This is a genomic window from Nocardioides sp. OK12 (assembly GCF_024341885.1).
In the GTDB taxonomy this organism is placed as follows: Bacteria; Actinomycetota; Actinomycetes; order Propionibacteriales; family Nocardioidaceae; genus Nocardioides; species Nocardioides marinisabuli.
The window spans coordinates 342,391-400,061 of the sequence record NZ_BNET01000005.1 but is presented as its reverse complement, the minus strand read 5'-3'; the positions used below and the strand labels follow the sequence as shown (position 1 = coordinate 400,061).

Sequence of the window (57,671 nt, the reverse complement as noted above, 5' to 3'; positions counted from 1 at the left end):
GAGCCGATGGCCGGCGTGAACCCGGCCCTGACCCAGTCGCTGCTCGGCCACATCCAGAGCCTGCGCGACGAGGGCATGACCGTGCTGTTCGTCGAGCACGACATGCACGTCGTGCAGCACATCTCCGACTGGGTCGTGGTGATGGCCGAGGGCCGCATCGTCGCCGAGGGTCCGGCCGACACCGTGATGGCCAACCCCGCGGTGATCGACGCCTACCTCGGTGCGCACCACGACACCGACCTGGGCGACGACGACCTGCTCAGCGACGAGGTCGTCAAGGAGCTGCACCACGAGGCCGACGAGGAAGAGGCGGCCCGACGGGACGCGGACAAGGGGAAGCGATGACCACCCAGACGAACGCCGAGCTGCCGCCGGGCGTGCCTGCCGGCTCGCGGCCCGTGGTCGAGGCCAAGGACCTGGTCGCCGGGTACCTGCCCGGCGTCAACATCCTCAACGGGTGCAGCCTCACCGCCTACCCCGGCGAGATGATCGGCATCATCGGCCCCAACGGTGCCGGCAAGTCGACCCTGCTCAAGGCGATGTTCGGGCTGGTGAAGATCCACTCCGGCACCGTGCACCTGGGCGAGCGCGACATCACCAACATGCGCGCCAACCAGCTGGTGCAGATGGGCGTCGGCTTCGTGCCGCAGACGGAGAACGTCTTCCCGTCGCTGACCATCCAGGAGAACCTGCGGATGGGGATCTTCCTGCGCCCCAAGAAGCTGCGCGAGCGCCTCGACGCGATGTGGGACCTGTTCCCCAACCTGCACGAGCGCAAGGACCGCAGCGCCGGCGCCCTGTCGGGTGGCGAGCGGCAGTCCCTGGCCATGGCCCGCGCCCTGATGATGGAGCCGTCGGTGCTGCTGCTCGACGAGCCCTCCGCCGGCCTCTCGCCGGTGCGCCAGGACGAGACGTTCATCCGCACCCGCCAGATCAACAAGACCGGCGTGTGCGTGGTCATGGTCGAGCAGAACGCACGCCGCTGCCTGCAGGTCTGCGACCGCGGCTACGTGCTCGACCAGGGCCGTGACGCCTACACCGGCGGCGGCCGCGAGCTGGCCAACGACCCCAAGGTCATCGAGCTCTACCTGGGCACGCTGGCCAAGGAGGTCGGCAAGGAGTAGCGCGCTCGCGCACCGCACGACGTACGTCGGACGGCCCCGGACCACTGGTCCGGGGCCGTTCGCACGTCCGCACCCGGGCACGCCCCCCGTTCCTGTTCCCGGGCCGCACCGGCGGCGGCAGGCGGCGCTCCCGTGCGCCGCAGCGGGCAGCGAGCCGCGGGCACGAGGGCGGTGCGTCGGCAACCGGCCTGCTGACGGGTCCGGTCGTCAGCGCACCGCTGGGCGACGTGCCGCCGGGTCAGCGGTGCGCCAGCAACCGAGGAGGGGTGAGGAACGGTTGCTGGGGCACCGCTGGGGACGACGAAGGGCCCCGCACCAGGTTCGGTGCGGGGCCCTCGTCGTACGAGCGTCAGGGGGTCAGGACTGCTTCTGGCCCTCGACCGTGGCGGTCAGCTCGTTCTTGTTCTGGTCGTTGAAGGTGTAGATGCCGACGAACGCGGAGGACGGGTCGTTCTCCTCGTCGATCGGGCCGATGCCCGAGGGGCCGACGTAGCGGATCTCGTTGCCCTCGTCGAGCATCTCGGTGCACTCGGCGTAGGAGGTGCACTCCTCGCCGTCGGTGGCGCCCGACACGGCAGCGAAGTTCTGCTGCACGGTCTCGGAGTCGGTCGCACCGCCCTTGTAGGCCGCGAGGGCCGCGAGGATGGTGGCGTCGTAGGACTCGGCGGCGTACGCGAAGTCGGTCAGGCCGTCACCGAAGGCGAACTCGTTCCAGGCGACCAGGCGGTCCTTGAAGTCCTGGGCCGCGTCGGCACCGGGGATGGTGCCCTGGGCGCCGGTGAGGGTGCCCTCCTCGAAGTCCTCCGAGTAGTCGGCGGTGTTGCCGTCGGAGAAGTAGGTCGCCGACATGTCCCAACCGGTCGAGGCGAGCTCGGGCACGATGGCCTTGGTCTCGTCGAAGGCGAGGATCACGATCGCGTCGGGGTTGGAGTTGACGGCCGCGGAGACCTCCGAGGAGAAGGTCGTCTGACCGGCCGGGAACTCGTCGCCGTCGCCCTTGCAGCCGTAGGTGCACTCGCCACCGCCGGCCTCGACGGTCTCCTGGACCACGTCACGCAGACCCGTGCCGTAGGTGTCGGAGAAGACGATGAAGGCGATCTTCTGGAAGCCGTCGGAGGAGATCAGCGAACCGAGGGCGTTGCCCTGGATGCCGTCCGGCGGGGCGGTGCGGAAGTAGAAGTCGCTGTAGCCGCTCAGGTCGACCGCGGTGTTCGCGGGGGAGACCTGGGTGACCTTGGCGGCGGTGAGGCGGTCCACGAAGTTCAGCGAGACGCTGGAGGAGGCCGCACCGATGACGACCGAGGCCTCGTCCTGGATCAGCTTGCGCGCCGAGGCGGTGCTGATGGACAGGTCGGTGGTGTCACCGGAGTCCTCGATCTGGTGGCAGGCCGGCGCGCCGTTGACGCCACCGGCGGCGTTGATGTCGGAGACGGCCATCCCGACGCCGGCGACCTCGGGCGGGCCGAGGAACGCGAGGTTGCCGGTCAGCGGCAGGATGCCGCCGGCCTTGAAGGTGTCAGCGTTCGAGGAGCCGTCGGCGCACTCGTCGTTGGTGAACTCGTCGTCAGCAGGAGCCGCCGAGTCGCTCGCCTCGCTGGTGGTCTCGGTCTCGGTGGCCTCCGTGTCGGAGTCCTCCGAACCGCAGGCGGTCAGCACCAGGCCGAGGGCGGCGGTGCCGGCCATGAGCTTGACCCAGTGGGATGTCGTCGATCGATTCACGTGGTGAACCCTTTCCTCAGGTGTGAGTGCCTTCACCGGTGCCCGACCCCCGGAGGTTGGGCGCAGCACGGTCACGGTAGACCCAGCAGGGTGTGAGTCGTGGCACACCGGAGGAGCGTTGCCGAATCGTGACGTGATCGGGGGAACACCGTCACCGGACGGCGGCGGCCACCTGCACCAGCAGGGGGGCCACCAGCAGGGCCGGCAGCAGGTCCGAGACCGCCACCTCGCGGATGCGCAGCAGGCGCAGCGCCACGCCGACGAGCACCAGGCCGCCCACCGCGGTGACCGCCGCCAGGTGCGCGTCGGGCAACAGGTCGCCCAGCCCGAGCCCCGCCAGGGTCAGCCCGCCCTGCACGACCACGATGGTGAGCACCGAGGCCGCGACCCCCCAGCCGAAGGAGGCAGCGAACGCGATCGCGGCGAAGCCGTCGAGCACGGACTTGAGGAAGAGCTGGTCGGCGCCGTTGCCGAGCCCGTCGTTGAGGGAGCCCAGGATCGTCAGCGGCCCGGTGCAGAAGACCAGGGAGGCGATGACGAAGCCCTCGACGAAGCGCTGCCGGTCCACGGAGCCGGCACCGCCGGCCATCCGCCGCTGCAGCCACCGGCCCAGCCCCTCGACACGCTGCTCGAGGCGCAGCAGCGAGCCCGCGATCCCGCCCAGCAGGACCGAGCCGAGCACGATCAGCATGGGCGCGCTGTCGCCCACCTCGGCGGCCAGCGCGGGGGAGAGGACCTCGACCGCGGCCGTCGCGGCGATCAGCAGCGTGACCAGGCCGAGCCCGTCGGTCACCAGCTCACGGGTGCGCTCGGGCAGCCGGTGGCCCAGCAGCACGCCCAGCACGCAGCCGATCAGCACCGTGACGACGTTGACGGCCGTGCCCACCCCTGGGACCAGCAGCGGGAGCGGCAGGAGCAGCAACGGGTTCAACGCGATCCTCGGGCGGACGTCGGCCCGGCGTCCGGGCAGGATTAAAAGTGGTCTCGTCCATGCGACAGCACGGCCTGCAGGAGCGTAGTCTCGCCCGGTCGGGGGCGCCCACGTGGGCGCCACAGGTGTGCGGCGGTCCGGAGGGGCGTGCGGGATGAGTCGGAGCTCGATCACCCTGCGTTCTGCGAGCGAGCAGGACGCGCTGTTCCTGGCCGAGCTGTGGGCCGAGCACCTGCGGCGTGGCGACCGCGAGGAGCAGGTCGCCGACCTCGAGCGGGTCATCAAGGAGGCCGCCGCCTCGCCCGAGCAGCGGCTGCTGGTCGCCGAGCACGACGGCCGCCCCGCGGGTGCGGTGCTGCTGCGCGTGGCCACGCTGAGCCCGACCAACCTCGAGCCCGTGGTGCAGTGCTGGACGCCCACGGTCGTGGCCCACCTGCGCCGCCACGGCGTGGGCCGCACCCTGGTCGAGGCCGCTGTCGCCTGGGCCGAGGACCTGGGCATCCCCCACGTGGTGACCGCCGCGTCGGCGGGCTCGCGCGACGCCAACCGGTTCATGGCCCGCCTGGCGCTGCGTCCGCAGGCCGTGCTGCGCGTGGCCGCGACGCCGGCGATGCGTGCCAAGGTCGAGGCGCAGCGCCCGGCCTGCGACCGCAGCCGCTCGGCGCGCGGGCAGATGCTGGCCGCGCGGCGCTCCCTGCGCCGCCAGCAGGGTGCCGGCTAGAGACCGACGCGCTCGCGCGGCACCAGCGAGCAGGTGATCCGCGAGGTGCACACGCGCTTGCCGCGCTCGTCGGTGATCACGACGTCCCACGTGGCGCTGGTGCGCCCGAGGTGGGCCGGGGTGGCGACACCGGTGACGGTGCCGCCGGTGGCCGAGCGGTGGTGGGTGGCGTTGATGTCGACACCGACCGCGACCCGGTCGGGGTGGGCGTGCAGCGCGGAGCCGATCGAGCCGAGCGTCTCGGCCAGCACCACCGAGGCGCCGCCGTGCAGCAGGCCGTAGGGCTGGGTGTTGCCCTCGACCGGCATGGTCGCCACGACCCGCTCGGTGGAGACCTCGACGAGCTCGACGCCCATCTTCTCGTTCAGCCCGCCCATGCCCTGGGGCATCATCGCGACGTACTGCTCCACGTCCATCTGCGCGCCGGCGCCGGCACCCGTCTCGCTCATGGCCACAACCTATCGAGGCGGCGTCGGCGGCAGCGGCTAGGGTCGCCCCGTGCCCGAGACGACCTCGCCCGCCCGCCCGCGGCTGCTCCTCCTGGACGGCCACTCCCTGGCCTACCGGGCCTTCTTCGCGCTCCCGGTGGAGAACTTCTCGACCTCGACCGGTCAGCACACCAACGCGGTGTACGGCTTCACCTCGATGCTCATCAACGTGCTGCGCGACGAGCAGCCCACGCACGTGGGCGTCGCCTTCGACGTCTCGCGCCAGACCTTCCGGATGGCGGAGTACTCCGAGTACAAGGCCAAGCGGGCCAAGACCCCCGGCGAGTTCTCCAGCCAGCTGCCGCTGATCGAGGAGGTGCTCGACGCGCTGCGCATCCCGTTCCTGAAGAAGGACGGCTACGAGGCCGACGACATCATCGCCACCCTCGTCACCCAGGCCCTGGCCCAGGACCCCGAGATGGAGGTGCTGATCCTCACCGGCGACCGCGACTCCCTGCAGCTGGTCACCGAGCGCTCCACGGTGCTCTACCCGATGCGCGGCGTCTCCGACCTGGCGCGGATGACGCCCGAGGCGGTCGAGACCAAGTACGGCGTGCCGCCCGAGCGCTACCCCGAGCTGGCCGCGATCGTGGGGGAGACCTCCGACAACCTGCCCGGCGTGCCGGGCGTCGGCCAGGGCTTCGCGGCCCGGTGGATCAACACCTACGACGGCCTCGACAACGTCATCACCCACGCCGACAAGATCACCGGCAAGAAGGGCGAGGCGCTGCGCGAGCACCTCGGCGACGTGCTGCGCAACCGGCGCCTCAACGCGCTGGTGCGCGACCTCGACCTCGACCTGGGTCCCGGCGACCTGGCGCTGCGGCCGTGGGACCGCCAAGAGGTGCACACGCTCTTCGACGGCCTGGAGTTCCGGGTGCTGCGCGACCGGCTCTTCGAGACCCTCAGCTCCGAGGAGGTCGTCGAGGGCGACGGCTTCGAGCTCGAGGGCGCCCGGCTGGCCCCCGGCGAGGTGGCGGCCTGGCTGGCCGAGCACGCCGTCGAGCGGGTCGGGGTCACGGTGCAGGGCACCTGGCGGGCCGGCAGCGGCGAGGTGCACTCGCTGGCCCTCGCGGCCGACGACGGCACGGCGGCCTGGTTCGACGCCGCGGAGGTCACGCCCGACGACGACGCTGCCGTCGCGGCCTGGCTGGCCGACCCCGCGCGGCCCAAGGTGCTGCACGACGCGAAGGGGCCGATGCTGGCGCTCGCCGCACGCGGGTGGGCGCTGGAGGGCCTGCAGTCCGACACGGCGCTCGCGGCCTACCTGGTGCGCCCCGACCAGCGCTCCTACGACCTCGCCGACCTGGTCCTGCGCTACCTCAAGCGCGAGCTCAAGCAGGGCGGCGCCGACGACGGCCAGCTGAGCCTCGACACCCTCGACGCCGGGCTCGACTCCGGTCTGGAAGGCGCCGGCGACTCGGCCGCGCACACCGCGATGCTGCACGCGCGCGCCGTGCTCGACCTCGCCGAGGCGCTCGACGGCGCGGTCGCCGAGCACGGCGGCACCGAGCTGCTGGCCAAGGTCGAGCTGCCGCTGGTGCACCTGCTGGCCCGCATGGAGGCCACCGGCATCGCCGTGGACAGCGAGCACCTCGAGTCGCTGGAGTCGCACTTCGCCGGCGAGGTGCGCGCGGCCGCGGAGGCGGCGTACGCCGTCATCGGCAAGGAGATCAACCTCGGCTCGCCCAAGCAGCTGCAGGTGGTGCTCTTCGACGAGCTGGCGATGCCCAAGACCAAGCGCACCAAGACCGGCTACACCACCGACGCCGACGCGCTGCAGTCGCTCTACGTCAAGACCGAGCACCCGTTCCTGCTGCACCTGCTGCGCCACCGCGACGTGATCCGGCTGCGCCAGACCATCGAGGGGCTGCTCAAGACCGTCGCCTCAGACGGGCGCATCCACACGACCTTCAACCAGACCATCGCGGCCACGGGTCGGCTCTCCAGCACCGACCCGAACCTGCAGAACATCCCGGTGCGCACCGAGGAGGGGCGCCGCATCCGCGAGGCCTTCGTCGTCGGCGAGGGCCACGAGTCGCTGATGACGGCCGACTACAGCCAGATCGAGATGCGGATCATGGCGCACCTCTCCGAGGACGCCCTGCTGATCGAGGCGTTCCGCTCGGGTCGTGACTTCCACTCGATCACCGCGGCGCGGGTCTTCGACATCCCCGCCGAGGAGGTCGGCACCGAGGAGCGCGCCAAGATCAAGGCGATGAACTACGGCCTGGCCTACGGGCTCTCGGCCTTCGGCCTGGGCCAGCAGCTCGGCATCGAGCCGGCCGAGGCCCGCGGGCTCATGGACGAGTACTTCGAGACCTTCGGCGGCATCCGGGACTACCTCGGGGGGATCGTCGACGAGGCGCGGCGCACCGGCTACACCGAGACCATCGAGGGCCGGCGCCGCTACCTGCCCGACCTGACCAGCGACAACCGCCAGCGCCGCGAGATGGCGGAGCGGATGGCGCTCAACGCCCCGATCCAGGGCTCGGCGGCCGACCTGATCAAGATCGCGATGCTGCGTGTGCAGCGGGCCATCGACGAGACGGGGCTGGCCTCGCGGATGCTGCTGCAGGTCCACGACGAGCTCGTCCTCGAGGTGGCCCCCGGCGAGCGGGAGGCGCTCGAGGCCCTCGTGCGCAGGGAGATGGGCGCCGCCGCCGACCTCACCGTGCCGCTCGACGTCTCGGTGGGCACCGGGCGCAGCTGGCACGAGGCCGCGCACTGAGCCGTGCCGGGCGCTCCGGTTCGGGCCGGCTCGGCGTGAGATTCAGGCCGGGTCGCGCAGGCGGTGCAGGCTCAGCGCCAGCAGGGCGGTGAAGAGGGTCGCGTCGACCGCGATCACCACCAGCACCAGCGAGCTCAGCGCGCTGGTGGAGGCCGCGAGCGCCACCAGCACCAGCACCGCCAGCCAGACCAGGTACGCCGAGCGGGTGCCCTGGCGGGCCAGCACCGAGTAGACCAGCAGCTGGAGCATCGCCAGCAGGGTGCCGACGACGGCGAAGAGCCACAGGCGCGACTGCACGTCGACGTACTCCTGGCCGCCGACGAAGACCATGGCCAGGCCGCTGAGCAGCCACGCGCCGAGCGTGGCGACGACGCCGAGGACGGCCACCAGCGCGAGGCTGCGCAGCAGCGCGAGGCGGCGCTCCTCGACCGTCGACATCGACGGGAAGGCCACCACCACGACGAACTGGGGCAGGAAGAGCACCGCCTTGGTGAGGATCAGCCCGGCGGCGTAGAGGCCGGCGTCGTGGTCGTCGAGCACGTTGCGCGCGACCACGATGTCGGCGTTGGAGAGCACGAAGAAGGCCAGCAGGGCCAGCGAGGCGGTGACCGCCTCGCCCGCGACCGGCCGCGGCGCGTGGACCTCGCTGTGGGCCGCCTCGTCGCGCGGGCGGCGCAGCGCGACGTAGCCGATGACGGCCGGCACGAACATCGCCAGCATCACCCCCAGCATGGCGGCGGTCTCGGTGGGGGAGACGAGCAGGCACAGCGTGCCGACGACGACCCGCGGCACACCCATGCCGAGGTAGACCATCCCCAGGGGCAGCCAGCGGCGCTCGCCCTGCAGGATGCCGGCCTGGCCGCCCATCACCGTGAGCGGCACCGCGCTGATCGCGAGCAGCACGGCGGGCAGCACGCTGTCGAGGCGCAGCACCACCATCACCACCGGCGAGAGCAGCAGCATCAGCGCGCCCAGCCCGAGGGCGGCGCGGTAGGTGACGGCCAGCACGACGCGCTCGATCTGGGCGACGTGGTCGGGGTCGGCCGAGATCCGCCGCGCGCCGGTGGCCTGCAGCCCCAGCTGGAGCACCGCGACCACCATCAGCAGCGCCATCAGCGGGGCGAGCACGCCGTAGTCGGCCGGGCCGAGCAGGCGGGCCGAGATCATCTGGAACGCGTAGGTGGCCACGTTCATCACGCCCATGGCCACCGCGATGCCGGCGCTGCCGCGCAGCAGCGCGCGCAGGCCGGTGCGGCCCGGGGCCCCCGCGCCGGGGTCGGCGGGACCGCTCGGCGCGTCCTCGGTGGTGCTCGTCACGGGTCGAGAGTAGGTCAGCGTGCGTTCGCGCGAACAACTTCGGCCGCACCGGTGGGTCCGGGTGTGGTTTCCTTCGCCGGTGGAGCTGGCTCGGTGGCGCGGTCTGGTGGTGCCGGCCTGGTCGGTGCTGCTGGCGCTGCTGCTGCTCGGGCCCGCGCTGGCCTCCGGGTTCGTGCTGACCTACGACATGGTCTGGGTCCCCGACCTGGCGCTGCGCCCCGACGCGCTGGGCACCGGCAGCGGCCTGCCGCGCGCGGTGCCCTCCGACGCGGTCGTGGCCGTGCTCGACGAGGTCGTGCCGGGCATGGTGCTGCAGAAGCTCGTGCTGCTGGGCTCGCTGGTCGTCGGCGGCCTCGGCGCGGCCCGGCTGGCCCCGCGGGACAGCCTGGTGGGCGCGCTGGCAGCGGTGACGCTGTGGCAGTGGAACCCGTTCGTCGCCGAGCGGCTGGGCCTGGGCCACTGGCCGGTGCTGCTGGGGTACGCCGCCCTCCCGTGGCTGGTGGGCGCGGCCCGGCGCTGGCGCACCGAGGGGCGGGCGCCGGCGGTGCTGCCGCTGCTGGTGCTGGTCGCGAGCCTGAGCGCGAGCGCGGGGCTGGCCACGGCGCTGGTCCTGCTGGTGCTGGCCACCCGCCCGGAGGCGGCCCAGGTCTCCCGGGTGGTCGCGGTGGCGGTGGCGGCCAACGCCCCGTGGCTGGTGGCCGGGCTGCTGCACGCGGGGGCCGCCCTCAGCGACCCGGCCGGCGCCGCGGTCTTCGCGCTGGCCGACGAGGGCTCCCTGCCGGGGCCGCTGGCCGCGCTGGGGCTGGGCGGGGCCTGGAACTCCGAGGTGCTGCCCGGCTCGCGCGCCGGGGCGGCCGCGTGGGTGACGACCGGCCTGCTGGTGCTCCTCGTGGCGCTGGGGTGGCGGGGCTGGTGGCAGCGGGTCGGCGCCCGCGAGGCCGGTGGGCTGGTGGTGCTGTGGCTGGTCGGCTGGGGGACGGCGGTGCTGACGTGGGCCGCGCCGGGGGCGGTGGGTGCGCTGGCCGCCGCGGTGCCGGGCGCCGGCGTCGTCCGCGACGGCGCACGCATCCTCGTGCTGTGCGCCCCGCTGCTGGTCGGGGTCGCCGCGCAGGGCGTCGTGGAGGTCCGGGCCCTGGTCGCCCGGGCGTGGCCGGGCCCGGTGCCGGGGCTGCCGCGGTTCGTCGTCGGCGCGGTGCTCGTGGTCTGGCCCGTCACGGTGCTGCCCGACGTCGCCTGGGGGCTGGGCGGGCGTCTCGAGGCGGTCGCCTACCCGGCGTCGTACGAGCGGGCCGCGGAGGCGGTGGCCGAAGCGGGCCCCGGTGACGTGCTGGTCCTGCCGCTGAGCAGCTTCCGGGCCCCGGCGTGGAACGACGGGCGCACCGTCCTCGACCCGGTCGGGCGCTACCTGGGACGCGACCACGTGGCCAGCGACGAGCTCGTGGTCTCGGGGGTCGTGGTCGCGGGGGAGGACCCCCGCGTGGTGCAGGCGCGCGAGGCCCTGGCCGAGCCCGACCCCGTCGCGCGGTCGAGCGCGCTGGCGCGGATCGGGATCGGGGTCGTGGTGCGCGACCGCACCGCCCCCGGCGGCGACGACGCGGACGCGGTCGAGGTGGCGGGCTCCCAGCTGCTGGCCGAGGACCTGGTGGTGACCGAGGTGGCGGGCGGACCGGGCGGGGCAGAGGTCCGCGAACCCGCGGTGCCGCGGGCCCGGGCGGCGGCGACGGCGGCCGGCTGGGCGGCCTGGCTGGCCGTGCTGGGCCTCGCCGCGTGGCGCGGCGGGCGGAGTATGCGCGCCACTCGTTACCGATGAGTCAACAATTCGTCACAAACGCACATGACGCTGCTAATCTCCTCTCACCTTTGAGGGAGGGTCAACTGTGTCTGCACTTCTCAGTGGCGGTATCTCCGCCGTCGTCACCACCGTCGCCACCACCGTGGTCGGTGGCACCATCGCCGCCGTGACGGTCGTCGGTCTGGTCAACGCCAACACCGGCACCCAGGGCGAGTCCCCGGCGAACGTCAACCAGCCGGTCGTCCAGTACGGCACCAACGGCTGAGCGAGCCTCGGCTCGAGCGGTCCGCTAGTCGGAGCCGGCCACGCGCCGGCCCGACAGCACCTCCACCAGCACGTCGGCGAACGACTGCTGCGCCCGCGTCCACGTGAAGCGGTGGCTCTGCTCCAGGGCCCCGCGTCCGAGCTGCTCGCGCAGCGTCGCGTCGTCGAGCAGCCGACCCAGCGTCGTGGTGAAGCTCGCCTGGTCGTCGACCAGCACGCCCGACGTGCCGTCGACGACCGACTCCTGGGTGCCCCCCGCGGAGCGGTATGCAACGGTGGGGGTGGTGTGCATGCCGGCCTCGCCGATGACCAGGCCCCAGCCCTCCTTCAGCGACGGCAGCGCCAGGACCCAGGCCCGCTCGTAGACCTCGTGCTTGTGCTCCTCCTCGACATGGCCCTCGAACACCACGCTGTCGCCGGCGCCGTGCGCCGTCGCGTAGGCGTGCAGCTCGGCCTCCCACCAGCCCGAGCCCACGACGTGCAGCCGCAGGCCGGGGAAGCGCCCGCGCAGCGCCAGCACGGCGTCGATCGCGTGCTCGACCTGCTTGTGCGGCACCAGCCGACCGACCACCGCGACCATCGGGGTGGGGCTCTTGCCGGGCGCGACGTGCACGTAGGGGTCGGTGCCGTTGTGCACCACCGCAGTGCGCGCAGGGTCCACCCCCAGCTCGGCCAGCTCGTCGCGCGTCGCGCTCGAGACGGCGACGTACTGGTCGCGGCGGTAGAGCCACGGCGCCAGGCGCCGCTCGATCCACCAGCCCACGCGCCCGGGCCGGCCGGGGTAGACGACCGGCCACTGCTCGCGGTGGACGTGGTGCACCAGCACCACCACCGGTCGCCGGGTGACCAGCCGGGAGAAGAAGGGCAGCCCGTTCTGCACGTCGACCACCACGTCGGGCGGGCCGTGCGGACCGTCGAGGTCGCCGCGGCGCAGCGCCCGGATGCCCTGCGCGTAGACGCTGAGCTTGGTGCCGCGACGCACGAAGCGCACCCCGTCGATGGTCTCCTCGGGGGCGGCCGCGGCGTGGGCGGCGCAGAAGATCGTCACGGTGCAGCCGCGCTCGACGAGGCCGGCCGCCATCTTCTCCAGGTAGCGCTCGGCGCCCCCGCCCTCGGGGTTGGCGGTGTCGCGCCAGCTCAGCAGGACGACGTGCCGCCCGGCGAGCGGGCCGGCGGGGAGGTCGGTGCGCGGTTCGTGCATCGGGGGAAGGTACCAGTGGGTAGGGTTCGCGCGTGCCGAGCCCGATGACCCGCCGTCCCCGCAGCGGCGCCTTCCGCGCGACGCTGCGCCGCTCGGTGCGGCTGCTGCGCGAGTTCCGCCACGAGCAGGACGACCCGGCGCGCTTCTACACCGCCCTGGCACAGGACTCGGCCGCCCAGCTGGCCTCCTACACCGACCTGCGGGACGCCGTGCTGCTCGACGTCGGCGGCGGCCCCGGCTACTTCCGCGACGCCTTCACCGCGGCGGGGGCGACGTACCTGGCGCTCGACTCCGACGTCGGCGAGCTCGCCGGCCTGGGCACCATCGCCAACGGCACGGTGGTCGGCAGCGGGATGCAGCTGCCGTTCCGCGACGCCAGCGTCGACGTCTGCTACTCCTCCAACGTGCTCGAGCACGTGCCGGAGCCGTGGACGATGGCGCGCGAGATGGTGCGGGTGACCAGGCCGGGTGGCCTGGTCTTCATCAGCTACACCGTCTGGTTCGGGCCGTGGGGCGGCCACGAGACCGCGCCGTGGCACTACCTGGGCGGTGCCCGTGCCCGTCGCCGCTACGCCCGCACCCACGGCCACGAGCCGAAGAACAGGTACGGCGAGTCGCTCTTCGCCGTCACCGTGGGCGCCGGTCTGGACTGGGCGCGCCGCGAGGCCGCTGCCGGCGGGGTCGAGCTGGTCGACCTGAGCCCGCGCTACAACCCGTGGTGGTCGCGCTGGCTGCTGCACGTCCCGCTGCTGCGCGAGGTCGTGACCTGGAACCTCGTGATCGTGCTGCGCCGACGATGACCGCCGGGGGCACCGCCCGCGCGACCGAGCCCGGTCGCTTCGGGCTGCGCGTGCTCGCCGGCTGCGCGCTGCTGGTCGGCCTGGCCTTCGTGCAGGACCCGGGGCTGCTGGCCGCCGACACCAAGTTCGACCTGGTCGCCGCACCGGGCGACTTCCTGGCTCGTGCCCTGCACCTGTGGGACGGCGAGGGCGCGCTCGGGCAGCTGCAGAACCAGGCCTACGGCTACCTGTGGCCGATGGGCAGCTTCTTCTGGCTCGGTGCCCTGCTGGCCGTGCCGGGCTGGGTGGTGCAGCGGTTGTGGTGGGGGCTGGTGCTGGCCGTCGCCTTCGCCGGCACGGCACGGCTGGCCCGGGCCCTGGGGGTGCGCAGCGACCTGGCCTGCCTGGTCGCCGGTGCCGCCTTCGCGCTCTCGCCGCGGGTGCTCACCACCATGGGCCCGATCTCCAGCGAGGCCTGGCCGGTGGCCCTCGCGCCCTGGGTGCTGCTGCCCCTGGTGACGGGTGCCGAGCGCGGATCACCGCGCCGGGCAGCGGCGCTCTCGGCGCTGGCGATCAGCCTCGTGGGCGGCGTCAACGCGGCCGCCTCGTTCGCGGTGATCCCGCTGGGTGCGCTCTGGCTGCTCACCCGCACCCCCGGGCCACGGCGGCGTGCGCTGATGCTCTGGTGGCCGGCCTTCACGTTCCTGGGCACCCTGTGGTGGCTGGTCCCGCTGGCGGTGATGGGCTCCTACAGCCCACCGTTCCTCGACTACATCGAGTCGGCCTCGGTCACGACCTTCCCCACCACGCTGGTCGACGCGCTGCGGGGGACGTCCAACTGGGTGCCGTACGTCGAGAGCGGCTCCCGGGCCGGTCGCGACCTGGTCACCACGTCGTACCTGGCGCTGAACTCCGCGGTGGTGCTGGCCCTCGGGGTCGTCGGGCTGGTGCTGCGCGGGCACCCGCACCGCCGCTTCCTCGGCCTGGGCCTGCTGGTGGGCCTGCTGATGGTCACCGCCGGCCACCTGGGGGCCGTGCAGGGCTGGTTCGCGCCGGCACTGCAGGCCCAGCTCGACGGGGTCCTGTCCCCGCTGCGCAACGTGCACAAGTTCGACCCGGTGGTGCGCCTGCCGCTGGTGGTGGGGCTCGCCCTCGCCCTCGACGCGCTGGTGCGTGCCGGTCGCCGGGAGGCCGGCCGCGCCGCCGACGAGCGCACCCGGCGCCTGGTGCGCCTCAACACCGCGGCCGCGCTGGCGGTGACCGTGGCCGTGGTGGCCGGCTCCGCCGCCCCCGCGCTGGCCGGGCGGATCGCCCCCGCGGGCGCGGTGCTCGAGGTGCCGGCCTACTGGAGCGAGACCGCCGCCTGGCTCGAGGAGCGCGAGGAGGAGACGGGCGACGCCACGGCGCTGCTGGTGCCCGGCTCGGCGTTCGCGCGCTACCTGTGGGGTGACCCCGACGACGAGCCGCTGCAGTGGCTGGCCGGCTCGCGGTGGGCTGTGCGCAACGTCGTGCCGCTGGTCCCGCCGGGCGGCATCCGGCTGCTCGACGGGATCGAGGCCAGGCTGGCGCAGGGCCACGGCTCGGCCGGCCTCTCGGCCGCGCTCCGGCGTGCCGGGCTGCGCTACGTCGTCGTGCGCGGCGACCTCGAGCGCGCCGACGACGCCCCCGACCCGGTGCTGGTGCGCCAGGCCCTGCGCGAGAGCCCCGGGGTGGCGCCGGTCGCCGGCTTCGGCCCGCTGCTGGGCGGGCAGTCCCTGCTGGCCGAGGACGACGGGGGCCGCGTGCTGGCCGCCGGCGGCTGGCAGAGCACCTACCAGGCCGTCGAGGTCTGGGAGGTCTCCGACGCCGAGCCCGCCGTGGCCGCCGACGTGACCGCGCTGGTCGCGGCCGGCCCCGAGGACCTCCCCGACCTGGTCGACGCGGGCGCGCTCGACGAGCGGCCCGTGGTGCTCGCGGCCGACGCGCCCGACGAGCTGCCCGAGCAGCTCGCCGAGGCCCCCGTCGTGCTCACCGACGGGCTGCGCGCCCGCGAGCGGTCCTTCGCGCGCATCCACGACGCCAGCTCCGCAGCGCTCGTGGAGGGCGACGTGCGCCGCACCGGCAACCCCGTGCGCGACTACCTCCTCGACAGTGACGACCAGTGGTCGACGACGGCGCGCCTCGTGGGTGCATCGAGCCTGTCCGCGTCGTCCTCGGCCTCCGACGCCGACTCCCTGGGCCGCATCCGTCGCGGCTCGTCGCCGTGGGCCGCCCTCGACGGTTCGCCCGGGTCGGCGTGGCGCTCCGGCGCCGGCCGCGGTGGCACGTGGTGGCGACTGGGGCTCGACAGGCCCGTCTCCCCGAGCAGCGTGCGCCTCGTCGGCGGCCCCGACGCGGCCGAGGAGCAGGAGGTCGTGGTCGTCACCGGCGAGGCCACCTCCGAGCCCGTGGTGCTCGGGCCGGGGGAGAGCCGCACCGTCCCGCTCACCGGCGGCCCGACGTCGTACGTCGAGCTGCGCCCGCTCGTCGCCGACCAGCCCCTGAGCATCGCCGAGGTGCGGGTGCCGGGGGTGCAGGTGCGGCGCCCGCTGGTCCTGCCGCTGCTCCCCGAGGAGTGGGGGCCTCCCGACGCCGTGGTGCTGCGCGCCGACAAGGACCGTCGTACCGGCTGCGTCGAGGTCGGCGACGCCGAGGAGGAGCGGCCCGAGGTGCGCTGCGTGCCGCGCCGCGTGGTCGAGCCCGAGGAGGCCACCGGCCTCGACCGGGTGGTGCGCCTGGCCGGGCCGGCCGACTTCTCCGAGGTGTCGCTGCGGGTGCGACCGCGCGCCTCCGACGAGCTGTCCCGGCTGGTGCTGCAGGGCCGCGCCATCTCGGTGCAGGCCAGCAGCACGGCGGTGCCCGACCCACGGGCCTCCGCGCTGGCCGCGCTCGACGGCGACCCCGGCACCACGTGGACCGCCGACCCCGCGGACCCGACGCCGACCCTGCGGGTGTCGTGGCTGGCCCCGGAGCGGGTGCGCTCCCTGCGCCTGCGCACCGACGCCGACGCCGCGGCCGCCGCGCCGACCCGGGTGCGGCTGACCTGGGCGGGCGGCACCCTCGACGCCGACCTCGACGACGGACGCGTCCGGCTGCCCGGCATCCGCACCGACGCGCTGGAGATCGAGGTGCTGGAGAGCCAGGACGTCACCGACCTCGGCTTCGACGGTGTGCCGCACCCCGTCGGGGTCGGCATCAGCGAGCTGCGGCTCGGCGGCGTGCCCTACGAGCCGCTGCGGCTCTCCCTCGACCAGCGCCGCTACGAGTGCGGCAGCGGTCCCGACCTGCGGGTCGGTACGACGACCTGGCGCACCCGGGTGGAGGCCTCGCCGGCCCAGCTGGCGGCCGGCGGCAGCATCGAGGTGGTGCCCTGCGGCCCGGGAGCGGGCCCCACGCAGCGCCGGCTCAGCCTGCCCGCCGGCGAGACGACGGTGCGGATGGCCGACACCGAGGCCCTGGCGGTCGAGTCGGTGGTCCTCGGGGCCCTGCCGACCGCCGCCCCCGGCGCCCTGCTCGGCCGGGGGCTCGCCGTGCGCCGCGGCCCTGGGACCCGAGAGATCGCCGCACCACCCGAGGGCGCCAGCCTGCTGGTGGTCCGCGAGAACGCCAACGCCGGCTGGAGCGCCGCCCTCGGCGGGGCGGCACTCGCCCCGGTGGTCGTCGACGGCTGGCAGCAGGGCTGGCTGCTCCCGCCCGGTGCCGTGACCGACGCCGCCACCGGTGCCGTCGAGCTGCGCTTCACCCCCGACCGTGCCTACCGCTGGGGGCTGCTCGCGGGAGCGGTCGCGCTGCTCGGGCTGCTCCTCGTGGTCGCCGCTCCGCTGGTGCGCCGGCGCCGGCCGCGCGACGCCGACCTGCCGGCCCTGCGGGCGCGCCCGACCCGGCCGGCCACCGCCGCCGTGACCGCCGTGCTCGGGGCCGGTCTGCTCGCCGGGTGGTGGGGAGCGGTGCTGGCGGCGGTGACGGTGGGCCTGGTCGTCGTGCTGCGCCGCGCCCCCGGCTGGGAGCCGTGGCTGCTGGCGCTGCCGGTGCTCGGGGCCCTGTCGGCGTACGCCGTGCGGCCGTGGGGCGACCCCGACGGCTGGGCCGGCGCGCTGGCCTGGCCCGCCTACCTGGTCGTGGTGCCGGTGGCGGCGGTGCTGTTCTCGGCCGGCGCGGCGCCGCGCCGGCGCAGGGGGTGGACGGACTTCAGGCGCAGCGCCGGGCGCTCGACCAGCCGGTAGGCGACCTCGGCGGCGGCGATGCTGACGACGAGCGTGAGCGCCCAGATCGACAGCCCGCGGCCGGCGAAGAGCTCCCAGCCCGTCGTCCACATCACCAGGTGCAGCAGCGGCAGGTGCAGGCAGAAGATGCCGTAGGAGACGAGCCCCAGGTGCCGGGCCGCGCGGTGGGTGAGCAGCCGGTCGAAGGTGGTGGGGGCCGCGTCGGCACGACGGCCGCGCAGCACCGCCGGCAGCACCAGCAGCCCGCCCACCACGGCGTAGAGCAGGTTCTTGGTCAGCGACTGCGCCGCGGTCGGCGCGGCGAGCAGCACCGGCCCCGCGACCGGGGTCGAGGCGACGAGCAGCAGGCCCCCGGCGGCGGCCCAGCACACGCCCGGCTGGGCGCCCAGGCGCACGAGCAGGTCGACCCCGCGCCCGCCGCGCCCTCGGGCGAGCAGCACCTGGGCCAGGGCCAGCCCGATGCCGACGGCGAACCAGCCCAGGTAGGCCGGCAGCCACTGGCCGGCGTCGAGGTCGCGGGCCTCGCCGACGCGCAGGGCGCCGTCGAGGTGCCACCAGACGCTGACCGCGAGCATCCCCACCAGCACCGCACCGGCACGACGGGAGTCGAGACCGCGCCGGCGACCGGTGGCGAGCAGCATCAGCAGCGGCAGCAGGAGGTAGAAGTGGACCTCGACCATCAGGCTCCACATGTGGGTCAGCCCAGCGGGGAAGCCGGGCTCGACCATGGAGGACGACAGCAGGAGGGTCGCGAGCCGCTCGCCGGTAGACAGCGCGGCGTTGTCGTCGATGAACCACAGCGCGGCGGTGGCGGCGACCAGGTAGACCGGCACGATCCGCAGCGCGCGCTTCCACAGGTAGTGACCGGTCTCGGGGCGCTGGGTGCGGTCGGCCGCGGCCACCAGCCAGGCCCTCGACAGCAGGAAGCCGGAGAGCACGAAGAAGAGGGCGACCCCGACGTCGAGGCGGGCCAGCAGCCGACCGGCGGTGCCGTTGTCGGTGTACTCGCCGCCCCAGAACGCCGTGTGGGTGGTCAGCACCGCGAGGGCACCGACCGCGCGCAGCGCGTCGAGGTGCGGGAACCGCTCGACGACCCGCTCGGGAGGAGGGGTGCTCACAGCGGGTCCCCGGGCAGAGGCTCGCCGACCTCGACGACGTCGACGCACAGGCTGGTGCCCGGGCGCAGGCCGCTGAGGGTCACGGAGCCGATCTCGGCCTCGACCCTCCAGTACAGCGAGTTGAGCCCCTGGCGCACCGCAGCGCGCGTCGTGGTGTCCTGCACCGTCACCTCCACCGTGTCGTCCGTCGACGCGGCGAAGCCCAGGTGCACCCACCAGGTGCTGTCGAAGGCCGTGCCGTCGAGGTCGATGGTGACGGGCGAGGACCCGATCCGCCAACCGCAGCCCTCCTCGGGGCCCGGCGGCGCATCGACGGCGACGTCGATCAGGGCACGGTGCGCGCGACCGTCCTCGTCGAGGACCACGAGCTCGTCGGTGACCTCCGGGAAGCGCAGCCCGGGCACCTGCAGGGGCAGCAGCCGCAGGGTGGTGTTGGCGGGGAACTGGTAGCCCGGCACGACCTCGGGTGGCACGACCTGGTCGGCCAGGTCGAGGCTGCCGCGCCCCTCCAGCGTCGCGCGGGCCGCGGTGAGGTAGGCCTTTCCGGGGTTGTCCTCGTGCCAGGTGCGCACGTAGGTCACCGAGCTGAGCACGCCCCCCACCAGCACCGCCGCGACCAGCAGGCCGGCCGCGGCGTACGTCGCGCGGGTGCTGCGGCTGCTGCGGCTGCCGCCGGCGGCGCGTGGTTCGCTGGAGCCGACGGCGCCCTCGACCCGGGTGGTGGCCAGTGCCAGGCACAGCAGCGCGACGGGCAGCACGTCGGTGAGGTAGCGGTACTCCAGCCCGACGACCCCGCCGGCGACCTGGGCGCGGCTGGTGAGGACCAGCACGAAGGCCACGGCGGCGTAGCAGCCCAGCAGCACCCAGGCCCGACCCGTGCGACGACGACGCACGGCCAGCGCGGCCCCCAGACCGACCAGCACGACCCACGCCACGAGCACCGCGACCGCCGGCGGGTCGGCGTACGACGTCGGCGGGTTGCCGGTGTCCCAGCGCCAGGGCCCGCCCAGCAGGCCGACCGGCAGCGTCGAGCCCAGCATCGAGCGGGCGAGGTCGCCGGTGACCTGCTCGCCGGTCGTCGACTCGACGAACACCTGCGGGACCTGGGTCAGGTAGTAGGCGCTGAAGGCGGCCCCGAGGGTGCCCAGGGCCAGCGCCGAGCGCCAGTGCGCCCGCACCGCGGTGCGCACCCGCTGCCACGGGCCGCCCTCGGTGAACCAGCCGAGCAGCAGGGCGGCCAGCACCAGCGGCACCAGCACCGCCTTGACGTAGGCCAGCAGGCCCACCGCCACGAGTGCCGCCGTCGCGGCCAGCCACCGACGGCGTCCGGTGCGCAGGTGCAGGACCCAGGTCGCCACCGATCCCGTCAGCACCGCCTGCAGCGGGAGCTGGTTGAGCGCGGCCGCCCACCACATCGTGGCCGGCAGCACCATGGCCGAGGTCTGGTGGAGCGCCACCAGCGGCACGACGCGCCACCGCGGCCCCACGAGGACCAGCAGCATCGCGAGGAGGCCCAGCGAGGCCAGCAGGTGCAGCACGACCGTGGTCGTGGCCGCGGCGGGCCACCGGTCCGGCGAGGTGGTCGAGACCAGCCAGGCGATCGCACGCCCCAGCGGCATGAACTGGCTGTCGAACGGGTCGAGCAGCCGGGCGGGGGAGCCGGTGGCCAGCGCGTCGCGCAGCAGGCGGTGGTCGTCGGTGTAGAACCACGAGCCGGACAGCGCCCAGACGCGGGACGCGACCCCCGCCAGGACCACCAGCAGCGCGGCGCTCACGACGGTCCGGGCACGGTGCAGCACGCGCAGAGTGTGCCACCGTGGTCACGGGTTTGTGACGAATGCCACCGAAAGGGCTACTCGGCAGTATCGTGCTCCCGACACATCGTTCTCTGGGGAGGGAAATTCGTGCGCAAGATTCTAGGACCGGTCCTGCTGGGACTCGGCGGCTTTCTGTTGATCGCCGGCCTGCTGGGCCTCTTCTGGGCGCCCGGCGTCGTGGAGAAGACCCCGGAGCAGGTCGAGACCATCACCATGCTCGAGGGCCAGGCAGGCAAGCTGGACACCTCCACCGGGGAGCTGGTCGAGAACCCGATCTTCGCCATCAGCGACACCCGCACCGACACCGACCTGTCCGACGACCAGACCGTCGCCTGGCTCTCCACGTCCTGCGTGATGATCGACCGCGGCGGCGAGCGGGTCTGCGACGAGGACTCCGAGGACCTGATCACGGCCTCGGTCGACATCTTCGCCACCGACCGGGTCACCGCCCTGGCCGACAACGAGAGCCTCGACCTGCCGGCCGACGCCCTGCCCCACGAGGGCCTGGTCAACAAGTGGCCCTTCGGTGCCGAGCAGAAGACCTACCCCTACTGGGACGGCACCGTCGGCAGTGCCGTCGACGCGGCCTTCGACCGCACCGAGGACGTCGGCGGCATCGAGACCTACGTCTACCGCGTCGAGATCGACGAGGCGCCGATCGAGATCGCCGAGGGCGTGCCCGGCACCTACACCAGCGTCAAGGAGATCTTCGTCGAGCCGCAGACCGGCGCGATCCTCAACCAGACCGACGACCAGCAGCGCTACCTGGCCGACGGCACCCCGGCCCTGGACCTGCAGATCGCCTTCACCGACGACCAGGTGGCCCAGGGCGTCGACGACAACGGCGGCGACCGGCTGCTGCTCGACGCGCTGACCGTCTACCTGCCGATCATCGGGCTCGGCGGCGGCGCGCTCGCGATCCTCGCCGGCGTCCTGCTGATGCGCGGCGGCCGTCAGGCCCCTGCCGGTCACAGCCGCAAGCAGGAGCTCGCCGGCGCCGCACGCTGATCCGACAGCACCCGCGCCACCCGCACCACCCGACCTGGTCGTCGGCCCGCGCTGCTCAGCGCAGGTCGGCGACCAGGATCGCTGTTCCAGGGGTGTAGCGACCCCGCACGCCCGACCAGCCGCCCCACACCCGCTCGTGCTGCTCGGGCCACTCCGGCTCCAGGAGCCGGGTCAGGGCGAAGCCCGCGCCCGACAGCAGGCCCACCCAGTCGCCCAGCGTGCGGTGGTGCTCGACGTAGGACACCTCGCCGGAGGCGTCGTCCACCTCGACGTACGGCGTGCGGTCCCAGTAGGACTGCGAGGCCACCAGGCCCGCCTCGCCGGGGTCGTCGGGGAACATCCACCGCGTCGGGTGGGTGATCGAGAAGGCGAAGCGACCGCCGGGGCGCAGCACGCGCGCCGCCTCGTCGACGGCCACGCCGATGTCGGCCACGAACTGCAGCGCGCCGAACGAGCTGAAGACCACGTCGAACGAGGCGTCGCGGAAGGGCAGCGCGGTCGCGGTCGCCAGGACCGAGGGGACCGCGACGTCGGTGGCGACGTCGATGCGGCGCGAGTGCTGCAGCTGGCGGTGCGACAGGTCGAGGCCGAAGGAGCGTCCACCCGCCGCCCGCACCCAGCGCGAGCACTGCCCGGCGCCGGAGCCGACCTCGAGCACGTCGCGCCCGTGCAGGTCGCCGAGCACCCCGGCCTCGGCCTCGGTCAGCCCCTCGGGGCCCCAGACGAACCCGACGTCACCGAGGAACTCGCCGTGCGTGGCCTGGTAGTCGTCGGCGTAGCGGTCCCAGTCGGGTCCGTTGGCGCGGCGCGACTCCTGCTCGGTCACGGCGCGGCGCTCGGCGCGCACCGGTGCCTGCGGCGGGTGGTCGCGGGAGTCGGGGGAGACCGGGGGGCGTCCCGGGGCCGGGGTCGTCACGGGCCCAGCGGGGTGGGCTTGCGCCGCGACATCGGCAACCGCCCGGCCAGGTCGCCCAGCGGACCCACCGCACGGCCCAGCGCGTCGGCGGAGGAAGAGAGGGTCGGCACCACCGCGGCCAGCTCGGCCAGCCGCGGCTGGATGGCCTCGAGGGTGGCGCCGAGCTGCACCAGCTGGTCGAGCGTGCCGCCCTCGTCGAGGAGCTTCTCGATGAAGGAGTCGTCGGTGAGCAGCCGGTCGGCCAGGCCGCCCGGTCGCAGCACCCGGTCGAGGACGCCGTCGGCGGCCACGACCCGCTCCAGGGCGCCGTCCTCGGCGAGCAGCCGGTCCAGCGCCCCGCCGGGGGCCAGCAGCCGGTCGACGGGGCCGCCCTCAGCGAGCAGCGCGTCGACGACCCCGTCGCGCTGGAGCATCCGGCCCAGCGGGCGGTCGGGGGCGACCAGCTCGTTGACGGCACCGGCCAGGCGCATCGGCCCCTGCTCGTCGGTGAGCAGGTCGGTCAGCTGCTCGGCGTAGCCGCGCTCACCGATCACCCGCAGCAGCAGGTCGGCGTACCCGCCCGGGCGGCGCAGCGGCCCCTCCGGCGACGCGAGGACGCCCAGGGCGAGGGTGGTGCGGGTGGCGGCGACCCCGACACGCCATGGCAGCAGCGCGGCGTCGAGGAGGACGGAGGGCAGTGGCATGGGGCAACGGTACGGTCCCCGGCGCCCGCTGGGGCGTCGACGTGGCAGCATCCACGGCGTGGACCACCCCGACTCTCCCGGCGACCCGGCCTTCGCCTCGCTGCGACCCCTCGAGGGCGGCTGGTCGGGGGAGACGTTCGTGGCCGAGGCGGGCGGCGAGCGCACCGTCGTGCGCATCTACTCGGGGCGCCGCGGACCCGACGCCCCCGCGATCGACGCGGCGGTGCTGGCGCACGCGGCCGGTGTGGTCCCGGGGGTGCCCCCGGTGCTCGAGGTCCGGCGCGCCGACCCCGACCAGGGCCTGCCCGGGCTGCTGGTGACCGGGTTCCTGCCCGGCGAGCGGGGCGACCTGGTGCTGCCCCGGCTCGACGACGCCGGCGCGGCGTCCGCGGGCGAGGCGCTGGGTCGGGTGCTCGTCGCCCTGGCCGGCGCCGTGCTGCCGCGCGGGGGCGCGTTCGTCGACGCCGCGCTCACCATCGGCCCGCACCCGGCGCCGTACGACGTCGACGGCCTCGTCGAGCTCGTCGAGGTGCTGGTGGCGGCCCCGGGGTCGTGGCTGCCGGCGCTCGGGGCCGCGGGCCTCGACCGCCTGGCCGGGCTCGCCCGGGAGGCGCAGGACCTGCTCGACGGGGTGCCGCAGCACTGCCTGGTGCACAGCGACCTCAACCCCAAGAACCTGCTGCTGCGCGTGCCCGACGAGCAGGACGCCCCGGTCGAGGTGACCGGCGTCCTCGACTGGGAGTTCGCGCACGCGGGGAACCCCTTCACCGACCTGGGCAACCTGCTGCGCTTCGAGCGGCGCCCCGCGTTCCACGACGCGGTGGTGACGACGTACGCCGCCCTGCGCGGGGTCGAGGCCGACCGGGCGCTCGAGCTGGCCCGGGCCGCCGACCTGGCGGCCCTGGTCGAGCTGGCCTCCCGGGCAGGGCAGAACCCGGTCAGCGACCGTGCCGCGGCGCAGCTGGGCGCGGTGGTCGCGAGCGGCGACCTGGACGCCCAAACGGGCACGTGGCGCTGAGCGCCACGTGCCCGTCCCGCCCCGCCATGGTGCGGTCTGGAAGGGGGACCGGTGTCAGCCGGTCACCCCTCGCGCGGCAGTGCCGCGCGGGTAGTTGGGCGTGCTCCCGGGGTCGAGGGGGTCGCTGCCGGCAGCGACCTCCTTGCCGTCGTTGGCGCCGCCGCCGTCGGTGTCCTTGTCACAGGGGTTGGTCTTGTACTTCTTGATCTCGCGCTTGTCGGTCAGGCCGTCCTTGTCGGTGTCCTTCTTGCGCGGGTTGGTGGGGCACTTGTCGTAGCGCTTGTTGGCCAGGCCCTTGATCTCGCGACGGTCGTTGAGACCGTCCTTGTCGGTGTCGGCCTTGTGCGGCTTGGTCTTGAACCGCTTGACCTCGCGCCCGTCGTTGAGGCCGTCGCCGTCGGTGTCCTTCTTCAGCGGGTCGGCCTTGGTCTCGAAGACCTCGAAGCCGTCCTTGAGCCCGTCGTCGTCGGTGTCGGGGTCGAGCGGGTCGGTGGAGAAGGCGTTGACCTCGTCGCCGTCGTCGAGCTGGTCGCCGTCGGTGTCGGCGTCGAGCGGGTCGGTGCTGTGCTCGTCGACCTCCTCGCCGTCGAGCAGCTTGTCGCCGTCGGTGTCGGGGTTGGTCGGGTCGGTGCCGAGCAGGAGCTCCTCGGCGTCGGTCAGACCGTCCTGGTCGGTGTCGAGCTCCCCGCCGCTGCCGGTGTCGTCGTCCCCGGCGTCGTTGGGGTCGGTGCCGGCGGCGACCTCGTCACCGTCGTTGACGCCACCGTCGTCGCTGTCGGGGTCTGTGGGGTCGGTGGGCTCGTTGCCGAAGGCACCGTTCTCCGAACCGGTGACCTCCTCACCGTTGGTGAGCCCGTCGGCGTCGGCGTCCTCGTCGAAGTCGGAGGTGCCGTCGCCGTCGGTGTCGGGGTCGTTGGGGTCGGTGCCGGTCTCGTTGATCTCCTGGCCGTCGGTGAGCCCGTCGTCGTCGGAGTCGGCGTCGTCAGGATCGGTGGGCTCGTTGCCGTAGCCGTCGTTCTCCGAGCCGCTGGTCTCCTCGCCGTTGGTGAGGCCGTCGCCGTCGGCGTCGCCGTCGGGGTCGGAGGTGTCGTCACCGGCGTCGTTGGGGTCGGTGGCCGGGTCGGCCCCCGTCTCCTCGCCGTCGCTCGAGCCGCCGTCGTCGGTGTCGGCGTCGTTGGGGTCGGTGGGCTCGTTGCCGAAGGCGTCGTTCTCCGAGCCGCTGGTCTCCTGGCCGTCGGTGAGCCCGTCGTCGTCGCTGTCGGCGTCGGCGGGGTCGGTCGGCTCGTCGCCGAACGCACCGTTCTCGGAACCGGTGACCTCCTCACCGTTGCTGAGCCCGTCTGCGTCGGCGTCTTCGTCGAAGTCGTTGGTGCCGTCGCCGTCGGTGTCGGGGTCGTTGGGGTCGGTGCCGGTCTGGTCGACCTCCTGGCCGTCGGTGAGGCCGTCGTCGTCGCTGTCGGCGTCGGTGGGGTCGGTGGGCTCGTTGCCGTAGCCGTCGTTCTCCGAGCCGGTGACCTCCTCCAGGTTGGTCAGGCCGTCGGCGTCGGCGTCCTCGTCGCCGTCGCGGGTCCCGTCACCGTCGGTGTCGGGGTTGCCGGGGTCGGTGCCGATGACCTCCTCGACGTCGTCGGTCAGGCCGTCGCCGTCGGAGTCGGGCGCGGTGCCGCAGGTGACGCCGCCGGCAGGGGCGGTGACCTGGGCGGCCATCGGGAAGAGGTCGATCTCGGCGACGTCGATGAGGCCGCCCAGGGTCACCTTGAGGTGCAGCGCGGTGGCCTCCGCGACGACCTTGGTGGCCGTCTTCTCGCTCACGACGAGCTCGCCGGCCGAGAGCTCGAGGAGCATGCCGGCCTCGGGGGGCAGGCTGGCGGAGCCGTCGGCGAGGTCGACGACCTCGCCGCCGATCGCGACCAGCGGGGCGGTGTACACCGCCTTCGTGCCCGCGGCCGTGCCGTCGCTCTCGACGACCAGCTCGGGGGCGGTGAGCACCTCGACGACCTGCTGGCCGCCGATCGAGAGGTCGACGGTGCTGCCCTTGACGCGGCCGACCACGGTGCGCCCGCCATCGGGGCGGCCGTTGGCGACCAGCTTGGTCGACTGCGAGGTGGCGGCCACGCCGGGCAGCTGCACCAGACCGAGGAGGTCGACGTCGGCGGTGGAGACCGTCGAGGTGGTCAGGGGCACGGTGCCGGGCAGGCACAGCCCGCTGTCGAGGAAGCGGGCGTGGGCGGAGGCGTTGGAGACGCCGACGCCCAGGGGGCCGAGCAGGTCCGGGGGGATCAGCGAGTCGGTGGTGGGCGCGTCGTTGGAGGGCGGCGCCTCCTGGTGGGCGTCGGCCAGCACCGCGTCGAGCTGACCGAGCGGCAGCGCCGTGAGCAGCGAGCCGTCGATGTTGCGCGCATCGGCCACGGCGCGCGGCGCGGTGGCCCCGACCGTGCCGGTGACCTGGGCGACGCCGGCGTCGACGGCCGAGATGCCGGCCAGCGGCACCGAGAGTGCCGTGACGCGGGCGACTTCGCCGGTCGCCGAGGAGGTCGCGCTCACGGGGACGGGCAGCGGGTCGGCCTGGGCCGCGGGCACCGCGACCAGGGAGTAGAGGGCGGCGGTCGACAGGCCGACGCCGAGGGTCAGTGGACGGCGAAGCCGCGTCCGGGGGGAGGACGTCATGGGGGGGATCTCCTGGGAAGGTGGCGGGGCCAGCCGCAGCAGGAGGAGGCCGGTGGGGGATGGGGGGACCCAGAACGGCTGCGGCGTCTGGGGGCGCACCGGGCGTTCTCGTGGAGGACCGGCGCGACCTCGTCGTCCCGGGACCGTACCCGGAGGTACCGTCGGTATGCAGAGGACTCCTTAGTGGTCTGGACCAGCGGTGTGCGTCCTGGTTGGACGCTCGGACAGCGCCCGGCGTAGTCTGTTAGAGCGCCTGGAGTCTGCCTGCGTCCCATACGGAGCGGACCGGGCTCACCGCTGTCCGGCGGTGGACGAGGACTCCTGGCGCACGTCCGCACGATTCCTGACCACGTGAAGGTTCCACTTCCCTTATGACGAGCACCATCTCCACTCTTCCTGACTACGACGCGCCGCAGATCGCGATCAACGACATCGGGTCGGAAGAGGACTTCCTCGCGGCTATCGACGCGACCATCAAGTACTTCAACGACGGCGACATCGTCGACGGCACCATCGTCAAGGTGGACCGCGACGAGGTCCTGCTCGACATCGGCTACAAGACCGAGGGCGTCATCCCCTCGCGCGAGCTGTCGATCAAGCACGACGTCGACCCCAACGAGGTCGTCGCCGTCGGCGACAAGGTCGAGGCCCTCGTCCTCCAGAAGGAGGACAAGGAAGGCCGGCTGATCCTGTCCAAGAAGCGCGCCCAGTACGAGCGCGCCTGGGGCACCATCGAGCAGGTCAAGGAGGAGGACGGCGTCGTCGAGGGCACCGTCATCGAGGTCGTCAAGGGCGGCCTCATCCTTGACATCGGCCTGCGCGGCTTCCTGCCCGCCTCGCTGGTGGAGATGCGTCGCGTCCGCGACCTGCAGCCCTACGTCGGTCAGACCCTCGAGGCCAAGATCATCGAGCTCGACAAGAACCGCAACAACGTGGTCCTGTCGCGCCGTGCCTGGCTCGAGCAGACCCAGTCCGAGGTTCGCCACGGCTTCCTCACCCAGCTGCAGAAGGGCCAGATCCGCAAGGGTGTCGTGTCCTCGATCGTCAACTTCGGTGCCTTCGTGGACCTCGGTGGCGTCGACGGCCTCGTGCACGTCTCGGAGCTGTCCTGGAAGCACATCGACCACCCCTCCGAGGTCGTGGCCGTGGGCGACGAGGTCACCGTCGAGGTCCTCGACGTCGACATGGACCGCGAGCGGGTCTCGCTGTCGCTCAAGGCGACGCAGGAGGACCCCTGGCAGCACTTCGCCCGCACCCACCAGATCGGTCAGATCGTGCCCGGCAAGGTCACCAAGCTGGTGCCCTTCGGCTCGTTCGTCCGCGTCGAGGAGGGCATCGAGGGCCTGGTGCACATCTCCGAGCTGGCCGAGCGCCACGTGGAGATCCCCGAGCAGGTCGTCCAGGTCAACGACGACGTCATGGTCAAGATCATCGACATCGACCTCGAGCGTCGCCGCATCTCGCTGTCGCTGAAGCAGGCCAACGAGACCGCTGCCGCCTCGGACGTCGAGGAGTTCGACCCGACGCTCTACGGCATGACCGCCACGTACGACGAGCAGGGCAACTACGTCTACCCCGAGGGCTTCGACCCCGAGACCGGCGAGTGGCTCGAGGGCTTCGACGAGCAGCGTGGTGTCTGGGAGGAGCAGTACGCCAAGGCGCACGCTCGCTGGGAGGCCCACGTCAAGCAGCAGGCCGAGGCCAAGGTGGCCGAGGTCGAGGCCGGCGAGGCCACCTCGTACTCCAGCGGTGGCCACGACGAGGTCGAGGGCGACGAGTCCGCCGACACCGGCTCCGGCTCGCTGGCTTCCGACGAGGCGCTGCAGGCGCTGCGCGAGAAGCTCACCGGCGGCGGCAACTGATCTGCTGATCACCAGCAGGTCGGCGTCACGCTGACACAGCACCACGAGGGCCCGGTCACCGTCAGGTGGCCGGGCCCTCGTGCGTCTGCGGGGTGCGGCTACAGCACCAGGTCGAGCGCGAACGGGCCGATCGCCACGGTGAACAGCGTGATCAGCACGACGCCGAGCACGTTGAGCACCGCGCCACCGCGGGCCATGTCGGCGATCCGCACCGCGCCGGTGCCGAAGACGATGGCATTGGGCGGCGTGCCCACCGGCAGCATGAAGGCGCAGGTGGCGGCGAGCGCGGCGGGGATCAGCAGGGTCACGGGGTCGACACCCAGGCCGGCGGCCACGCCGCCGAGCACCGGGATGAAGGTCGCGGCGGTGGCGGTGTTGCTGGTGACCTCGGTCAGCAGCAGCACCAGCGACACCACCGCGGCCAGCAGCAGCACGATCGGCAGTGCGCCCAGGGCGCCGACCTGCTCGCCGAACCAGGCGTCCAGCCCGGTCGCGGCGACGGCACCGGCCAGGCTCAGGCCGCCGCCGAAGAGCAGCAGCACGCCCCAGGGCAGGCCCTTCTCGGCGTCGTGCCACTCCAGCGTCATCCGGCCCCGGTCGTCGCCGGGGATGAGGAACATGACCAGGCCGGCGGTGATCGCGATGGCCGTGTCGTCGAAGCCGTCGAGCCAGGGCGCCCGCTCGCCGAGGTCGCCGATGCTGGCCAGCACGCCCGGCACCACCCAGAGGAAGGCGGCGCTCGCGAAGACGGCCAGCACCACCTTCTCGCCCCGGCTGGCCGGGCCGAGGTCGGCGATCTGGGAGTCGATGAGCTCGCGACCGCCGGGGATGGAGTCGAGGCGGAAGCGGAAGATCACCCGGGTGACGAGCAGCCAGGCGATCGCCAGGAAGACCACGACGAGGGGCAGGCCGAGCATCATCCACTCGGCGAAGCCGATGTCGCGGCCGAGCTCGCTGGAGAGGTAGCCGGCCACGATCGCGTTGGGCGGCGAGCCGAGCAGGGTGCCGAGCCCGCCGATGGAGGCGGCCCATGCGACCGAGAGCAGCAGGGCCACGCCGAAGAGCCGCACGTCGGGGTCCTCGATGACCTCGCGCATGGTCTCGCGCCCGCCGAGACGTTCGGTCAGCTCGGCCTCGTCGGTGCGCTGGTCGCTGCCGGAGCTGTTCTCGACGACCAGGGCGAGCACCGAGAGCGCGATCGGCAGCATCATCAGCGTGGTCGCGGTGTTGGAGACCCACATCGAGAGGAACGCGGTGGCGATCATCATCCCGAGGACGATCCGGCGGGGGTGGGTGCCGACCCGGCGCAGCGTGAGCAGCGCGATGCGCCGGTGCAGGTCCCACTTCTGCATGGCGATGGCGATCAGGAAGCCGCCGAGGAAGAGGAAGACGATGGGGTCGGCGTACGGCGCCGTCGCGTCGGGTACGGCCAGGTCGTCGGTGAGCGCCGGCAGCAGCGCGATCGGCAGCAGCGCCGTGGCCGCCAGCGGGATGGCCTCGGTCATCCACCAGGTCGCCATCAGCGCCCCCACGGCGGCGACCACGCGACCGTCCTGCGAGAGCTCGGCGCTGCCGAGGGCGACGTAGACCGCTGCGGCGAGGACGACCCCCAGCACCCGCACCCCCCAGGTGTGCTGGGCCGATCGACTCGGACCGGCTGCGTCGGGGTCCTTGCGGGTCGAGGTGTCCTGGTCGGTGCTGCTCATGGTGCCTCCCGAGAGTGGTCAGCCCACCTCACACCCGGGTAAAGGGCCGCAGGCTCACCCCTGGTGGTGAGGCGCCAGCGCGTCGCGCCGGACCTTGCCGGTGGCGGTGCGCGGCAGGTCGGGCACTGTCGCCCAGGTCTTGGGCCGCTTGGGCGGGGCCAGCCGTTCACGGGCCCAGGCGTCGAGCTCGTCGGGGGTGGCGGTGCCGACGACGGCGGCGCAGACGCGGTGCCCCCAGTCGGCGTCGGGGACGCCGTACACCGCGACGTCCTCGACGGCGGGGTGCTCGCGCAGGGCGTGCTCGACCTCGAGGGGGTAGACGTTGACCCCGCCGGTGATGATCAGGTCGGTGCGCCGGCCGTCGAGGTAGAGGTAGCCGTCGGCGTCCATCCGCCCGACGTCACCGACGCTGAACGCGGGTCCGGCGGCTCCCTCGCGCCAGGCGGCGGCGGTCTTGTCGGGCGCACCCAGGTACTCGAACCGGGCATGGGGCGGCACGGTGCACCAGATGGTCCCGTCGTCGTCGAGGTGCAGGGTGCGGCCGGGCCGGGCCCGGCCGACGGTGCCGCGGCGCCCGAGCCACTCCTCGCTGCGACAGGCGGTGAACTGGCCCTCGGTGGAGCCGTAGAACTCCCAGGTGCTGCCGGGCGGGAAGGTCTCGAGCAGGCGCTGCTTGGTCGCGACGGGGCAGGGGGCGCCGGCGTGCGCGACCAGGCGGAAGTTGCTCAGGTCGGGGGTGCCGGCCTGGTCCCAGTGCGCGAAGAGGCGTTGGAGGTGGGTGGGCACGCAGAAGGTCGTGGTCGGCCGTTCGGTGCGGATCGTGTCGGTGACCGTCGCCGGGTCGAAGGGGCCGGGCAGCACCACCCGGCCACCGGCGAGCACCGTCCCCATCGCGAAGCGCAGGGGAGCGGAGTGGTAGAGCGGGCTGAGGACCATGTGCACGTCGTCGGGGCGGAAGCCCCACAGGTCGCGCTCCTCCTCGACCAGCGCTGCGGCGTCGGCGGGGGAGAGCAGCCCGCTGCTGACGCCCTTGGGTGTGCCGGTGGTGCCGCTGGTCACGTGCACCGGCCGCGCCCGGGGGCGCCAGCTGCTCATCGGTCCCTCGGGGCGCACCTGGTCGAGCAGCGCGACCAGGTCGTCCTCGTCGTCCACGACCAGCGTGGGCTCGAGTCCGGCCAGGATCCGCTCACGCTCGTACGACGTCAGCCGCGGGTCGAGCGGCACCGGCAGCACCCCGCGGGCCAGCAGCGCCATCACCGACTCGAGCAGCAGCATCGAGCCGGGCACCAGCAGGGCGACGCGGGAGCCCTCGGGCAGGGGGGTGGGCATGCGTCGATCGTAGGCGGGCGCGCCGGGGGTCGGGTCAGCCGCGGTTGGTGCGGCGTGCCTTCAGCTCCCAGCCTCGGAGTGGGTGCAGGCGCAGGTGCCACCGGGGGTCGTGGGCTCGGTGGTGGTGCCAGGAGCAGAGGGGGATGCCGTTGTCGAGGTCGGTGTCGCCGTGGGGTTTCCAGGGGACGATGTGGTGGATCTCGGTCCAGGCGAAGGGTCTCTCGCAGGTGCCGATGGCGCAGGTGTCGTGCACGAGCGCGAGTGCTTTTCGTTGGTGGTGGGTGTGGAGCCGTTTGGTGCGGCCGAGGTCGAGCGGCACTGACTGGGAGTTGAGGACGGCGGGGACGAGGCCGGCTTCGCAGGCGAGTCGTCGGAGGTCGCCGGCCGCGGTGCGGACCCCGGTGTCGAGCTTGGCGGTGCCGCTCTCATCCGGTCCGCGCCAGTCGGGCCAGTTGCTGGGGTCGAGGTCACCGGTGGCGGCGAGGTCGCGGGTGAGGTCTTCTGCGGTCATCGTCACGAGGAGGGTGAGGGCGTTGGCGCCGTTCCAGCCGTCGGTGGGCAGGTGCTCGATGAGCTCGCACAGCGCGTTGCCGTGCACCTCCCAGCCGGACAGGCCGTGGTCGGGGCCGGTGGGGGCGGACTCGTCGTACCCGGACATCGACTCGCCGTCGGGGCCGGTGCGCGTCTTGTTGAGGCGACGCGGTGCCGAGAGGGTCTCCAGGGCGGTGCGGAGCAGGGAGCCGTGGAGCTCGGGGATGGTGAACTTTCCGGAGTAGGTGCCGTCGCCGTTGTCGTGCAGCGCCAGGTAGGTCTCGTGCTTGGCTCGCCTGGACTCGCGCCCGAGCATGATCGCTTCGTGCTTGTCGGCGAGGTCGCGGTCGACGATGTCGAGCATCCGCCGCGCGGCCTGGCGCAGCCTCTTGGGGTTCATCGGTCGACCGGTCCTGGTGCCGACACCGGTGGCTTTGTTGACCAGCACTTCCTCGGCGGCGGCGAGCTGCTCGGGCGTGGTCTCCAGGGGTGCCTGCTCGGCTGCGGCGACGATGACGCGGACCTGACGGGTCGTGATCGCCCCGGTCGCGTACGCCGCACGGGCGTGGTGGTACTTGCTGCGGAGCAGCTCCGCGACCCGCGCCCCACCAGCGAGCACCTCCCGCGACTGACCGGTCAGGGCGGCGGCCCACGCGTCGGTGCCGGTGGCGGCCTCGGCATCGGCGACCTGGCGTCGCTCGGCCTCACCGAGCACCTCACCCAGCAGCGCAGACGCCTCCGCCTCGAGCGCGGACAGTGCCTGGACCAGCACGGCGAGGTCCTCGACCGGCTGCCGACGCAGATCCCCGTCGCGAGCAGCCGCCATCGCAGCACGAGCGGCCGCAACGGCCTGGGCGACAGGACCCGACTCAGGGGCGGGAGCAAGGCTGGCGGGCACCCCGGCACCCGGGCCGGGGGCTCGGTCGCTGGTGGGGTGCTGGAGCAGCCTCATGCCCATCATTCTCCCACGCGGAGACCGAATTGTCGAACACTTGTTCGATCCTGTGGATCAGGTAGTGGACCGCTCGCGAGGTGGGGGAGTCGGACTCGGGGACAAGCACCCGCCTCTAGAAGGCTTCCGCTCATGGCACCCCTCTGTGTCAAGAGGCGGTCTGGAGTGGGGCTCTAGGGTGGGGTGTGGCGGGTCCGGGAAGTGACTTGTCCGAAGAGCCGGTGTGGGGATGTGAGCCGGTCGCGCTGGAGTCAGAGTCGTGTCCTCGTTGTCCTCCCGGGCCCGTCCTCGCGCTCGTGGCGGTGGTGGTGCGGACGGTGTCGTTGAGCATGGTGCGGAAGACGATGTCGGAGAGGCGGCGCTTGACGCAGCGCATGGCTTCCATGGGTGCTTTGCCGTCGGTCTTCTTGCGTTCGTAGTAGTCGCGGCCGGTGCTGGGGTTGCGTAGCTGGACGCGGGCCATGGTGTGCAGGACGCGGTTGATCTGGCGGTTGCCGGTGCGTGAGTGGCGGTGTCGGACCTGGTCGCCGGAGGAGGCGTCGATGGGGGCGGTGCCGTTCCAGGAGGCGAAGCGAGCCTTGTTGGGGAACCGGGTGATGTCGCCGACCTCGACCAGGAGTCTGGCGGCGCCGGTGGGGCCGATGCCGTGCAGGTCCAGCAGGCTGGTGCCGGTGGCCTTGACGAGCTCGGTGAGCTCCTTGTCCGCGGCCTTCCGGCGGGCGTAGATGCGCTCGAGGTCGGTGATGAGCTCGGCTGCGACGCGGCGGCGGGTCTTGTTGACGGTGTCGCGGGGACGGATCTTGGCCAGCAGTGCTTTGGCCTGGGCGGCGGAGAGGTCGCGCTTGGCGCCGCCGGGGATGAGCTCGAGCAGCAGCTGGTGCAGCTGGCAGGTCTTGCGGGTGTGCTCTTCGCCCAGGCTGCGGCGTCGGTCGACCAGGAGTCGCAGGACCTCGAGCTGCTCGTTGGTGGCCACCGGTCGCAGGCCGCTCATCCGGGTGCCGACCAGGGCCACGGAGTGCGCGTCGGTGGCGTCGGTCTTGCGACCCTGGCCTGTGGCAAAGACCCGTGCTCGCGCGGAGAGCTTGGGTGGGACGTCGATGACCTGCTCGCCTTCGGCCAGGAGCCGCACGGCGATGTGTTTGCCGATACCGGAGCAGCCCTCGATGGCCCAGACCCGGTCGGTCCACTGGCCGGCGTAGCGGCGCATGTCGGCGTAGCCGTCCTGGCCGGTGCTGAAGCGGCCGCGTCCCAGAATGGTCTCGTCGCTGCCCATCACCTCGATGGTGGCCGATCGCTTGTGCGGGTCCATCCCGATCACGACCCGGGCAGGTGTTGTTGATGTGCTCACGCCTTTCCTCCGATGCTTTCGAACCTGTGTGGTTGTCGAGCCGGGAGGGCAACGCTGCTTCGAGCTGGGCACACCCCTCTTGAGCCTCTCCTGGCCCTGGCGACGCCCGAGCCGCGCAAGCCAAATGAGAGCCACACGACGAGCGTGGGCAGCCGATGAGAGAGCGACGACCCGGGCGCATGGACCGAGCCTCGCCAGGCACCGGTCCTACGTCAATGGAACAAGCAGCCGATGAGCGGACCCCGGTTCGCTAGGGCGCGGCACCCTTCTACAGGGAAGGTACGGTGCCGCTCATGTGGGACCGGCCAGATCAGCAGTTGATGAAGGTGGTCGTACAGGTGAACCTGTTCGTCTTCCTGCCCCTACTCTTCATGCTCTTCTTCAAGACTTGGTGGTCGGTCGCGGTAGTCGCATTCTTCTGGACGGGGTGTTGCGTTCTCCTCTATAGGCATCGGACAGCAGCATGACCAGTTGGTGACGCCGTCCACCTGTGTCGCCGATCGCCCGACCGAGACCATTCGGTTCTGCTTGTTATGCACGTGATCCAGCAGGACATTTCGACCAGCCGTTGTGGCTGCCTGTCGACGGAGCTGGAGGCCCCGAGATGTCGCTGCTCGATCCGTGTCTGATCCGTTCTCGAGGGCCGTCGGGGCAGGTGGTGGCCCGGCTCGGGGTGCCGCTGGTCGATGACTATCTGGAGTTCTTGGAAGGGCGGTGTAGACCGAACACGGTGCTGGCTGCGGCCTATGACCTGCGGGTGTTCTTCGCGGTGGTGGCCAAGCCGGCCCACGAGGTCCGTGCCTGCGACGTGCTTGGTTTCATCACCGCTCAGCGCACCGGTCGCACCAGCACCGAGGCGCTGCAGCCGGTCGGTGAGGACGACGGCACGGTGGGGGTGTCGATGAGCACGGTGGCGCGGCGGTTGTCGATCATCTCGGGGTTCTTCGCCTATCTGCAGGCGCGTGGTGACATCACCGCGAACCCGGTACCGCGCGGTCTGCCTACGCGGAGGGAACGCTCGCGTGCGGGGCAGGGGGTGCCGCTGACCCGGCGCACGCGTCGGTTGCCGCGCATCCTGACGCCCGTCGAGGTCGACCAGCTCACCGCCGCGCTGCGCACGCACCGCGACCGGGCGATGGTCGCGGCGATGGTGTTCGGTGGGCTGCGGCGCTGTGAGGTCCTGGGGCTGCGGCTCGAAGACCTGCGGGTCGCGGAACGGCGGGTGTTCATCGCCGACGGCAAGGGCGGCCACCAGCGGCTGGTGCCGGTCTCATCGCGCTTCTTCGCCACCCTCGCGGCCTACCTGGACACCGAACGCCCAGCCGATGCGGACACCGACCGGGTCTTCGTGGTCCTCAAGGGGCCCACCCGCGGTCGCGCGTTGTCGGTACGCGGGCTGGACGAGGTCCTCGCCGGCGCCAAGCGGCGGGCAGGGTTGGCGCACGCGACCTGCCACGAGCTGCGCCACACCTGCCTGACCCGGCTCCGCGAGGCCGGGATGGCACTGGAGGCGGTCCAGGTCCAGGCCGGACACGCCTCGATCGAGTCCACCCGGATCTACCTGCACCTGGCCGATGACTGGCTCGCGGCGCAGTACCGCAAGGCCGCCGAGGTCCTCGACGCCCAGCTCTACGCCGGGCGTGCGCCCGCAGGTGGTGGCCACGATGCGCCGCTACCTGGAGCAGCTCGGATGCGTGCTGCGCCCAGGCAGCGTCGCTGGCGCAGACCTGGCGCTGCGCTCGTTCGCTGCGTACTTGGTCGAGGCCGCCCCGGAGGTCACCAGCATCGCCCAGGTCACCCGGCGCCACGTCGAGGACTACAAGCCCTGGCTGGCGGCCCGTCCGGGCCAGAACAAGGACCGGGTCACCACAGCGACCCTGGCACACCGGCTCGGCACACTGCGGATGTTCTTCGTCTGCATCGATGAGTGGGGCTGGGACCAGGCACCAGCACGGGTGCCGATGTTCCCCGGCGACCTGCCCCGCCAAGACCATCCGTTGCCCAAGGCGCTCGACGACGCCGCGGCCGCGAAGCTGCTCCGCGCCGCCCAGGCCGAGCCCCGGCTGCTGGTCCGCGTCACCATCGAGGTGCTCCTGCGCACCGGGCTGCGGGTCAGCGAGTTCACCGCGCTGTCTGCCGACGCGGTGGTCCAGATCGGCGCCGCACCCTGGCTGCACGTCCCGGTCGGCAAGCTGCGCGAGGACCGCTACCTGCCGCTGCACCCACACCTGGTGGTCCTGATCGAGCAGTACCGCACCGCTCACGTGCCCGCCGAGCACCCGCTGTTGCTGCCCCGGGAGAACGGACGAGCGTTGGACCGCCACACCGTCACCAGGTTCATCAACAAGGCCGGCACCGCAGCCGGATTGGCGCACATCCACCCCCACCAGCTGCGACACACCCTGGCCACCCAAGCCATCAACCGCGGCATGTCGCTGGAGGCGATCGCAGCGATGCTCGGCCACCGCAGCATGGACATGACGCTGCGCTACGCTAAGATCGCCAACCGCACCGTGGCCGATGAGTACTTCGCCGTCACCGACCAGGTCGACGCCCTCTACGCCAAGACCGAACCGCTGCCCGCCGACGCCATCGGACCCAAAATGGCCCGGCTGCGCCGCGAGCACCACCGACTCCTCCACCACCGACTCCTCGGCAACGGCCACTGCACCCGCCCCGCCGAGCTGGACTGCGCCTTCGAGTCGATCTGCGAGAACTGCAGCTTCTTCCAGACCAGCATCGAGTTCCGCCCCACACTCCAGGCCCAGCACGACGACGCCGAGAAGAAGGGCCAACACCACCGCGCCGACCTCTTCAACCAGCTCCTCACCGGCCTCACGGAAGGCGAAGCATCATGAGCGACCGCCCCGATCCTGTGCATAATGCCGATGAGCGGACGCGCTGGTGCTCGCTGCTTAAGGCTGTTCCAGGAGGAGGCGCCGCACCCGATCAGGGGTATCCTTCAGCGAAGTCACCGAGACTTGGAGCAAGCCATGTTGACGACGTCTCGTCGCCTCTTCGTCGCCGCATTGCTTACGCCTATAGGGATGAGCGCGTGCAGCACGCCCGACGCCGATGGCCGTTCTCACGATGCTCGCCCGTCGCGGTCTTCTAGTGGCTTGCAACAAAGCCACGACATCACGTGCCCCAAGGAACTGCGTGGGCACTGCATGGTGCCGCTTGCGAACACGCCTGACATCACGTGCGCAAAGGAACTGCGTGGGTACTGCATGTTACGGGTTCCGGACACGCGTCCTCGCAGGCGCTGAGGACAGGCCGACGCGCTGATCTGATCCGCGTTGAGGGCGGAGCCCGATGATGCCGCGAGGTAGTGCGCGATCCTACCGATGTCAGGGCGGAGCTGTGCTCTCACCCGGTCAACGCTGTGCGTCTTGCCGTGGACCACGCCACCTCAACGCAACGGCGATGAGGAACGTCGATGCCCCCAGGATGCTGGCTACGGCGCGCGAGCGCCACTAGAAAGCTCGAAGACCGGCCGGCTTGGAACAGCAGGAATGATGCGAGGAGCAGAATCGCCCCGACGGTCGCCAGTGCACGGAACCGCTTGAACTCTGTTGATGGTGTGCCAGACAAGTTGGCTCCCCTCGTCGTGGGCCGCGCGGACCCCGAAGGTAGCAACACCGGGCCGGCCAGGCCGCTGGTGGTGCGCGGTCGTGCCGATGGTCGGGCGCTTGCTACGACCGCTCTGGCGGCCCAATGAGGGGTATTCGCTGCACTTCGCGCCCGGCTTGGTCCAGGCCCACAAGAGCAGTCACGTCTTCGATCGCGGGCCGAACCAGGACGAAGATGCGCAGCGCGTCCCCGCCCGCTGTCGCTTCGACAGGGAATGCAGCCGTTGACGCCTCGGAGTGTCGGGCGTCGTCGTGACTCTCTGCACGCACAGTCCGGATACGAGAGGTGGTGAGCCCGTACAGGTAGTAGTTTCCCTCTCCAGGTGTTAGCCCACCGCCGAACCCGATTTCAGTCGTCCCGGGGACGTCGAACCCGGACCCGCTCTCGCGCTCGGCCCCGTTCACGAAGAGGGCCAGGTGGTGTGGATACCCCCGCTCGCCTTCAGGCGCGTAGCGGAGCGTCCAGGGCTCCCCATCCGGGGCAACGCCCTTCGCCACAACGACAGTCCGGACTTCGCTCATTCGGTCAGCCTTCCAGAGAACTGAGGCAGTAGCGTCCGCCTCTGCCGCGTAGCGTGCGCTCGAAGACGCACGCTTCTGCCGCGTTGAGGGCGGAGCCCGACCATGCCACGAGCCGGACTACGCGACCTTGACCAGAGCACAACTTTGAGGGCGGGAGTTGGTTGTGCAGAGTCGGTAGGTGCCCTGTAGTGCAGTGTCGGGCACTAACGCGATGTCCGGACCAGCCCCGCCGAGTCCAACGTCATGCAAGGCGCCGACATCGCCGAAGCTCCACCACCTGGGACCAAAACTCCGCGCGCTTTCTTGGGTTGCCGCACTGAGGAAATAGGCGGGCTCCCAAGACGAGTCTTCCCACCGGTCAAGTGAATAGGCGATCCCTCGGCGCTGTTTGCTAGGCCAGTAGAGCCGGAGGATGTCACCCGGTTCGTGCGCCCGGTCATGGACTCGCAACCGCCCGGTCACGCCGCGATCCAAGACGGGTTCCTCGACCCCGGTGCCCGTATCTGTTCGCATTGCGCCCGAAGACTTGTCGTCATGGATGTCGGAAGCCGATGAGCAGCCCGTCAGCGCCGCTATCGCCAGGATTGATGCCGCTCTCGCCCTCTTCACGCCTCTGACGGTACAGCCACCCGGTTCCGCCGTGCGGCGTGCGCCCGCGGCCATCCGGTTCTGCCGCGATCCGCGCGGTCGTGCCGATGAGCGGGCGCAACTCCGCGCCTAGGAGCGCATCCAGTCTTGTACCCATTGGCGCCGCAGCACGATGAGGAGAGCCAGGCCGAGCCCCATCGCGGAAAGCCATCGGTAGGCGCCCTCCTCGTAGAAGCCGATCCAGGCAAGACTCGATACCACCACTAGGAGGAAGAGGAAGGACGCTGCGCGCTTGTGACGCCAGGCGCGATCAGGATCACGCGCTCGCGTTGACTCGAAGACCCACGGCGCCGTCAAGATCATGGGCGGTCCGAGAGCGACGAGCAGGCCAAGATCAGATGAGGTCCAGTGCTCGATCACCCAAGCGAAGATCACGAAGAGGGGAGCGTAAATGAGCGTCGCGACAACAACGCGACGAGACCAAGAGCCGAAACCGTCGGGCAAGTTGAGGGTCGACTCGCTCATGGGGCGCGAGACTACTCGGACGTGCCGAGTTCCGGATGCTCGTGGAACGGTTGCACCACCCGTCGGGAACCATGATCACGCGGACTTTGAGCCCGACGTGCACCAAGTCCGCTGGCCCTGACTGTGCGCGGGGCGCTGGGGGCGGGTCTGGTCTTAGCCGGTCGTCAGTATCCAGCGGCCGGGGTTGTGCTGCCGGACGACCCGACGTACGGCGTCCTCGACAGCGCTCAGCGGTACCCTGTCGGTGGCTTGGAACATCCATGTCACTACCCCGGCTTCAACATCGTTGTCCATGCTCCGCTCCCCACGGAAGCCGAGCTCGTCGACGGCGGCGCTTACGGACTCGTTGACTCCGGCGACGGCTAGATCACGCCCTGGTGACCCGAGAGCTTGATTACGAGACGCCGCGGGACGAGGTAGTTGCCAGTCGGATAGGTGCCCTCGACGAAGAGCGCCGGCCGGCGGTCAGTCATGAGGCTGGCTCTCACGTAGGCCGAGTCCGCCGGGATGGTGAACGTTGACCTGTCGTCGACCTGGACGGGCGTTGAGACCAGTACGGGAGTGACGTCGGGATGTCCGGCAATCACAACGCGCAGCTCTCCAAGGGGACTGCTGCACGAGCAGGTGACAGGTCTGCCGTGGTCAGCCCCGCGCCTGGAGTGGCAACTCCGTGCTGGCGACTCATGAACCGTCCTCATTCGACCACTGACAGGTGAGGCGCCCCTGCAGGTAGTCAGCAGAGGCGGGCACGTTTGCCTGGGACTGGTCCGACGCACCCGGGGGTCGGCCTGGGGTAACGCTGCGTCATGTCCCCGCTGAGGTAGAAGTCCGCGCTGGCGCCTAGACCGAGGCAGCCGACCAGGACCAGGACGACCGCGAGCGCCCGACGACCGTCCGCACCTGTCGCTGGGCGACGACATGACCTGACCATGGGATCGTCGGCGACATGTCAGTCGAGGAAGAGGACCGGCGCGTCGAAGCGCGGCCCTGCGAAGCCTGCGGCAGCCAGGTCGTCTCCGGACTCGAACCCGTGGGCCCTGAACGGTACGACTCCGACGGCCTCCCCACCGACGAGGGGGGTTGCTTCGACCGAGTCGAGTGGTGCACCAACCTGGACTGCCCGTCCAACCGTTGCCTCGAAGGTCTCCATCGGGTCGGGGTCAATGACTACGTCTGCCTGGAGTGCGGCGAGACGCTTCGCACTCCCACTGCCGGGGTCTTCGCGCACCGCAGGAGGCACGGCGGTCGACCTGAGGAGCCGGGGACGTACACCTACATCTGAACCCCGCTCGCCTCTCGAGGTCGCCAGTCCCTCCTCGCTGCCGACCAGACGTCGGTACCGCCGAGCGAGCGGTGACCCAGCAACCGACCTTTGCCCGCGCCCGGTTGCCGAGGCACCGCTGACCCAGGCGTGCGACGCAGGGCGGTGCGAGACTGCGACGGTGAGCGAGTATGACGACGTCGAGGTCGCGGGCCGCACCATCCGCTTCATGTGGGACTACTGGGTGGGCGTCCCGCTGTGGGACGAGGAGGGGCTGCTCCCCGAGGACGAGTCGTGGTTGCGGAGGGTCCTGGGCCTGAGCAGCACGCTGGTCGCCGACCTGGCGGCCTGGGGCCAGGCCATGGAACGCCTCGTCGACCACCGCACGACCGTGCCCGGGGAGGACGAGGCCCTGGCCGAGCTCGACGCGAGAGCCCGACGGCTGGTCGCTCGGCTCGAGCGCGAGGTCGGCGACACGTATGAGGTCGTCTACCGACCCTGGCGCTGACCGGGCGGGGTCACGCCTCGCTGTCCGCCTTCAGTGCAGCGGCGAACTGGTCGAAGGACCCCTGGAAGTCGGGCAGCGCCCGGACGATGAGCGGCGACAGCGGGCCGGTGAAGTCCTCGGCCATGCTGAAGGTGCATCCCGCGTTGGTGGCCTCGAGCTTGAAGGAGCGGCGGCCGGTGCACAGCCCCAGCGGCATCCCGCCCGTCCACACCATGTGGTGGGGCTCGTCCATCTCCGCGACCTGGAGCTTGAAGCCGCGCTTCGGGTCGAGCTCGGAGACGAGCTTGATCTTCTGCCCCTGGGCGATGGCGCCGGTGACGTCGACCACCCCGTTGTCGGCGCGGTTCCACCAGTCGGTGTCGGTGAGCAGCCGCCACACACGCTCCGGCGGTGCGTCGATGGCGGTGCTGGTGCTCGTGGTGGTGGTCATGGCGCCCCCTGGCTGGTGGTGGTCCGACCTCGATCCTCCCAACGGCACGGTGGGGCAGGAAGGTCCCGCACCCGCGGGCTCGGCAAAATGTGAGCCCCTGCCAGATGCGGCCCTCGAGGCGTCCCCGGCTACCGTGGCGCCCATGCGCGTTGGTCTCACGGGGGGAGTCGCGTCGGGCAAGAGCACCGTCGCGGCCATGCTGGCAGAGCTGGGGGCCGTCGTGATCGATGCCGACGCGCTCGCCCGCGAGGTGGTCGAGCGGGGCACGCCCGGCCTGGCCGCGGTGGTCGAGGAGTTCGGCGACGAGCTGCTGACCCCCGAGGGCGACCTCGATCGTCCGGCGATGGGGCGTCTCGTCTTCGGCGACGAGTCGGCCCGCAAGCGCCTCGAGGCGATCGTGCACCCGCTGGTCTTCGAGCGGTACGCCGAGCTGGAGGCAACCGCACCCGAGGGGGCCCTGGTGGTCCACGACATCCCGCTGCTCGCCGAGTCGGGACGCGCCGACGGCTTCGACGCCGTCATCGTGGTCGACGCCCCCACCGAGACGCAGGTGGAGCGGATGCTCGAGCAGCGCGGCTGGACCCTCGAGGACGCCGAGTCGCGCATCGCCGCGCAGGCGACCCGCGAGCAGCGCCTCGCCGTGGCGACCCACGTCATCGAGAACACCGGCACCCTCGACGAGCTGCGCGCCCGCGTGCGCGCCGTCCACGACGAGCTGGCGGTGCGGGCGTGAGGCGCCCCGGAGCCCTCGCCGCGGCAGCGCTCAGCCTGGGGCTGCTGGTCACCGGCTGCTCGGGCGTCGACGACGAACCGACCGCCGGGCCGACCCCCGGGGCGGCCGCCGACGAGAACGCGCCCAGCGCCACCGAGGAGCCCGGGGCGACGCAGGACGCCGAGCCGGTCGACCCCGACGCCCCCACCAGCTGGGGTCCCACCGAGGGCGAGCTCGCCGAGGCACGCGAGGTCGTCGCCGCGATGAGCCCCGAGGAGCTCGCCGGCCAGGTGATCGTCGGCCGCTACGCCGGCACCGACCCGGCGATCCCGGCCGAGCTGGTCTCCGACCTGCACCTCTCGGGGGTGTGCGTCACCGGCGACAACGTCGTCGACGAGGCCCAGGTGCGCGCCACGACCGCGGCGGTCTCGCAGGCCGTCGCCGACAGCGGCCGCGACTTCCCGGCCGTCATCGGCGTCGACCAGGAGGGCGGCAGCGTCTCCCACCTGCGCGGGATCGCCACCGAGTTCCCGGCCTTCCGCGCCGCCGGCGAGGCCGTCGACGGCGGCGGGCGCAGCGGCAGGCTGGCGGTGCGCGACGCGGCGTACACGACCGGTCTCGAGCTGCGCGACCTCGGCTTCACCTGGGTCTACGCGCCGGTCGCGGACGTCACGATCGGCGCGGCCGACCCCACCATCGGCAGCCGCTCGCCCTCGACCGACCCCCGTCTGGCCGCCAAGGCCACCGCGGCCGCGGTCGACGGGTTCGACCGCTCCGGCACGGTCTCGACGACCAAGCACTACCCCGGTCACGGCGGCGCCACGGCCGACAGCCACCTGACGCTCCCGGAGCTCGACACCCCGGCGGCCGAGCTCGAGAAGCGCGACCTGATGCCCTTCCGCGCCGCCACCAAGGCCGGGGCGCCGTCGGTGATGATGGGCCACCTCGACGTCGAGGCGCTCGCCCCGGGCACCCCCTCGAGCATCGCCCCCGAGGTCTACGAGCACCTGCGCGAGGAGGTCGGCTTCGAGGGCGTCGCGATCACGGACTCGCTGGGCATGGGCGCGGTCGTCGGCATCCCCGACCTGGCCGTCAAGGCGCTCGTCGCCGGCGCCGACCTGCTGCTGATGCCCGCCGACACGCGCCGTACGCACGCCCGGGTCACCAAGGCGATCAGGGACGGCGAGGTCGCACCGGAGCGAATCGAGGAGGCCGCCGCCCGCGTCGTGGCGCTGCAGATGTGGCAGGCGCGCACCGCCGAGGCCGAGCAGGTCCCCGACGACGTCAGCGCCCGGGCGGCCGAGGCCGCCCAGGCGCTGGAGGTCGCGGCGTACGCCGCCCCGTAGGCCGATCCTCCCGGCCGACGGGTCGTGCTGGTCCGTCCCGGTGGCTCAGGCCGCCAGGTCGGGGTCGGCGAAGCGGCGCAGCTTCTGCAGCGCCTCGCGCTCGAGCTGGCGCACCCGCTCGGCGGAGATGCCGTGCTTGGCGCCGATGTCGGCCAGCTTGTGCTGACGGCCGTCGCTGAGGCCGTAGCGCGAGCGGATGATGTCGGCCGCACGGTCGTCGAGATGGCCCACCAGGGCGTTGAGACGGTCGCGGGACTCGACGTCGATGACGTTGAGGTCGGGGCCGGGGGAGGTCTCCTGAGCCATCAGGTCACCCAGCGAGGTGTCGCCGTCCTCGTCGACGGGGGTGTCGAGCGAGACGTGCTCGCGGCCCCACGACAGCAGGTCGAGCACCCGGTCGACGTCCATGCCGAGCTCGAGGGCGATCTCGGCCGGCTCGGGGTCGCGGCCCAGCTGGCGCTCCAGGGTGCGGCGGGCGCCGCCGACCTGGTTGAGCTCCTCGACCACGTGCACGGGCAGCCGCACCACGCGGGCCTGCTGGGCGATGCCGCGGGTGATGGCCTGGCGCACCCACCAGGTGGCGTAGGTGGAGAACTTGTAGCCCTTGGTGTAGTCGAACTTCTCGACCGCACGGATCAGGCCGGTGTTGCCCTCCTGGATCAGGTCCAGCATCGGCATCTGCGCGCGGCCGTACTTGCGGGCGATGGAGACGACGAGGCGCAGGTTGGCGGTGATGAACGTCTGCACCGCCTGCTGGCCCTGCTCGGCGAGCCACTCGAGCTCCTCCTGGGTGGCCCGGCCGGGGGCACCGCCCTTGCGGCGCCCGACCCGGCCCTCGTCGAGGAGGGCCTGGGCGTAGAGGCCCGCCTCGATGGTCTGCGAGAGCTCGACCTCGGCCGCCGCGTCGAGCAGCGGGTTGCGAGCGATCTCGTCGAGGTAGAGACCGACGCTGTCGCGTCCCTCGATCTCGCGTCCGGCGCTGGGTGCGGTACGGGTGGCGGTGCGGGTGGCCATGGAACCCCTCCTCAGTCACGTGGTCGCTCTCGCGCTCCCACGTCGTCTCAACGCTCCGGCGGCGGTGCGGATTCCCGCTCCGCCGTGGAGCCTTCACCATCAAGGACGTCCGGCCCGACCCCGGAGTTGCATGAACGATCAACTCTCAGGGACTTCTCAGGGCCTCGCTGCCTCGCTGGTTGTTCGGTGCCCACCCTGCGACGGATGGCTCTCACCCCGGAGGGGGAGCGAGGTCACACCGCACCGCACCTCAGGCGTCGGCCAGCCCCATCCGGTCGAGCATCCAGGCCAGCGCGAACGCCCGGTCGTGCCAGGACTTGTAGCGCCCCGAGACGCCGCCGTGGCCCGCCGACATCTCGGTGCGCAGCAGCACGTCGGGGCGGTGGTCGGGGGAGGTGGCGCGCAGCCGGGCCACCCACTTGGCCGGCTCGACGTAGAGCACCCGGGTGTCGTTGAGCGAGGTCTCGGCCAGGATCGCCGGGTAGTCCTGCTCGGTCACGTTGTCGTACGGCGCGTAGGTGGCCATGTAGTCGTAGACCTCGGGGTCGGCCTCGGGGTTGCCCCACTCGTCGTACTCGGTGACCGTCAGCGGCAGGCTCGCGTCGAGCATCGTGGTGAGCGCGTCGACGAACGGCACCTGGGCCACGATGCCGGTGAACAGCTCGGGGGCCTGGTTGGCCACCGCGCCCATCAGCATCCCGCCGGCGCTGCCGCCCTCGGCGACCAGCGTCTCGGGGCGCGACCAGCCGGTCGCTACGAGGTGGCGCGCGCAGGCGACGAAGTCGGAGAAGGTGTTCTGCTTCTTGGCCATCTTCCCGTCGTCGTACCAGCGCCGGCCCATCTCGCCGCCGCCGCGCACGTGCGCGATCGCGAAGGCCGCGCCCCGGTCGAGCAGCGAGAGCCGGGCGATCGAGAAGTAGGGGTCGATCGAGGCCTCGTAGGAGCCGTAGCCGTAGAGCAGCGTCGGGACCGGCCGGGTGCCGCCGCCGTCGTCCTCCCGCGAGCCGCGACGCGCCACGATAGAGATCGGCACCTGCTCGCCGTCCTCGGCGGTGGCCCACAGCCGGTGCTCCTCGTAGTCGGCCGGGTCGTAGCCGCCGAGCACGGGCGTGCGGCGCAGCAGCGTCAGCCCACGGCTGCGCACGTCGTAGTCGTAGACCGACGAGGGCACCGCCATCGAGGTGAAGCCCAGGCGCACGGTCGGCTGGTCGAAGGTCAGGTTGGCGCCCGCGCCGACGGTGTAGACGGGCGCGTCGAAGGGCACCAGGTAGTCGTCGCCGACGCCCTCGGGGCCGAGCTCGATGATGCGCAGCTGGGTCAGGCCCTGGCTGCGCTGGTGGACCACCAGGTGACCGGCGAACGCGTCGACCTCCTCGAGGCGCACGCTCGGGTCGTGCGCCACCAGGGGCGTCCAGCCGGAGGCCGGGGTGGGGGCGACGGGCGCGCTGGCGATCTCGAAGTCCGGGCCGGTGGCGTTGTGCAGCACCAGGAACCGGTCCTCGCCGGCGATGACGGCGTGCTCGAGCGAGTACTCGACGTCCTCGACCCGCTCGGCGAAGACCTGCCAGCCGGCCTCGGGGGCGTCGGCGTCGAGGAAACGGTACTCCGAGGTGGTCTTGCTGCCGGAGGCCACGACCAGGAACCGGTCGGAGCGGGTGCGGCCCACCCCGACGAAGAAGCGGCCGTCCTGCTCGTGGTGCACCAGCTCGTCCTCGGACTGCTCGGTGCCGAGCCGGTGGCGCCAGATCTTGTCGGCGCGCCACGACTCGTCGACGGTGGCGTAGTAGAGGTTCTCGCCGGCGCGGTCCCAGGTGGTGCCGTGGATGACGCCCTCGATCACGTCGGGCAGCAGCTCGCCGCTGGCGAGGTCCTTGATGCGAGCGGTGTAGCGCTCGTCGCCGACCACGTCGACGCTGTAGGCCAGCAGCGTGGCGTCGGGGCTGATGCTGGCCCCGCCCAGGGAGAAGAACTCGTGACCCTCGGCCAGGGCGTCGAGGTCGAGCAGCACCTCCTCGCCGGGCAGCGCCGGCTGGTCGGGCGCGCAGTCCTCGGCGGGGGTGGGCGGGGTCCAGTCGTCGGGCCCGGAGACCGGCACCCGGCAGGTCGCGCCGTACTCGCGGCCCTCGAAGGAGCGCCCGTAGTACCAGTGGTCGCGGTTGCGGGTGGGCACCGACAGGTCGGTCTCGCGGGTGCGGGCCCGGATCTCCTCGAAGATCCGGGTGCGCAGGTCGGCGAGGTGCGCGGTGCGCGCCTCGGTCCAGGCGTTCTCGGCCTCGAGGTGGGCGCGGACCTCGGGGGAGTCCTTCTCGCGCAGCCACTCGTAGTCGTCGTGACGGGTGCGGCCGTGGATCTCGCGCTGCGTCGGGCGGCGCTCGGCGACGGGCGGGGCGACCGGCGGGTGCTCAGGAGTGGAGGAGGACATGGCTGCCAACCTAGAGGCGGGGCGATAGCGTCCGCACATGCGGTACGTCGACCTGAACGCCGACCTGGGCGAGGAGGTCACCGACGACGTCGCGCTGCTGGGCGTGGTGACCTCGGCGAACCTGGCCTGCGGCTACCACGCGGGCTCGCCGGCGATCATGCGCGCGGTCTGCGAGGAGGCCGCCCGGCGCGGGGTCTCGGTCGGTGCGCAGGTCTCGTACGCCGACCGCGAGCACTTCGGTCGCCGTCCCCTCGACGTCGCGGCCGACCTGCTGCGCGAGCAGGTCGCCGACCAGGTCGGCACCCTGGCCGAGATCGCGTCGGCCGCGGGGACGACGGTGCGCTACCTCAAGCCGCACGGCGCGCTCTACCACCGCACCATGGACGACCCCGAGCAGGCGCAGGCGGTGCTCGAGGGCTCCGGCGACCTCCCGGTGCTCGGGATGCCCGGGGTGCTGCTCGACCTCGCCGCCGGCCGGGGCCGCACGGTGCGCCACGAGGGCTTCCCCGACCGCGGGTACGCCGCCGACGGACGGCTGGTCGACCGCAGCGAGCCCGGGGCGCTGCTGGAGGGCCCCGAGGAGGTGGCCGCGCAGGCGCTGCGGCTGCTGCGCGAGCCCCCCGGCGGGGTGGTCGAGCTGGCCTCGCTGTGCGTGCACGGCGACAGCCCCGGGGCCGTCGAGCACGCCCGGGCGGTGCGGGCCGCGCTCGAGGACGCCGGCTGGACGCTGCGCGGGTTGTGAGCGGGCTGTGAGCGGGTGGTGAGCGGGCTGGGCGGGGCACGGGTGCGGCCCTTCGGGCCCACGGCACTGCTGGCCGAGGTCGCCGACGCCCCGACCGCCCTCGCCCTGGCGACCTGGGTGCGGGGGAGCGGCGTACGAGCTGTCGAGGTGGTGCCCGCGGCGCGCACGGTGCTGCTCGACGGGCTCGACCCCGCCGACGTCGCCGCCACGGCGGCGCTGCTCGAGGCGTGGCGCCCCGACCCCGAGGACCCGGCGTCGAGCCCGGCGGACGGCCCGACCATCGAGGTCCCGGTCGTCTACGACGGCCCCGACCTCGACGACGTCGCCGCCCGGTGGGGGCTCTCGCGCGACGAGGCGGTGGCCCGACACACCGGTCTGGAGCTGGTCAGCGTCTTCTGCGGCTTCGCCCCCGGCTTCGCCTACCTCTCGGGCCTGCCCGAGGAGTGGGCGGTGCCGCGCCTGGACTCGCCGCGACCGCGGGTCCCGGCCGGCTCGGTCGCCGTGGCCGACTCCTGGTGCGGGGTCTACCCCAGTGCCTCCCCGGGCGGGTGGCGGCTGCTGGGCCGCACCGAGGCCCGCCTGTGGGACGTCGAGCGCGACCCGCCCGCGCTGCTCGCCCCCGGCACCCGGGTCCGGTTCGTCGTGGCGGAGCCGTCGTGAGCGCCCGGTCGGTCGAGGTGCTGGCCACCGGGCCGCTGTGCACGGTGCAGGACCAGGGGCGCGCGGGGTCGGCGCACCTGGGGGTGCCACGCGCCGGGCCGCTCGACCGGCCCGCCGCCGCGCTGGCGAACCGGCTGGTCGGCAACCCGCCCGGCCACGCCCTGCTCGAGGTGACCCTGGGTGGGCTGGCGCTGCGGCCGGCCACCGCCACCTGGGTGGCGGTGACGGGGGCGGCGGCCCCGGTGGGCGTCGACGGCCGGGCGGTCGGGCTGGGCCGCGCCGAGCTCGTGCCCGCGGGAGCGGTGCTGCGGCTGGGCGCCCCGGGCGCCGGGGTGCGCAGCTACGTCGCGCTCGCCGGCGGCCTCGACGTCACGCCGGTGCTGGGCTCGCGCGCCACCGACACCCTGGCCGGGGTCGGGCCGCCGGTGCTGGCCGAGGGCCAGGTGCTCGCGCTGGGGGAGCCCACGGCCCCGCCCGCCCCCCTCGAGGCGCCCGCCGCGTCCCCGACCGGGCGGCCCACCGGCCTGCTGCGGGTGCACCCCGGCCCACGCCTCGAGCGCCTCGGCCCGCGCGGGCTCGCCGGGCTGTGCGCGACGTCGTACGTCGTCGGCGCGGAGTCGAACCGGGTGGGGCTGCGGCTCGAGGGGCCCCCGCTCGGGCTGGCCGGTGCGGGCGAGCTGCCCAGCGAGGGGATGGTGCTGGGGGCGGTGCAGGTGCCGCCGAGCGGGCTGCCGGTGGTCTTCCTGGCCGACCACCCGCCGACGGGTGGCTACCCGGTGGTGGCGGTCGTCGAGGCGGCCGACCTGTGGCAGTGCGCCCAGCTGCGGCCGGGCGAGCCGGTGCGGTTCACGCGGGCCCGCTGAGCGGGTCCTGCGCCGGCTCCTCGGGCACGGGGGGCGTCCAGGCCCTCAGCGCCGGGTCGTCGTCGGGGAAGGAACGCACCGGGCCGGCGGGTGTCTCGCGGGTCTCGAAGCGCACGGTCACCACGCCCCGTCCCGCGCCCCACACCCAGCCGCGGCCCAGCTCGGCGTGCACGACGTCCATGCCGGGCGCCCAGGCGCCGAGGTGGCGCGCGCGCGGCGGCTCGGGCAGCTCCTCGTCCTCCTCCTCGGCGCCGTCGTCCTCGGCGTCGGCGAAGAGGTCCTCCTGCACCCAGTCGGCCAGGCCCGAGACGCCCACGCCCAGCAGCCGCACGCCGGCGCGCACCTGCGGCCCGGTGTCGGGCCCGGCGACCAGCTCGGCCAGCAGCGCCCGGGCGCTGCGCGCCACCGTCGGGCCGTGGTCGGTGGGGGAGGCGAGGGTGGTGGAGCGGCTCAGGGTGGTGAAGTCGTGGAAGCGGACCTTGATGGTCACCGTGCGCCCCGAGAGCCCGGCCGCCCGCAGCCGGGTGGCCACCTCGCCGGCCTGGCGCGCCAGCAGCCCCTCGATGAGCCGCAGGTCGGACAGGTCGGTGTCGTAGGTGCCCTCGACGCTGACCGACTTGGCCTCGCGCTCGGCGACCACCGGACGGTCGTCGCGGGCGCGGGAGAGCAGGTGCAGCCCGCCGCCGTGGGCACGGCCCAGCAGGCGCACCAGCTCGTCGAGACCGGCCTCCTCGAGGTCGGCGACCGTGGTGATGCCCGCGCGCCGCAGCCGCTCGGCGGTCGCGGGGCCGACGCCGGGGATGATGGTGGCCCGCATCGGGCGCAGCAGCTCCTGCTCGGTGCCCGGGGCGACCACGACGAGCCCGTCGGGCTTGTCGAGGTCACTGGCGATCTTGGCGAGCAGCTTGCTGGTGGCCACCCCCACCGAGGCGGTCAGCCCGTCGGTGGCCTCGTGCACGCGACGGCGCAGGTCCTGGGCGAAGTCGGTGACGGTGGCGACCTCCAGGTCGGGCAGCCCGGCCTGCTCGAGGTCGACGAACGCCTCGTCGAGCGAGAGCGGCTCGACCAGCGGGGAGACCTCGCGCAGCAGGCCCATCACCACGCCGCTGGCCTCGCGGTAGGCGTGGAAGCGGCCCGAGAGGAACGCGGCGTGGGGGCAGCGCGAGCGGGCCTCGCGCGTCGACATGGCCGAGCGCACCCCGTGCACCCGCGCCTCGTACGACGCGGTGGCGACCACGCCCCGCCCGCCGACGCCGCCGACGACGACGGGCTTGCCGCGCAGCGAGGGCTTGTCGCGCTGCTCGACGGCGGCGAAGAAGGCGTCGAGGTCCAGGTGGAGGACCGAGGCCTGGGAACGCACTCCGGCACGCTACCTGCGCCGGGCCGCCGGTCGTGCACAGGCGGTGGCTGCGGGCGGACCGTCCCCAGCCCGACCGCAGGCCCGCGCGGAGGCGCGGCTCCGCGGACAGCCTCGGGGCATGACGACTCCAGAGATGCCCACCCGGACCTTCGTGGCCCGCGCCCCCGTCGACGTCCTGGCCCTGGTGCCGGTCGTCCTCGGCTTCGAGCCCGAGGACAGCGTGGTGATGCTGACCTTCGGCTCCGAGCACCAGTTCCAGGCCCGGCTGGACCTGCCGCCGCCGGGCGCCACCGACGCCGAGGTGGCGGCGGTCAGCGCCCTGCTGGTCGAGCCCGCCGTGCACCACCGGGTGTCGCGGGTGCTGCTGGTCCTCTACTCCCACGACGCCCATGCCGCGCGGCGCAGCGCGCGCAGCCTCGTCGACGCGTTCGGGGCCGCGGGCATCGAGGTGCTCGAGACCATCCGCGCCCACGGCAGCCGGCACTGGCCGGCCATCGGCCCCGGCACCGGCACGCCGTACGACGTCAGCGCCCACCCGCTGCGCGCGCAGGCGGTGCTCGACGGCCGGGTGACCCACCGCTCGCGCGACGAGCTGGCGGCGAGCCTGGACCCCGACCCGGGGCGGCGCGCGGAGGTGGCGCGGGTCCTGGCACGCACGCCCGCCCTGGCCGCCGACGAGGTCTCCGCGTTGCTGTCCGACTGCCTGGCGACCGGGCGCGAGCCCGGGCCCGTCGAGCTGGCCGGCCTGCTGCAGGCGCTGGTCGACCCGCGGGTGCGCGACGTGGCGTGGCTCTCGATGACGCGTGCCGACGCGGTGCTGCACGTCGACCTGTGGTCGCAGGTGGTGCGCCGCACCCCCGACGAGCGGCTCCCCGGGGCCGCGGCGGTGCTGGGCTTCGCGGCCTGGCTCTCGGGCAGCGGCGCGCTGGCCTGGTGCGCCGTCGACCGGTGCCTGGCCGTCGACCCCGACCACGTGCTCGGCGGCTACGTGGCCCAGCTGCTGGAGCGGGCGGTGCCGCCGGGGGCGTGGGCGCCGGCCGGGCGCCCCGCCTGAGGGCCCGCCTGAGGGAGGGTGCCCCGGGGCCGCGGGTGGGCCTAGGGTCGAGGCATGGGTGAAGAGGTCGAGGCTCAGGAGTTCAGCCGCGCGGACCGCACGCGGCACCGGGCGAAGGTGCGGCGCTGCCTCGACGTGTTCGCCAGGATGCTGCGCGAGGCGGCCTTCGACACCGACGACCCGATGACCGGGCTCGAGGTCGAGCTCAACCTCATCGACGAGCGCGGCGACCCGGCGCTCAAGAACGCCGACGTGCTCGAGCGCATCGCCGACCCCGACTTCCAGACCGAGCTGGGCCAGTATAACATCGAGATCAACGTGCCCCCGGCCCGGCTGCGCGAGGGCGGGCTGACGCAGTTCGAGGACGAGCTGCGCCGCGACCTCGACGACGCGGAGGCCAAGGCCTCCGAGGTCGGCGCGCACCTGCTGATGATCGGCATCCTGCCGACCCTGGCCGACGGCCACATGACCCGCCAGACCCTCAGCGCCAACCCGCGCTACGCGCTGCTCAGCGACCAGATCCTCGACGCCCGCGGGGAGGACATCTCCATCTCGATCTCGGGGGAGGAGTCGCTGGAGACCACCGCCGACTCGATCGTGCCCGAGGCGGCGTGCACCAGCACCCAGTTCCACGTGCAGACCTCGCCCGACCAGTTCGCGGCGTACTGGAACGCCTCGCAGGCGATCGCGGCGCCGCAGCTGGCGCTGGCGGCCAACTCGCCGTACCTGCTGGGCCGCGAGCTGTGGCGCGAGACCCGCATCCCGCTCTTCGAGCAGGCCACCGAGACCCGCAGCGAGGAGCTCAAGGCCCAGGGCGTGCGTCCGCGGGTGTGGTTCGGGGAGCGGTGGATCACCTCGGTCTTCGACCTCTTCGAGGAGAACGTGCGCTACTTCCCGGCGCTGCTGCCGGTCACCGACGACGAGGACCCGCTGGAGGTGCTGGAGGCCGGTGGCACCCCGGCGCTGTCCGAGCTCCGGCTGCACAACGGCACGGTCTACCGCTGGAACCGGCCGGTCTACGACGTGGTCGACGACGTGCCCCACCTGCGGGTCGAGAACCGGCTCCTGGCCGCCGGCCCGACCGTGGTCGACACGGTGGCCAACGCCGCCTTCTACTACGGCCTGGTGCGCGCCCTGGTCGACTCGCCGCGCCCGCTGTGGTCGCAGATGTCCTTCAGCGCCGCCGAGGAGAACCTCCACGTCGCCGCGCAGCAGGGCATCGACGCCCAGGTCTACTGGCCCGGGGTGGGCCAGGTGCCGGCCACCGAGCTGGTGCTGCGCCGGCTGCTGCCGATGGCCCACGAGGGGCTGGAGTCGTGGGGCGTCGAGGCCGACGTGCGCGACCGGCTGCTCGGCATCATCGAGCAGCGCTGCCTGACCGGCGTCAACGGCGCCGAGTGGTTCGTGCAGCGGATGCGCCGCCGGGGCGACCAGGACCGCTACGACGCCCTGCGCGCGACGGTGCTGGAGTACCGCGAGCGGATGCACACCAACGAGCCCGTGCACACCTGGGACTAGCGCGGCCGCAGCCGCTTCCAGGTGCGCGAGAGGCCGGAGCGGGGGTCGCGCCAGCCGTGCCGGCCGACCAGCACCAGCTCGACGCGGCGGTCCAGCTCGCCGGCGGCCGCCCGGGTCGCCGCGACCCAGCACGCGTCGTCGTCCTGGGTCACGAGCTCGCCGGGGCGGGTGATCCACACCAGCAGGCGGTCCTGGGGCGCGCGGGCCAGGAGGGCCAGCAGCACGTCGGTGCGGACCCCCAGGTCGGCGGGGTCGCCCGGGGCGCAGGCGAAGACGCTCTCGTGCTCGTCGGGGAGCCCGACGTGCACCACCGTCGGGTGGCGGCGCCGGGGCTCGGACTCCACGTGGCGCAGCACCGCCCGCCGCAGCGTGCGCTCCAGCTCGCGCGGCAGCGGTTCGTGCAGGCCCTCGCCGTCGGCGGGCGACGGCGGCGGGGTGGGAGGCACGTCGACCAGCCTGCCGCCTCGCAGGCTTGTCCGACGCGGCTCCTCCACAGGCGCCGGGGGTGAGCCGCGATCGGCTAGCGTGCCAGGAGCGCGGTCGGACCGGCCGTGCGCACCGAGCTGGTCGAGGAGGACCGATGGGCACCGTCGTGGTCGGTTACGTGAACAAGCCCGAGGGGCGCGCCGCGCTGGCGCGGGGGATCGAGGAGGCCAAGCTGCGCAGCCTGCGGCTCGTGGTCGTCTCCTCCCACCGCGGCGGCCAGGAGTACGACTCCGAGGCGGCCAGCAGGACGCAGACCGAGCTCGACGAGGTGCGCGCCGAGCTCGAGGGCGCCGGCGTCGACTTCGAGCTGCGCCAGCTGGTGCGCGGCTTCGAGCCCTCCGAGGACCTGATCGGGCTGGCCTCCGACAACGACGCCGAGCTGCTCGTGATCGGGCTGCGTCGTCGTTCGCCGGTCGGCAAGCTGATCCTGGGCTCCAACGCCCAGCGCATCCTGCTCGACGCGTCCTGCCCCGTGCTGGCCGTCAAGGCCTGACCTCTCGGCGGACACCTGGGCGCGCGCGTGGAGCGCGGTGGTAGAAACCACCCATGACCACCACCGCACTCGGAGGCACCCCCGTCACGCTCGTGGGTGACCTCCCCGCCATCGGCAGCACCGCTCCCGACTTCCACCTGATCGGCACCGACCTCACCACCGAGGTCACCCGCCCCACCGACAAGCGCACCGTGCTGAACATCTTCCCCAGCGTCGACACCGGCGTCTGCGCGGCCAGCGTGCGCGAGTTCAACGAGATGGCGGCCGGCCTGGCCGACACGCAGGTCATCTGCGTCTCGCAGGACCTGCCCTTCGCCCAGGCCCGCTTCTGCGGCGCCGAGGGCATCGAGAACGTCGTGGCCGCCTCGACGTTCCGCTCCTCGTTCGGCCACGACTACGGCGTGGCGCTGACCGACGGCAAGTTCGAGGGCCTGCTGGCCCGCGCCGTGGTGGTCATCGACACCGACGGCACCGTGCTGCACACCCAGCTCGTGCCCGAGATCGCCCAGGAGCCCGACTACGCCGCGGTGGCCGCCGCGCTCGCCTGAGCCGCCACCCCACGACGTACGACGCCCGCCCCGCGCAGCAGCGGGGCGGGCGTCGTGTCGTCTCAGGCGTCCTGGGGGTCCTCGACCGGCTCGTCCGGCGCGTCCGGCTCGAGGGGCTCCTCCGCCTCGCTGCCCGGCGGCTCCTCACGGGGTCCGGTGCGTTCCTGCACCTGCTCGTCGAGGTAGCGCAGCACGACCGCGAGCACCGCCACGGCGGGGACGCCCAGGAAGGCGCCGGCGACACCGAAGAGGGTCGAGCCCAGCACGATGGTCAGCAGCACGACGCCCGCGTGCAGGCGCAGGCTGCGTCCCTGGAGCCAGGGCAGCAGCACGTTGCCCTCGAGCTGCTGGACGCCCAGCACGATCGCCAGCACGATGAGGGCCGAGACCCAGCCGTTGGCCACCAGCGCCACGAGCACCGCCAGCGCGCCGACGGCGACCGCGCCGACGATGGGGGCGAAGGCGGCGATGAAGGTGAGCACGGCCAGCGGGACCGCCAGCGGCACGCCGACGACGACGAGCCCGATACCGATGAGGACGGCGTCGATCAGCCCGACGAGCGCCTGGGTGCGCACGAACCCGCCCAGGGTGGACCAGGCGCGGTCGCCGACCTCGACGAGGTGGGGGCCGGCACGCTCGCCGGTGAGGCGGCGGACCCAGGGCAGGAAGCGCGGCCCGTCCTTGAGGAAGAAGAACGAGAGCACCAGGGTCAGGATGAAGGTGATCAGCGCCGAGGTGACCGCGCCGACGCCGACGAGCACGCCCGAGGCGATGCTGCTGGCGCTGGACTGCAGCCGGTCCTGGGCGGCGCTGACGGCGGTCTCGACCTGGGTCTGGGTGATCTGCAGCGAGCTCTCGGCGACCAGCCGCTCCACCTCGGCCAGGCCCAGCGAGGCCGAGTCGGCCAGCTCGACGGCCTGCTCGCCGACCGACGGCGCGATCGTCACGCCCAGGGCGCCCACCAGGCCGAGCCCGACCAGGATCACCGTCAGGGCCGCGACCGCGGCCGGGAACCGAAGACGACGCTCCAGCCAGCGGGCCGGCGGCTGCAGGACGGTGGTCAGGATGAGCGCCAGGACCACCGGCAGGATGATCGACCAGCCCTTGCCGACCAGCCAGCCGAGCGCGACCGCGCCCAGCGCGACCAGCAGCCAGCGCACGGTCCACCGGGCGATCCAGTCGATGCCTCGACCGACGACCTCCTCGCGCGTCGGGGTGCGGGCGGCGTGGTGGGGGTGCATGCGAGCAGACTAGGACCTGCGCGCTCACCCCCGGGCCAGCACGCTCCGGGCCGGCCCCGTCGCGGCGAGCAGCGCGGCACAGGCCGCGGCCAGCCCACCGGCCAGCACCAGCACGGTGCCGAGCCCGGCGCCGGGCACGAGTGCGCCGGTCACCGTGGGCGTCACGATCGAGGTGACCGCCCCGACGACCAGGGCTGCGGTGAAGGCGGTGCCGGGACGCTCGGGGGAGGCCTCGGCGGTCCAGATGGCCAGCACCGACGACCCGACCATGAACCCGGCCCCGAGCACGAGCGCCGAGGCCAGCACCAGCGCCCCGCCCGGGGCGAGACCGAGCCCGACCAGCGCCAGGCCGACGACGCCGAGGCTGGCCGCGCCCACCCCGGTGGGGCCCAGCAGCGCCGTCATCCGGCCGGTCCAGAAGGCGACCAGGCCACCGAGACCGATGAGCGCGAAGACCAGTGCCGGCGCCCAGTCAGCCATGCCGGCCTCCTCGGCGGCGTCGCTGGCGTAGGTGAAGTAGACCGTCACCGCCACGAAGTACGCCACGGTGTAGAGGAGCGGGACGAGCAGCCGTGCCCACGGCAGCCGGCCGCCTCCCTCCTGGCGCTCCGGCGGCGGGAGGGCCGGCACGAGCCGCAGGTTGAGGACCGCAGCCACCGCGGCGGCGACGGCGATCCCGGCCCAGGTCAGGCGCCACGAGACGAACGGGGCCAGCAGCCCCAGCGCACCGAGGCCGACGAGGCCCACCCCGGTCCCGGTGGTGACCACGGCCAGCAGCGTCGGCCGGTGCTGGGGCGCGGCGACGGCCCGCAGCACGTCCGAGTACGGCGCCCACACCCACCCCGCCGCGCTCCCGGCGAGCACGGCCCCGACCGCCAGTACCGCTGGGGTAGGGGAGACCGCGACCAGCGAGCAGCCCAGCACGCCGCAGGCGCCACCCACGGACGTCGGGGCCCGAGGACCGCGGCGGGCGACCAGCACCGGCACCCCCAGCAGCCCCACGAGGTAGCCGACGAAGGTCGCACTGGCCACCAGGCCCGTCAGCTGCTCGGACAGGTCGAACTCCGCCTGCATGTCGGGGAGCGTGAGGCCGTAGGCGTAGCGCGCCATGCCGAACGCGACACCCACGACGGCAGCGCCTCCGGCGGCCGCTCGGATCTCTGATGTCTGCACGGCCCCGGCCTACCCGTCCCGCCCACCCCCCACACCGCCGAACGGGTGAGGCCACCGCCCGTTGGTCGAGCAGTGACGAGCGCCAGCGAGGAACGTCGTCGAGACCCCGCAAGAATCGCGCCCGCCGTACGTCATGGGCTCACGGGGTTTCGACGTCGCTCGAGCCTTCGGCCCTCGCTGCTCAACCAACGGCGGCCTCCGTTGGTCGAGCAGTGACGAGCGCCAGCGAGGAACGTCGTCGAGACCCCGCGAGAACCGTGCCCGCCGTACGTCGTGTGCTCACGGGGTTTCGACGTCGCTCGAGCCTTCG

General features: G+C 73.1%; 46 protein-coding genes (1 of these 46 running past the window's edge). 23 read left to right on the top strand and 23 right to left on the bottom strand.

Annotated elements, in window-relative coordinates:
- Positions 1-345 carry the 3' end of an ABC transporter ATP-binding protein gene (locus tag OCU29_RS15095; protein ID WP_179616827.1) on the top strand. The gene continues 663 nt to the left of window position 1, outside the view, so 345 of the gene's 1,008 nt are visible here — the last part of the coding sequence; its start codon lies beyond the left edge, outside the window; it ends in the stop codon at positions 343-345.
- A complete protein-coding gene (locus OCU29_RS15090) occupies positions 342-1,124 on the top strand; it encodes an ABC transporter ATP-binding protein (RefSeq protein ID WP_179616826.1) in 783 nt (260 codons plus the stop codon). The genes OCU29_RS15095 and OCU29_RS15090 overlap by 4 nt, the downstream gene beginning before the upstream one ends.
- A gap of 357 nt (positions 1,125-1,481) precedes the next feature.
- On the opposite strand, the gene OCU29_RS15085 is transcribed toward OCU29_RS15090, so the two are convergent.
- Together OCU29_RS15085 and OCU29_RS15080 are read right to left on the bottom strand one after the other, a co-directional pair.
- Positions 1,482-2,807, bottom strand: coding sequence for an ABC transporter substrate-binding protein (locus tag OCU29_RS15085; RefSeq protein WP_179617558.1), 1,326 nt, complete (start codon positions 2,805-2,807; stop codon positions 1,482-1,484).
- A gap of 187 nt (positions 2,808-2,994) precedes the next feature.
- Positions 2,995-3,774 carry a DUF554 domain-containing protein gene (locus OCU29_RS15080; RefSeq protein WP_261820560.1) on the bottom strand — a complete coding sequence of 260 codons (780 nt, stop codon included), beginning with the start codon at positions 3,772-3,774 and terminating at the stop codon, positions 2,995-2,997.
- Between the two features lie 154 nt (positions 3,775-3,928).
- Between OCU29_RS15080 and OCU29_RS15075 the strand changes: the two genes are divergently transcribed.
- The gene (locus tag OCU29_RS15075) at positions 3,929-4,495 is read left to right on the top strand and encodes a GNAT family N-acetyltransferase (RefSeq protein WP_179616825.1); all 567 of its coding nucleotides are present in this window, start codon (positions 3,929-3,931) and stop codon (positions 4,493-4,495) included.
- On the opposite strand, the gene OCU29_RS15070 is transcribed toward OCU29_RS15075, so the two are convergent.
- Positions 4,492-4,944 (bottom strand): hotdog fold thioesterase, encoded by a 453-nt coding sequence (locus tag OCU29_RS15070; RefSeq protein WP_261820559.1) that lies wholly within the window; start codon positions 4,942-4,944, stop codon positions 4,492-4,494. The genes OCU29_RS15075 and OCU29_RS15070 overlap by 4 nt on opposite strands.
- 49 nt (positions 4,945-4,993) lie before the next feature.
- Here OCU29_RS15070 and polA point away from each other — a divergent pair, with 49 nt between their 5' ends.
- A complete protein-coding gene (polA, locus tag OCU29_RS15065) occupies positions 4,994-7,714 on the top strand; it encodes a DNA polymerase I (protein WP_261820558.1) in 2,721 nt (906 codons plus the stop codon).
- A gap of 42 nt (positions 7,715-7,756) precedes the next feature.
- Here polA and OCU29_RS15060 read toward each other — a convergent pair whose 3' ends face one another.
- Entirely contained in the window at positions 7,757-9,031 is a 1,275-nt protein-coding gene (locus OCU29_RS15060) for a lipopolysaccharide biosynthesis protein (RefSeq protein ID WP_261820557.1), read from the bottom strand.
- A gap of 79 nt (positions 9,032-9,110) precedes the next feature.
- Here OCU29_RS15060 and OCU29_RS15055 point away from each other — a divergent pair, with 79 nt between their 5' ends.
- Complete coding sequence (locus OCU29_RS15055; protein WP_261820556.1) at positions 9,111-10,841, top strand: hypothetical protein; 1,731 nt, start codon at positions 9,111-9,113, stop codon at positions 10,839-10,841.
- Positions 10,842-10,908: 67 nt separating this feature from the next.
- Entirely contained in the window at positions 10,909-11,088 is a 180-nt protein-coding gene (locus OCU29_RS15050; protein ID WP_261820555.1) for a hypothetical protein, read from the top strand.
- Positions 11,089-11,112: 24 nt separating this feature from the next.
- Here the strand turns inward: OCU29_RS15050 and OCU29_RS15045 are convergent, their stop codons facing one another.
- Entirely contained in the window at positions 11,113-12,288 is a 1,176-nt protein-coding gene (locus OCU29_RS15045; protein WP_261820554.1) for a glycosyltransferase family 4 protein, read from the bottom strand.
- A gap of 32 nt (positions 12,289-12,320) precedes the next feature.
- On the opposite strand from OCU29_RS15045, the gene OCU29_RS15040 reads away from it, so the two are divergent.
- Both OCU29_RS15040 and OCU29_RS15035 read left to right on the top strand, forming a co-directional pair.
- Positions 12,321-13,088: a class I SAM-dependent methyltransferase gene (locus tag OCU29_RS15040; protein ID WP_261820553.1), complete on the top strand. Its 768-nt coding sequence runs from the start codon at positions 12,321-12,323 to the stop codon at positions 13,086-13,088.
- Positions 13,085-17,308 carry an alpha-(1->3)-arabinofuranosyltransferase gene (locus OCU29_RS15035; RefSeq protein WP_261820552.1) on the top strand — a complete coding sequence of 1,408 codons (4,224 nt, stop codon included), beginning with the start codon at positions 13,085-13,087 and terminating at the stop codon, positions 17,306-17,308. Before OCU29_RS15040 ends, OCU29_RS15035 begins: the two co-directional genes overlap by 4 nt.
- On the opposite strand, the gene OCU29_RS15030 is transcribed toward OCU29_RS15035, so the two are convergent.
- On the bottom strand, positions 17,194-18,426 hold the full coding sequence (locus tag OCU29_RS15030) for an acyltransferase (RefSeq protein ID WP_261820551.1): 1,233 nt from the start codon (positions 18,424-18,426) through the stop codon (positions 17,194-17,196). The two genes, OCU29_RS15035 and OCU29_RS15030, sit on opposite strands and share 115 nt — an antisense overlap.
- The gene (locus OCU29_RS15025; protein ID WP_261820550.1) at positions 18,423-20,225 is read right to left on the bottom strand and encodes a hypothetical protein; all 1,803 of its coding nucleotides are present in this window, start codon (positions 20,223-20,225) and stop codon (positions 18,423-18,425) included. Before OCU29_RS15025 ends, OCU29_RS15030 begins: the two co-directional genes overlap by 4 nt.
- 105 nt (positions 20,226-20,330) lie before the next feature.
- Here OCU29_RS15025 and OCU29_RS15020 point away from each other — a divergent pair, with 105 nt between their 5' ends.
- Positions 20,331-21,251, top strand: coding sequence for a DUF3068 domain-containing protein (locus tag OCU29_RS15020; protein ID WP_261820549.1), 921 nt, complete (start codon positions 20,331-20,333; stop codon positions 21,249-21,251).
- A gap of 55 nt (positions 21,252-21,306) precedes the next feature.
- On the opposite strand, the gene OCU29_RS15015 is transcribed toward OCU29_RS15020, so the two are convergent.
- On the bottom strand, positions 21,307-22,167 hold the full coding sequence (locus OCU29_RS15015; RefSeq protein WP_306799029.1) for a class I SAM-dependent methyltransferase: 861 nt from the start codon (positions 22,165-22,167) through the stop codon (positions 21,307-21,309).
- Positions 22,164-22,850 carry a hypothetical protein gene (locus OCU29_RS15010; RefSeq protein WP_261820548.1) on the bottom strand — a complete coding sequence of 229 codons (687 nt, stop codon included), beginning with the start codon at positions 22,848-22,850 and terminating at the stop codon, positions 22,164-22,166. The genes OCU29_RS15015 and OCU29_RS15010 overlap by 4 nt, the downstream gene beginning before the upstream one ends.
- A gap of 58 nt (positions 22,851-22,908) precedes the next feature.
- On the opposite strand from OCU29_RS15010, the gene OCU29_RS15005 reads away from it, so the two are divergent.
- The gene (locus tag OCU29_RS15005; RefSeq protein ID WP_261820547.1) at positions 22,909-23,868 is read left to right on the top strand and encodes a phosphotransferase family protein; all 960 of its coding nucleotides are present in this window, start codon (positions 22,909-22,911) and stop codon (positions 23,866-23,868) included.
- 54 nt (positions 23,869-23,922) lie between these two features.
- On the opposite strand, the gene OCU29_RS15000 is transcribed toward OCU29_RS15005, so the two are convergent.
- The gene (locus OCU29_RS15000) at positions 23,923-26,535 is read right to left on the bottom strand and encodes a hypothetical protein (protein ID WP_261820546.1); all 2,613 of its coding nucleotides are present in this window, start codon (positions 26,533-26,535) and stop codon (positions 23,923-23,925) included.
- A gap of 371 nt (positions 26,536-26,906) precedes the next feature.
- Here OCU29_RS15000 and rpsA point away from each other — a divergent pair, with 371 nt between their 5' ends.
- A complete protein-coding gene (gene rpsA, locus OCU29_RS14995; protein ID WP_179616817.1) occupies positions 26,907-28,397 on the top strand; it encodes a 30S ribosomal protein S1 in 1,491 nt (496 codons plus the stop codon).
- Between the two features lie 98 nt (positions 28,398-28,495).
- Here rpsA and OCU29_RS14990 read toward each other — a convergent pair whose 3' ends face one another.
- From OCU29_RS14990 to OCU29_RS14975, 4 genes are all read right to left on the bottom strand, one after another.
- Positions 28,496-30,103 (bottom strand): SLC13 family permease, encoded by a 1,608-nt coding sequence (locus OCU29_RS14990; protein WP_261820545.1) that lies wholly within the window; start codon positions 30,101-30,103, stop codon positions 28,496-28,498.
- Positions 30,104-30,157: 54 nt separating this feature from the next.
- Positions 30,158-31,432 (bottom strand): class I adenylate-forming enzyme family protein, encoded by a 1,275-nt coding sequence (locus OCU29_RS14985; RefSeq protein WP_261820544.1) that lies wholly within the window; start codon positions 31,430-31,432, stop codon positions 30,158-30,160.
- A 34-nt stretch (positions 31,433-31,466) separates the two neighbouring features.
- The gene (locus OCU29_RS14980) at positions 31,467-32,915 is read right to left on the bottom strand and encodes an HNH endonuclease signature motif containing protein (RefSeq protein ID WP_261820543.1); all 1,449 of its coding nucleotides are present in this window, start codon (positions 32,913-32,915) and stop codon (positions 31,467-31,469) included.
- A 148-nt stretch (positions 32,916-33,063) separates the two neighbouring features.
- Positions 33,064-34,263 (bottom strand): IS110 family transposase, encoded by a 1,200-nt coding sequence (locus OCU29_RS14975; RefSeq protein WP_261820542.1) that lies wholly within the window; start codon positions 34,261-34,263, stop codon positions 33,064-33,066.
- Positions 34,264-34,867: 604 nt separating this feature from the next.
- On the opposite strand from OCU29_RS14975, the gene OCU29_RS14970 reads away from it, so the two are divergent.
- Positions 34,868-36,190 carry a tyrosine-type recombinase/integrase gene (locus OCU29_RS14970; RefSeq protein WP_261820541.1) on the top strand — a complete coding sequence of 441 codons (1,323 nt, stop codon included), beginning with the start codon at positions 34,868-34,870 and terminating at the stop codon, positions 36,188-36,190.
- Positions 36,168-37,121, top strand: coding sequence for a site-specific integrase (locus tag OCU29_RS14965; protein WP_261820540.1), 954 nt, complete (start codon positions 36,168-36,170; stop codon positions 37,119-37,121). The genes OCU29_RS14970 and OCU29_RS14965 overlap by 23 nt, the downstream gene beginning before the upstream one ends.
- A gap of 837 nt (positions 37,122-37,958) precedes the next feature.
- Here the strand turns inward: OCU29_RS14965 and OCU29_RS14960 are convergent.
- Together OCU29_RS14960 and OCU29_RS14955 are read right to left on the bottom strand one after the other, a co-directional pair.
- Positions 37,959-38,417, bottom strand: coding sequence for a hypothetical protein (locus OCU29_RS14960; protein ID WP_261820539.1), 459 nt, complete (start codon positions 38,415-38,417; stop codon positions 37,959-37,961).
- A 717-nt stretch (positions 38,418-39,134) separates the two neighbouring features.
- A complete protein-coding gene (locus OCU29_RS14955) occupies positions 39,135-39,530 on the bottom strand; it encodes a hypothetical protein (RefSeq protein ID WP_261820538.1) in 396 nt (131 codons plus the stop codon).
- A 1,442-nt stretch (positions 39,531-40,972) separates the two neighbouring features.
- On the opposite strand from OCU29_RS14955, the gene OCU29_RS14950 reads away from it, so the two are divergent.
- Entirely contained in the window at positions 40,973-41,299 is a 327-nt protein-coding gene (locus OCU29_RS14950) for a hypothetical protein (RefSeq protein WP_261820537.1), read from the top strand.
- A gap of 10 nt (positions 41,300-41,309) precedes the next feature.
- On the opposite strand, the gene OCU29_RS14945 is transcribed toward OCU29_RS14950, so the two are convergent.
- The gene (locus OCU29_RS14945; protein WP_261820536.1) at positions 41,310-41,729 is read right to left on the bottom strand and encodes an SRPBCC domain-containing protein; all 420 of its coding nucleotides are present in this window, start codon (positions 41,727-41,729) and stop codon (positions 41,310-41,312) included.
- Between the two features lie 142 nt (positions 41,730-41,871).
- Here OCU29_RS14945 and coaE point away from each other — a divergent pair, with 142 nt between their 5' ends.
- The gene (gene coaE / locus OCU29_RS14940; RefSeq protein ID WP_261820535.1) at positions 41,872-42,462 is read left to right on the top strand and encodes a dephospho-CoA kinase; all 591 of its coding nucleotides are present in this window, start codon (positions 41,872-41,874) and stop codon (positions 42,460-42,462) included.
- Entirely contained in the window at positions 42,459-43,787 is a 1,329-nt protein-coding gene (locus OCU29_RS14935; protein WP_261820534.1) for a glycoside hydrolase family 3 N-terminal domain-containing protein, read from the top strand. Before coaE ends, OCU29_RS14935 begins: the two co-directional genes overlap by 4 nt.
- 45 nt (positions 43,788-43,832) lie before the next feature.
- Here the strand turns inward: OCU29_RS14935 and OCU29_RS14930 are convergent, their stop codons facing one another.
- Both OCU29_RS14930 and OCU29_RS14925 read right to left on the bottom strand, forming a co-directional pair.
- Positions 43,833-44,801 carry an RNA polymerase sigma factor RpoD/SigA gene (locus OCU29_RS14930; RefSeq protein WP_179616806.1) on the bottom strand — a complete coding sequence of 323 codons (969 nt, stop codon included), beginning with the start codon at positions 44,799-44,801 and terminating at the stop codon, positions 43,833-43,835.
- A gap of 250 nt (positions 44,802-45,051) precedes the next feature.
- The gene (locus OCU29_RS14925; protein WP_261820533.1) at positions 45,052-47,223 is read right to left on the bottom strand and encodes a S9 family peptidase; all 2,172 of its coding nucleotides are present in this window, start codon (positions 47,221-47,223) and stop codon (positions 45,052-45,054) included.
- A 37-nt stretch (positions 47,224-47,260) separates the two neighbouring features.
- Between OCU29_RS14925 and OCU29_RS14920 the strand changes: the two genes are divergently transcribed.
- The 3 genes from OCU29_RS14920 to OCU29_RS14910 are packed head-to-tail and all read left to right on the top strand — an operon-like array spanning position 47,261 to position 49,488.
- Entirely contained in the window at positions 47,261-47,965 is a 705-nt protein-coding gene (locus tag OCU29_RS14920) for a LamB/YcsF family protein (RefSeq protein ID WP_261820532.1), read from the top strand.
- A gap of 18 nt (positions 47,966-47,983) precedes the next feature.
- Positions 47,984-48,625: an allophanate hydrolase subunit 1 gene (locus OCU29_RS14915; protein ID WP_261820531.1), complete on the top strand. Its 642-nt coding sequence runs from the start codon at positions 47,984-47,986 to the stop codon at positions 48,623-48,625.
- Positions 48,622-49,488, top strand: coding sequence for a biotin-dependent carboxyltransferase family protein (locus tag OCU29_RS14910; protein WP_261820530.1), 867 nt, complete (start codon positions 48,622-48,624; stop codon positions 49,486-49,488). Before OCU29_RS14915 ends, OCU29_RS14910 begins: the two co-directional genes overlap by 4 nt.
- Here OCU29_RS14910 and OCU29_RS14905 read toward each other — a convergent pair.
- A complete protein-coding gene (locus tag OCU29_RS14905) occupies positions 49,472-50,848 on the bottom strand; it encodes a DNA polymerase IV (protein WP_179616802.1) in 1,377 nt (458 codons plus the stop codon). The two genes, OCU29_RS14910 and OCU29_RS14905, sit on opposite strands and share 17 nt — an antisense overlap.
- A 118-nt stretch (positions 50,849-50,966) precedes the next feature.
- On the opposite strand from OCU29_RS14905, the gene OCU29_RS14900 reads away from it, so the two are divergent.
- Positions 50,967-51,902: a DUF4192 domain-containing protein gene (locus tag OCU29_RS14900; RefSeq protein WP_261820529.1), complete on the top strand. Its 936-nt coding sequence runs from the start codon at positions 50,967-50,969 to the stop codon at positions 51,900-51,902.
- A 54-nt stretch (positions 51,903-51,956) separates the two neighbouring features.
- Positions 51,957-53,420, top strand: a complete 1,464-nt coding sequence (locus OCU29_RS14895; RefSeq protein ID WP_179616800.1) for a glutamate-cysteine ligase family protein — start codon at positions 51,957-51,959, stop codon at positions 53,418-53,420.
- Here the strand turns inward: OCU29_RS14895 and OCU29_RS14890 are convergent.
- The gene (locus OCU29_RS14890) at positions 53,417-53,866 is read right to left on the bottom strand and encodes a hypothetical protein (protein ID WP_261820528.1); all 450 of its coding nucleotides are present in this window, start codon (positions 53,864-53,866) and stop codon (positions 53,417-53,419) included. The genes OCU29_RS14895 and OCU29_RS14890 overlap by 4 nt on opposite strands.
- A 134-nt stretch (positions 53,867-54,000) precedes the next feature.
- On the opposite strand from OCU29_RS14890, the gene OCU29_RS14885 reads away from it, so the two are divergent.
- Both OCU29_RS14885 and tpx read left to right on the top strand, forming a co-directional pair.
- Positions 54,001-54,399, top strand: coding sequence for a universal stress protein (locus OCU29_RS14885; RefSeq protein WP_179616799.1), 399 nt, complete (start codon positions 54,001-54,003; stop codon positions 54,397-54,399).
- Between the two features lie 53 nt (positions 54,400-54,452).
- Positions 54,453-54,947 (top strand): thiol peroxidase, encoded by a 495-nt coding sequence (tpx, locus tag OCU29_RS14880; protein ID WP_261820527.1) that lies wholly within the window; start codon positions 54,453-54,455, stop codon positions 54,945-54,947.
- 62 nt (positions 54,948-55,009) lie between these two features.
- On the opposite strand, the gene OCU29_RS14875 is transcribed toward tpx, so the two are convergent.
- Together OCU29_RS14875 and OCU29_RS14870 are read right to left on the bottom strand one after the other, a co-directional pair.
- Positions 55,010-56,188, bottom strand: coding sequence for an AI-2E family transporter (locus OCU29_RS14875; RefSeq protein WP_261820526.1), 1,179 nt, complete (start codon positions 56,186-56,188; stop codon positions 55,010-55,012).
- A 24-nt stretch (positions 56,189-56,212) separates the two neighbouring features.
- Positions 56,213-57,316, bottom strand: a complete 1,104-nt coding sequence (locus tag OCU29_RS14870; protein ID WP_261820525.1) for an MFS transporter — start codon at positions 57,314-57,316, stop codon at positions 56,213-56,215.
- Between the last annotated feature and the right edge of the window lie 355 nt (positions 57,317-57,671).

Bases quoted from the DNA above. Each gene is read 5' to 3' on its own strand.
- OCU29_RS14895 (WP_179616800.1), top strand. From the start codon at position 51,957: ATGGGTGAAGAGGTCGAGGCTCAGGAGTTCAGCCGCGCGGACCGCACG.
- OCU29_RS14960 (WP_261820539.1), bottom strand. From the start codon at position 38,417: ATGAGCGAAGTCCGGACTGTCGTTGTGGCGAAGGGCGTTGCCCCGGAT.
- OCU29_RS14965 (WP_261820540.1), top strand. From the start codon at position 36,168: ATGTTCTTCGTCTGCATCGATGAGTGGGGCTGGGACCAGGCACCAGCA.
- OCU29_RS14945 (WP_261820536.1), bottom strand. From the start codon at position 41,729: ATGACCACCACCACGAGCACCAGCACCGCCATCGACGCACCGCCGGAG.
- OCU29_RS14970 (WP_261820541.1), top strand. From the start codon at position 34,868: ATGTCGCTGCTCGATCCGTGTCTGATCCGTTCTCGAGGGCCGTCGGGG.
- OCU29_RS15010 (WP_261820548.1), bottom strand. From the start codon at position 22,850: ATGCCACTGCCCTCCGTCCTCCTCGACGCCGCGCTGCTGCCATGGCGT.
- coaE (WP_261820535.1), top strand. From the start codon at position 41,872: ATGCGCGTTGGTCTCACGGGGGGAGTCGCGTCGGGCAAGAGCACCGTC.
- OCU29_RS15075 (WP_179616825.1), top strand. From the start codon at position 3,929: ATGAGTCGGAGCTCGATCACCCTGCGTTCTGCGAGCGAGCAGGACGCG.
- OCU29_RS14900 (WP_261820529.1), top strand. From the start codon at position 50,967: ATGACGACTCCAGAGATGCCCACCCGGACCTTCGTGGCCCGCGCCCCC.
- OCU29_RS15035 (WP_261820552.1), top strand. From the start codon at position 13,085: ATGACCGCCGGGGGCACCGCCCGCGCGACCGAGCCCGGTCGCTTCGGG.
- rpsA (WP_179616817.1), top strand. From the start codon at position 26,907: ATGACGAGCACCATCTCCACTCTTCCTGACTACGACGCGCCGCAGATC.
- OCU29_RS15090 (WP_179616826.1), top strand. From the start codon at position 342: ATGACCACCCAGACGAACGCCGAGCTGCCGCCGGGCGTGCCTGCCGGC.
- OCU29_RS14875 (WP_261820526.1), bottom strand. From the start codon at position 56,188: ATGCACCCCCACCACGCCGCCCGCACCCCGACGCGCGAGGAGGTCGTC.
- OCU29_RS14955 (WP_261820538.1), bottom strand. From the start codon at position 39,530: ATGAGCGAGTCGACCCTCAACTTGCCCGACGGTTTCGGCTCTTGGTCT.
- OCU29_RS14990 (WP_261820545.1), bottom strand. From the start codon at position 30,103: ATGAGCAGCACCGACCAGGACACCTCGACCCGCAAGGACCCCGACGCA.
- OCU29_RS15085 (WP_179617558.1), bottom strand. From the start codon at position 2,807: ATGGCCGGCACCGCCGCCCTCGGCCTGGTGCTGACCGCCTGCGGTTCG.
- OCU29_RS14985 (WP_261820544.1), bottom strand. From the start codon at position 31,432: ATGCCCACCCCCCTGCCCGAGGGCTCCCGCGTCGCCCTGCTGGTGCCC.
- OCU29_RS14885 (WP_179616799.1), top strand. From the start codon at position 54,001: ATGGGCACCGTCGTGGTCGGTTACGTGAACAAGCCCGAGGGGCGCGCC.
- OCU29_RS14980 (WP_261820543.1), bottom strand. From the start codon at position 32,915: ATGAGGCTGCTCCAGCACCCCACCAGCGACCGAGCCCCCGGCCCGGGT.
- OCU29_RS15045 (WP_261820554.1), bottom strand. From the start codon at position 12,288: ATGCACGAACCGCGCACCGACCTCCCCGCCGGCCCGCTCGCCGGGCGG.
- OCU29_RS15000 (WP_261820546.1), bottom strand. From the start codon at position 26,535: ATGACGTCCTCCCCCCGGACGCGGCTTCGCCGTCCACTGACCCTCGGC.
- OCU29_RS15070 (WP_261820559.1), bottom strand. From the start codon at position 4,944: ATGAGCGAGACGGGTGCCGGCGCCGGCGCGCAGATGGACGTGGAGCAG.
- OCU29_RS14930 (WP_179616806.1), bottom strand. From the start codon at position 44,801: ATGGCCACCCGCACCGCCACCCGTACCGCACCCAGCGCCGGACGCGAG.
- OCU29_RS14925 (WP_261820533.1), bottom strand. From the start codon at position 47,223: ATGTCCTCCTCCACTCCTGAGCACCCGCCGGTCGCCCCGCCCGTCGCC.
- tpx (WP_261820527.1), top strand. From the start codon at position 54,453: ATGACCACCACCGCACTCGGAGGCACCCCCGTCACGCTCGTGGGTGAC.
- OCU29_RS14920 (WP_261820532.1), top strand. From the start codon at position 47,261: ATGCGGTACGTCGACCTGAACGCCGACCTGGGCGAGGAGGTCACCGAC.